Annotated in this window: 55 protein-coding genes (2 of these 55 cut by a window edge); 22 read left to right on the top strand and 33 right to left on the bottom strand. The window is 66.6% G+C overall.

Features of this window, described 5'->3' with window-relative positions; genetic code table 11:
• The 7 genes from malQ to AWJ14_RS13665 form a co-directional block, all read right to left on the bottom strand.
• A protein-coding gene (gene malQ, locus AWJ14_RS13695) for a 4-alpha-glucanotransferase (protein WP_066180146.1) crosses the window boundary here: on the bottom strand, positions 1 to 168 show its 5' portion. It extends 1905 nt beyond the left edge of the window; only the first 168 of its 2073 coding nucleotides appear in the window; its start codon is at positions 166 to 168; its stop codon lies off the left edge, out of view.
• Positions 165 to 1826 carry a malto-oligosyltrehalose trehalohydrolase gene (treZ, locus tag AWJ14_RS13690; protein ID WP_245304279.1) on the bottom strand — a complete coding sequence of 554 codons (1662 nt, stop codon included), beginning with the start codon at positions 1824 to 1826 and terminating at the stop codon, positions 165 to 167. The genes malQ and treZ overlap by 4 nt, the downstream gene beginning before the upstream one ends.
• A 35-nt stretch (positions 1827 to 1861) precedes the next feature.
• Positions 1862 to 3967 carry a glycogen debranching protein GlgX gene (gene glgX / locus AWJ14_RS13685; RefSeq protein ID WP_066180143.1) on the bottom strand — a complete coding sequence of 702 codons (2106 nt, stop codon included), beginning with the start codon at positions 3965 to 3967 and terminating at the stop codon, positions 1862 to 1864.
• Positions 3964 to 6162: a 1,4-alpha-glucan branching protein GlgB gene (gene glgB / locus AWJ14_RS13680; protein WP_066180141.1), complete on the bottom strand. Its 2199-nt coding sequence runs from the start codon at positions 6160 to 6162 to the stop codon at positions 3964 to 3966. The genes glgX and glgB overlap by 4 nt, the downstream gene beginning before the upstream one ends.
• On the bottom strand, positions 6159 to 9464 hold the full coding sequence (gene treS / locus AWJ14_RS13675) for a maltose alpha-D-glucosyltransferase (RefSeq protein ID WP_066180139.1): 3306 nt from the start codon (positions 9462 to 9464) through the stop codon (positions 6159 to 6161). The genes glgB and treS overlap by 4 nt, the downstream gene beginning before the upstream one ends.
• Entirely contained in the window at positions 9461 to 12547 is a 3087-nt protein-coding gene (locus AWJ14_RS13670; RefSeq protein WP_066180136.1) for an alpha-1,4-glucan--maltose-1-phosphate maltosyltransferase, read from the bottom strand. Before AWJ14_RS13670 ends, treS begins: the two co-directional genes overlap by 4 nt.
• A 300-nt stretch (positions 12548 to 12847) precedes the next feature.
• Positions 12848 to 13171, bottom strand: coding sequence for a DUF2934 domain-containing protein (locus tag AWJ14_RS13665; protein ID WP_066180133.1), 324 nt, complete (start codon positions 13169 to 13171; stop codon positions 12848 to 12850).
• A gap of 231 nt (positions 13172 to 13402) precedes the next feature.
• Between AWJ14_RS13665 and AWJ14_RS13660 the strand changes: the two genes are divergently transcribed.
• Entirely contained in the window at positions 13403 to 13648 is a 246-nt protein-coding gene (locus AWJ14_RS13660) for a hypothetical protein (protein ID WP_066180130.1), read from the top strand.
• 243 nt (positions 13649 to 13891) lie between these two features.
• On the opposite strand, the gene AWJ14_RS13655 is transcribed toward AWJ14_RS13660, so the two are convergent.
• The 7 genes from AWJ14_RS13655 to hemP all read right to left on the bottom strand — a co-directional run bounded on the left by AWJ14_RS13655 (position 13892) and on the right by hemP (position 20411).
• Positions 13892 to 14140 (bottom strand): glycine zipper domain-containing protein, encoded by a 249-nt coding sequence (locus AWJ14_RS13655; RefSeq protein WP_066180128.1) that lies wholly within the window; start codon positions 14138 to 14140, stop codon positions 13892 to 13894.
• Between the two features lie 140 nt (positions 14141 to 14280).
• A complete protein-coding gene (locus tag AWJ14_RS13650) occupies positions 14281 to 16152 on the bottom strand; it encodes a heavy metal translocating P-type ATPase (protein WP_066180125.1) in 1872 nt (623 codons plus the stop codon).
• Positions 16153 to 16327: 175 nt separating this feature from the next.
• On the bottom strand, positions 16328 to 17134 hold the full coding sequence (locus tag AWJ14_RS13645; protein ID WP_066180123.1) for a heme ABC transporter ATP-binding protein: 807 nt from the start codon (positions 17132 to 17134) through the stop codon (positions 16328 to 16330).
• A gap of 11 nt (positions 17135 to 17145) precedes the next feature.
• On the bottom strand, positions 17146 to 18246 hold the full coding sequence (locus AWJ14_RS13640; RefSeq protein ID WP_066180121.1) for a FecCD family ABC transporter permease: 1101 nt from the start codon (positions 18244 to 18246) through the stop codon (positions 17146 to 17148).
• Between the two features lies 1 nt (position 18247).
• Positions 18248 to 19135, bottom strand: a complete 888-nt coding sequence (locus AWJ14_RS13635) for a heme/hemin ABC transporter substrate-binding protein (RefSeq protein WP_066180630.1) — start codon at positions 19133 to 19135, stop codon at positions 18248 to 18250.
• Between the two features lie 7 nt (positions 19136 to 19142).
• A complete protein-coding gene (locus AWJ14_RS13630; protein ID WP_066180119.1) occupies positions 19143 to 20189 on the bottom strand; it encodes a hemin-degrading factor in 1047 nt (348 codons plus the stop codon).
• Between the two features lie 12 nt (positions 20190 to 20201).
• The gene (hemP, locus tag AWJ14_RS13625; RefSeq protein ID WP_066180117.1) at positions 20202 to 20411 is read right to left on the bottom strand and encodes a hemin uptake protein HemP; all 210 of its coding nucleotides are present in this window, start codon (positions 20409 to 20411) and stop codon (positions 20202 to 20204) included.
• 255 nt (positions 20412 to 20666) lie between these two features.
• Between hemP and AWJ14_RS13620 the strand changes: the two genes are divergently transcribed.
• From AWJ14_RS13620 to AWJ14_RS13595, 6 genes are read left to right on the top strand one after another with little or no spacing between them, the layout of a single operon-like run.
• Entirely contained in the window at positions 20667 to 22796 is a 2130-nt protein-coding gene (locus tag AWJ14_RS13620; RefSeq protein WP_210183542.1) for a TonB-dependent hemoglobin/transferrin/lactoferrin family receptor, read from the top strand.
• Between the two features lie 2 nt (positions 22797 to 22798).
• On the top strand, positions 22799 to 23239 hold the full coding sequence (locus AWJ14_RS13615; RefSeq protein WP_066180113.1) for a hypothetical protein: 441 nt from the start codon (positions 22799 to 22801) through the stop codon (positions 23237 to 23239).
• Positions 23240 to 23257: 18 nt separating this feature from the next.
• The gene (locus tag AWJ14_RS13610) at positions 23258 to 23953 is read left to right on the top strand and encodes a MotA/TolQ/ExbB proton channel family protein (protein WP_066180111.1); all 696 of its coding nucleotides are present in this window, start codon (positions 23258 to 23260) and stop codon (positions 23951 to 23953) included.
• Entirely contained in the window at positions 23943 to 24329 is a 387-nt protein-coding gene (locus tag AWJ14_RS13605; protein WP_066180109.1) for an ExbD/TolR family protein, read from the top strand. The genes AWJ14_RS13610 and AWJ14_RS13605 overlap by 11 nt, the downstream gene beginning before the upstream one ends.
• Positions 24326 to 24733 carry an ExbD/TolR family protein gene (locus AWJ14_RS13600; protein WP_066180107.1) on the top strand — a complete coding sequence of 136 codons (408 nt, stop codon included), beginning with the start codon at positions 24326 to 24328 and terminating at the stop codon, positions 24731 to 24733. The genes AWJ14_RS13605 and AWJ14_RS13600 overlap by 4 nt, the downstream gene beginning before the upstream one ends.
• On the top strand, positions 24730 to 25698 hold the full coding sequence (locus AWJ14_RS13595; protein ID WP_066180105.1) for a TonB family protein: 969 nt from the start codon (positions 24730 to 24732) through the stop codon (positions 25696 to 25698). Before AWJ14_RS13600 ends, AWJ14_RS13595 begins: the two co-directional genes overlap by 4 nt.
• 56 nt (positions 25699 to 25754) lie before the next feature.
• Here the strand turns inward: AWJ14_RS13595 and AWJ14_RS13590 are convergent, their stop codons facing one another.
• From AWJ14_RS13590 to AWJ14_RS13540, 11 genes are all read right to left on the bottom strand, one after another.
• Positions 25755 to 26828 carry an ABC transporter ATP-binding protein gene (locus AWJ14_RS13590; protein ID WP_066180103.1) on the bottom strand — a complete coding sequence of 358 codons (1074 nt, stop codon included), beginning with the start codon at positions 26826 to 26828 and terminating at the stop codon, positions 25755 to 25757.
• A gap of 54 nt (positions 26829 to 26882) precedes the next feature.
• On the bottom strand, positions 26883 to 27566 hold the full coding sequence (locus AWJ14_RS13585) for a GntR family transcriptional regulator (protein ID WP_066180101.1): 684 nt from the start codon (positions 27564 to 27566) through the stop codon (positions 26883 to 26885).
• A 40-nt stretch (positions 27567 to 27606) separates the two neighbouring features.
• Entirely contained in the window at positions 27607 to 28470 is an 864-nt protein-coding gene (locus AWJ14_RS13580; protein ID WP_066180099.1) for a carbohydrate ABC transporter permease, read from the bottom strand.
• Positions 28467 to 29417, bottom strand: coding sequence for a carbohydrate ABC transporter permease (locus AWJ14_RS13575; RefSeq protein ID WP_245304278.1), 951 nt, complete (start codon positions 29415 to 29417; stop codon positions 28467 to 28469). The genes AWJ14_RS13580 and AWJ14_RS13575 overlap by 4 nt, the downstream gene beginning before the upstream one ends.
• Before the next feature lie 15 nt (positions 29418 to 29432).
• A complete protein-coding gene (locus AWJ14_RS13570; protein WP_066180624.1) occupies positions 29433 to 29888 on the bottom strand; it encodes a hypothetical protein in 456 nt (151 codons plus the stop codon).
• A 7-nt stretch (positions 29889 to 29895) separates the two neighbouring features.
• The gene (locus AWJ14_RS13565; protein WP_066180097.1) at positions 29896 to 31494 is read right to left on the bottom strand and encodes a GMC family oxidoreductase; all 1599 of its coding nucleotides are present in this window, start codon (positions 31492 to 31494) and stop codon (positions 29896 to 29898) included.
• Between the two features lie 43 nt (positions 31495 to 31537).
• A complete protein-coding gene (locus AWJ14_RS13560; RefSeq protein WP_066180621.1) occupies positions 31538 to 32764 on the bottom strand; it encodes a mandelate racemase/muconate lactonizing enzyme family protein in 1227 nt (408 codons plus the stop codon).
• Positions 32765 to 32978: 214 nt separating this feature from the next.
• Entirely contained in the window at positions 32979 to 34334 is a 1356-nt protein-coding gene (locus AWJ14_RS13555) for an ABC transporter substrate-binding protein (protein ID WP_245304277.1), read from the bottom strand.
• 300 nt (positions 34335 to 34634) lie between these two features.
• Positions 34635 to 35693 (bottom strand): AI-2E family transporter, encoded by a 1059-nt coding sequence (locus AWJ14_RS13550; protein ID WP_066180094.1) that lies wholly within the window; start codon positions 35691 to 35693, stop codon positions 34635 to 34637.
• 63 nt (positions 35694 to 35756) lie between these two features.
• Positions 35757 to 36146, bottom strand: a complete 390-nt coding sequence (locus AWJ14_RS13545; protein ID WP_139112650.1) for a hypothetical protein — start codon at positions 36144 to 36146, stop codon at positions 35757 to 35759.
• Between the two features lie 57 nt (positions 36147 to 36203).
• On the bottom strand, positions 36204 to 36947 hold the full coding sequence (locus tag AWJ14_RS13540) for a PRC-barrel domain-containing protein (RefSeq protein WP_066180092.1): 744 nt from the start codon (positions 36945 to 36947) through the stop codon (positions 36204 to 36206).
• A gap of 199 nt (positions 36948 to 37146) precedes the next feature.
• Here AWJ14_RS13540 and fumC point away from each other — a divergent pair, with 199 nt between their 5' ends.
• Positions 37147 to 38541, top strand: a complete 1395-nt coding sequence (fumC, locus tag AWJ14_RS13535; RefSeq protein WP_066180090.1) for a class II fumarate hydratase — start codon at positions 37147 to 37149, stop codon at positions 38539 to 38541.
• A 168-nt stretch (positions 38542 to 38709) separates the two neighbouring features.
• Here fumC and AWJ14_RS13530 read toward each other — a convergent pair whose 3' ends face one another.
• Both AWJ14_RS13530 and AWJ14_RS22435 read right to left on the bottom strand, forming a co-directional pair.
• Positions 38710 to 39294 carry an RNA polymerase sigma factor gene (locus tag AWJ14_RS13530; RefSeq protein WP_066180613.1) on the bottom strand — a complete coding sequence of 195 codons (585 nt, stop codon included), beginning with the start codon at positions 39292 to 39294 and terminating at the stop codon, positions 38710 to 38712.
• Between the two features lies 1 nt (position 39295).
• Entirely contained in the window at positions 39296 to 39460 is a 165-nt protein-coding gene (locus tag AWJ14_RS22435; protein ID WP_171904882.1) for a NepR family anti-sigma factor, read from the bottom strand.
• Positions 39461 to 39636: 176 nt separating this feature from the next.
• Between AWJ14_RS22435 and AWJ14_RS13520 the strand changes: the two genes are divergently transcribed.
• The 14 genes from AWJ14_RS13520 to AWJ14_RS13455 all read left to right on the top strand — a co-directional run bounded on the left by AWJ14_RS13520 (position 39637) and on the right by AWJ14_RS13455 (position 50190).
• Positions 39637 to 40461 carry a response regulator gene (locus AWJ14_RS13520; protein ID WP_066180085.1) on the top strand — a complete coding sequence of 275 codons (825 nt, stop codon included), beginning with the start codon at positions 39637 to 39639 and terminating at the stop codon, positions 40459 to 40461.
• A gap of 45 nt (positions 40462 to 40506) precedes the next feature.
• Entirely contained in the window at positions 40507 to 40671 is a 165-nt protein-coding gene (locus AWJ14_RS13515; RefSeq protein ID WP_066180084.1) for a DUF1328 domain-containing protein, read from the top strand.
• A 214-nt stretch (positions 40672 to 40885) separates the two neighbouring features.
• Positions 40886 to 41824, top strand: coding sequence for a sensor histidine kinase (locus tag AWJ14_RS13510; protein WP_171904881.1), 939 nt, complete (start codon positions 40886 to 40888; stop codon positions 41822 to 41824).
• A 165-nt stretch (positions 41825 to 41989) separates the two neighbouring features.
• On the top strand, positions 41990 to 42328 hold the full coding sequence (locus tag AWJ14_RS13505) for a hypothetical protein (protein ID WP_066180079.1): 339 nt from the start codon (positions 41990 to 41992) through the stop codon (positions 42326 to 42328).
• A gap of 121 nt (positions 42329 to 42449) precedes the next feature.
• Complete coding sequence (locus AWJ14_RS13500) at positions 42450 to 42941, top strand: DUF2383 domain-containing protein (RefSeq protein WP_066180077.1); 492 nt, start codon at positions 42450 to 42452, stop codon at positions 42939 to 42941.
• 161 nt (positions 42942 to 43102) lie between these two features.
• Complete coding sequence (locus tag AWJ14_RS13495) at positions 43103 to 43300, top strand: CsbD family protein (RefSeq protein WP_066180075.1); 198 nt, start codon at positions 43103 to 43105, stop codon at positions 43298 to 43300.
• Positions 43301 to 43377: 77 nt separating this feature from the next.
• Complete coding sequence (locus AWJ14_RS13490) at positions 43378 to 44166, top strand: Crp/Fnr family transcriptional regulator (RefSeq protein WP_066180074.1); 789 nt, start codon at positions 43378 to 43380, stop codon at positions 44164 to 44166.
• A 222-nt stretch (positions 44167 to 44388) separates the two neighbouring features.
• Complete coding sequence (locus AWJ14_RS13485; RefSeq protein WP_083220257.1) at positions 44389 to 46041, top strand: CHASE domain-containing protein; 1653 nt, start codon at positions 44389 to 44391, stop codon at positions 46039 to 46041.
• Between the two features lie 166 nt (positions 46042 to 46207).
• Complete coding sequence (locus AWJ14_RS13480) at positions 46208 to 47272, top strand: AI-2E family transporter (protein WP_245304276.1); 1065 nt, start codon at positions 46208 to 46210, stop codon at positions 47270 to 47272.
• 136 nt (positions 47273 to 47408) lie between these two features.
• A complete protein-coding gene (locus AWJ14_RS13475) occupies positions 47409 to 48398 on the top strand; it encodes a PRC-barrel domain-containing protein (RefSeq protein WP_066180068.1) in 990 nt (329 codons plus the stop codon).
• A 154-nt stretch (positions 48399 to 48552) separates the two neighbouring features.
• On the top strand, positions 48553 to 48888 hold the full coding sequence (locus AWJ14_RS13470; RefSeq protein ID WP_066180066.1) for an ElaB/YgaM/YqjD family protein: 336 nt from the start codon (positions 48553 to 48555) through the stop codon (positions 48886 to 48888).
• A 7-nt stretch (positions 48889 to 48895) separates the two neighbouring features.
• A complete protein-coding gene (locus AWJ14_RS13465) occupies positions 48896 to 49303 on the top strand; it encodes a hypothetical protein (protein WP_066180063.1) in 408 nt (135 codons plus the stop codon).
• A gap of 42 nt (positions 49304 to 49345) precedes the next feature.
• Positions 49346 to 49618, top strand: a complete 273-nt coding sequence (locus AWJ14_RS13460) for a hypothetical protein (protein ID WP_066180060.1) — start codon at positions 49346 to 49348, stop codon at positions 49616 to 49618.
• A gap of 53 nt (positions 49619 to 49671) precedes the next feature.
• Positions 49672 to 50190 carry a Dps family protein gene (locus AWJ14_RS13455; protein ID WP_066180057.1) on the top strand — a complete coding sequence of 173 codons (519 nt, stop codon included), beginning with the start codon at positions 49672 to 49674 and terminating at the stop codon, positions 50188 to 50190.
• A 121-nt stretch (positions 50191 to 50311) separates the two neighbouring features.
• Here the strand turns inward: AWJ14_RS13455 and AWJ14_RS13450 are convergent, their stop codons facing one another.
• The 6 genes from AWJ14_RS13450 to AWJ14_RS13425 all read right to left on the bottom strand — a co-directional run.
• Positions 50312 to 51262, bottom strand: a complete 951-nt coding sequence (locus tag AWJ14_RS13450; protein WP_066180053.1) for an acetamidase/formamidase family protein — start codon at positions 51260 to 51262, stop codon at positions 50312 to 50314.
• Positions 51259 to 52038: a FadR/GntR family transcriptional regulator gene (locus tag AWJ14_RS13445; RefSeq protein ID WP_066180051.1), complete on the bottom strand. Its 780-nt coding sequence runs from the start codon at positions 52036 to 52038 to the stop codon at positions 51259 to 51261. Before AWJ14_RS13445 ends, AWJ14_RS13450 begins: the two co-directional genes overlap by 4 nt.
• Complete coding sequence (locus tag AWJ14_RS13440) at positions 52022 to 53038, bottom strand: ABC transporter ATP-binding protein (RefSeq protein ID WP_066180047.1); 1017 nt, start codon at positions 53036 to 53038, stop codon at positions 52022 to 52024. Before AWJ14_RS13440 ends, AWJ14_RS13445 begins: the two co-directional genes overlap by 17 nt.
• Positions 53031 to 54980 carry a dipeptide/oligopeptide/nickel ABC transporter permease/ATP-binding protein gene (locus AWJ14_RS13435; protein WP_083220255.1) on the bottom strand — a complete coding sequence of 650 codons (1950 nt, stop codon included), beginning with the start codon at positions 54978 to 54980 and terminating at the stop codon, positions 53031 to 53033. The genes AWJ14_RS13440 and AWJ14_RS13435 overlap by 8 nt, the downstream gene beginning before the upstream one ends.
• Positions 54980 to 55924 carry an ABC transporter permease gene (locus tag AWJ14_RS13430; RefSeq protein WP_066180044.1) on the bottom strand — a complete coding sequence of 315 codons (945 nt, stop codon included), beginning with the start codon at positions 55922 to 55924 and terminating at the stop codon, positions 54980 to 54982. The genes AWJ14_RS13435 and AWJ14_RS13430 overlap by 1 nt, the downstream gene beginning before the upstream one ends.
• Before the next feature lie 70 nt (positions 55925 to 55994).
• Positions 55995 to 56279, bottom strand: partial view of an ABC transporter substrate-binding protein gene (locus tag AWJ14_RS13425; RefSeq protein WP_066180605.1) — the 3' end only. It continues 1275 nt past the right edge of the window; 285 of the gene's 1560 nt are visible here — the last part of the coding sequence; its start codon lies beyond the right edge, outside the window; the stop codon is at positions 55995 to 55997.

Genomic DNA, 56279 nt, shown 5'->3' with positions numbered 1-56279 from the left:
CAGCCGTTCCCGGCTGTCTTCAATCTCCGCGTCCGAGCCGGCGGGCAGGTCGAGCGCGGCGAGCACCTTGCGCAAGGCGTCGTCGCCCACACGCTGCGGGGCTCCGACTGCGTCCTGCCAGTCGATCTGCAAACCTGCCGCGCGGGCCAGTTCATACAAGTGTGTCATCGGTCGATCCAAGCGGAGAAACTTGCGGGCGCGCCCGCCTCTCCCAGCGCATACACGATCTCGCCGCGCGGGTCCGGAAAATCCGCGTCCGACCCGCCAAGATTGACGGCAATGCCGAGCGTCGCGCCGTCGGCCATGCGCCAGCGGGCGGTGACCGCACCTTCACCCAACACCGTGGCGTCAAGCCCGCGCGCGCCCCTGAGCCGCGGCACGATGTGGCGGTGCCTGAGCGCGATCAGGCTCCGGTAGAACGCCTGCCACTCGGCCGCATCGGGACCTGGTAGCGGCTCGGAGGCATCGAAGGTGGACGGGGCGTTGGGATCGGGGATCCTTTCGCGGGTCGCGGGGTCGGAAAACGCCGAGAACCTCGCGAATTCGCGCCGACGACCCTCCCGCACCGCATCGGCGAGCCCGTGCTCGAAATCGGTGAAGAACAGGAAGGGCGAGCGGCTGCCGGTCTCCTCGCCCATGAACAGCATCGGGATCTGCGGGCACAAGAGCAGCAGGGCGACCGCCGCCTTGAGCCGCTCCGGATCGACCGAGGAGATCAGCCGGTCGCCCATGGCGCGGTTGCCGATCTGGTCGTGGTTCTGCAGGAAGCTCACGAAGCGGGTCGCCTCCAGGTGAGCGCTTGGCTTGCCGCGCGGGCCGCTGCCGGGGTCCTCGCCCTGGTAGACGAAGCCTTCGAGCAGGCAGCGCGCGAGCTTGGCCGTGGGGTCGGCGGAAAAGCCCGCATAATAGGCTTCGCTCTCGCCGGTCAGCAGCACGTGCAGCACATTGTGGAAATCGTCGTTCCATTGCGCGTCGTAGCCGCCGGGCAGCAGCCGGTCGGAATCGTTGTGCTCGTTTTCGAGCACGAGATGGATCTCGCGGCCGGGCAGATGCGCCAGGATCTCGGCCGCCATGTCATCGAGGAAATGGGTGTTGCCGATCGCGTGGACTGCGTCGAAGCGCAGCCCGTCGAAGCGGTACTCGCCGAGCCACATCAGCGCGTTGTCGATGATGAAGCGCCTCACCGGCGCGTGCGCCACCGCGACTGCGCCGCCCCAGGGCGTGGGCGCGGTTTCGTCCATGAAATCGGGGGCATAGGTGCCGAGATAGTTTCCGTCGGGGCCGAAGTGATTGTAGACCACGTCGAGCAGCACCATCATGCCCAGCCCGTGGGCTTCGTCGATCAGCGCCTTGAGTTCGTCGGGCGTGCCGTAGCTTTCCGCCACCGCATAGGGCAGCACGCCGTCATAGCCCCAGTTGCGGCTGCCTCCGAAGGCCGCCACCGGCATCAGCTCGATCGCGGTGATGCCGAGATCGCGCCAGCCGGCAAGCCTCTCCGCCACGCCGGCAAAGCCGCCGAGCACGCCGGCATGGATCTCCAGGATCACCGCCTCCTCCCAGCGCCGGCCCTTCCAGTCGGGCAGGGTCCAGCGATAGGCGCCGGGATCGGTCACCACGCTCCAGCCATGCACGCCGCCCGTTTGCCTGCGCGAGGCCGGGTCGGGTACGGCCAGATCGTCGCTGATCCTGAAGCGATAGCGGGTTCCGGGCGGCGCGTCGGCGGCGCAGGCGAACCAGCCGCCCTCGCCGCGGGTCATCGGCATCGCCGCGCCGCCGTCAAGCTCCAGGCGCACTTCATCGCGGTCCGGCGCCCAGAGCCGGAACACGGTCTTGCCGTCAGCCTTCGTCTGCGGTCCCCAGATTACCCCGTCTCCTTGTCGGTTCCCACCACCAGCATCACCGCACGGTCCCGCACTTCGATCTCGGTCCCGATTTCGGTTTCGCCCGCCTCCGGATCGGCGCTGTCGATGACGAGCGTGCGGCGCAGCTCCGGCGGCGGCAGCTTGAAGGTCAGCGTATCGCCAGACCCGTTCATCAGCAACGTCACCGTTTCGAGCGAACCGTCGGGCTTGCGGCGGCAGCGGCGCAGGGTAAGCGCGCGGCCCTCGGCGTTCTTCCAGTCGTCTTCCGACAGATGCTCGCCGCGCTCGTCGAACCAGTCGATGTCGAGCACGCCCGGCGCGACTTCGACCTCGCCATGCAGGAAGCGCGTCGCGCCGATCAGCGGATAATTGCGCCGCGCCGCCGTGAGCTTGCCGACGAAAGCGGTGAGCTTGCGGCCGCGCTCGCTTTCGAGCGCCGACCAGTCGAACCAACTGATCTCGTTGTCCTGGCAATAGGCATTGTTGTTGCCTTGCTGGGTGCGGCCGAATTCGTCGCCGCCGAGCAGCATCGGCGTGCCGAGCGAGGTCATCAGCGTGGTCAGCATCGAGCGGGTGACGCGATCACGGACATCCTCGATCGCCGGATCGTCCGACGGCCCCTCCGCGCCCCAGTTGCAGGAGTAGTTCTCGGAATGGCCGTCGCGGTTGTCCTCGCCATTGGCCTCGTTGTGCTTGCCCTCGTAGCTCACCAGATCGCGCAGGGTCTGGCCGTCATGGGCGGTGATGAAATTGACGCTCGCCCAGGGCCGGCGGGCGCGGCGGTCGAACAGGTCGGCGGAGCCGGCGATGCGGTTGGCGAATTCCGGGCGCATGCCGCTCTCGCCGCGCCAGAACTTGCGCGTGGCGTCGCGGAACTTGTCGTTCCACTCGGCAAAACCCGGCGGGTGATGGCCGAGCTGGTAGCCGCCCGGGCCGATGTCCCAGGGTTCGGAGATGAGCTTGAGCTGGTTGAGCACCGGATCCTGGCGCAACACGTCGAAGAAGCCCGAGCGCGGGTCGAAGCCGTTGTTGCCATCGCGGCCGAGCGTGACGCCGAGATCGAAGCGGAAGCCGTCGACCCGATAGCTCTCGGCCCAGTGCCTGAGCGAATCGATCACCATCTGCAGGACGCGGGGATGACTGAGATCGAGCGTGTTGCCGGTGCCGGTGTCGTTGACGCAGTAGCGCGGCTCGCCCTCGACCAGCCGGTAATAGCTCGCATTGTCGAGGCCGCGCAGATTGAAGGTCGGTCCCAGTTCGCTGCCCTCGGCGGTGTGGTTGTAGACCACGTCGAGAATGACCTCGATGCCCGCGGCATGCAGCTTGCGGATGGCGATGCGCAGCTCGTCGCCGGTGTCGGTCGCCATGTAGCGGCGTTCGGGCGCGAAGAACGAGAGCGTGTTGTAGCCCCAGTAATTGGCAAGCCCCGCCTCCTGCAGACGCCGGTCCTGGACGAAGCTGTGGATCGGCAGGAGTTCGAGCGCGGTCGCGCCCACCCGCCTGAGATGGTCGATTACCCTGGGATGGGCGAGCGCCGCGAAGGTGCCGCGCTGTCGGGCCGGCACATCCTCGAGCAGCTTGGTCAGGCCTTTGGCATGGGCCTCGTAGATCACCGTGTCCGACCAGGGCGTGTTGGGGCGCACATCGCCGGACCAGTCGAAGGCATTGGCGGTGACCACGGATTTGGGCATCGCTGGCGCGCTGTCGCGGCGGTCGAAGCTCAAGTCCTGGCGCTTCGAGCGGACAGAATAGGAATGCAGCGCGTCGTTCCAGCGCAGAGTGCCCGCCAGCCGCTTGGCATAGGGGTCGAGCAGCAGCTTGTTGGGGTTGAAGCGATGGCCGTTTTCCGGCTCGTAACGGCCATGGGCACGGAAGCCGTAAAGCAGGCCCGGCTCGGCATGGGGCAGATAGCCGTGCCAGACCTCGTCGGTGCATTCGGGCAGTTCGAGACAGGCGATCTGCCGCTTGCCCGACGACTCGAACAGACAGAGCTCGATCTTGTCGGCATTGGCCGAGAAGACGGCAAAATTCACGCCCAGACCGTCGAACGTGGCGCCGAGCGGATAGGGATAGCCGGACTCAAGCCGGTCAGGGGTTGGTGTCACGTGCGTGATCCTTGATGGCGCAGGAGGATGGCTCCGAGCGGTGGCAGGGTGATGTCGGCAGAACAGGGCTGGCCGTGCAGCGGGCGATTGGCGGCATTCACGCTGCCGCCATTGCCCATGTTGGAGCCGCCATAGCGGTGGGCGTCCGAATTCAGCACTTCCTCCCAGCGGCCCGGATGCGGCAGGCCGACCCGGTAGCTCGCATGCGGCTGCGGGGTCATGTTGAGCACGACCGCGAGCGGATCGCCCGCACCGTGGCGGAGGAAGGCAAAGACCGAATTTTCGCTGTCATCGGCCACCAGCCACTGGAAGCCGGTCGGATCGCTGTCGTGGCGGTGCAGCGACGGTTCCGCCTGGTAGAGGCGGTTGAGATCCCGGACCAGCGTCTGCACCGCGGCATGTTCGGGCCTGTCGAGCAGGTCCCATGGCAAAGACCGGTCATGGTTCCATTCCGTCTCCATGCCCAGCTCGCACCCCATGAACAGAAGCTTGCGTCCCGGATGGGTCCACATCAGCGACAGATAGAGCCGGAGATTGGCGAATTTGCGCCAGCGGTCGCCGGGCATCTTGTTCCAGAGCGAGCCCTTGCCGTGCACCACCTCATCATGGCTGATCGGCAGCACGTAGTGTTCCGAATAGGCGTAGACCATCGGAAAGGTGAGTTCGCCCTGATGCCAGCGCCGGTAGAGCGGGTCGCGCTCGATATAGCTGAGCGTATCGTGCATCCAGCCCATGTTCCACTTATAGGAAAAGCCCAGGCCGCCTTCGTTCACGGGGGCCGAGACGCCGGGCCAGGCGGTGGATTCCTCGGCGATCGTCATCGCACCGGGACAGCGATCCGCGACGATCGTGTTCATCTGCTTGAGAAACGCCACGGATTCGAGGTTTTCGCGGCCGCCATGGATATTGGGCACCCATTCGCCGGGCTTGCGGCTGTAATCGCGGTAGAGCATCGAGGCCACCGCATCGACGCGCAGCCCATCCACGTGAAAGGTTTCCAGCCACCAGACAGCGGAGGCGAGCAGGAAGCCCGAAACCTCGCGCCGGCCGAGATTGTAAATCAGCGTGTTCCAGTCCTGGTGGAAGCCCTCGCGCGGATCGGCATGTTCGTAGAGATGGCTGCCATCGAATGTGGCAAGTCCGTGCGCATCAGCGGGGAAATGCGCGGGCACCCAGTCGAGGATCACGCCGATGCCCTCGCGGTGGCAGGCGTCGACGAAGCGGGCGAAATCCTCGGGCCGGCCGAAACGCGCGGACGGAGCGAACTGCGACAGCGGCTGGTAGCCCCAGGAGCCGCCGAAAGGGTGCTCCATGATCGGCAGCAATTCGACATGGGTGAAGCCCATCTCGGCCACATAGGGGATCAGCCGCTCGGTCAGGCCGCGCCAGTCGAGCGCGCGGTCCCCCTGTCCGGCGCCTTCCGGCGCGAGCCAGGAACCGGCATGGACCTCGTAAACCGACATCGGCGCATTCGGGGCCTGGCGGCGGGCGCGGTCGTCCATCCAGTCGTCGTCGTGCCAGATGTAATCCGGGCGGGGCGCGACGATCGAGGCGGTCCGGGGCGGGGCCTCGGTCTGGCGCGCCACCGGATCGGCCTTCTGCCAGATGCCGCCATTGCGACCGACGATCTCGAACTTGTAGCGCACCCCGGGGCCGAGCCGCGGCACGAAGATCTCCCAGACGCCTGCCGGCTGGCGCAGCCGCATCGGATGCCGGCGGCCGTCCCAGGTGTTGAAGTCGCCAACGACGGAAACCCGCCGGGCATTCGGCGCCCAGACCGAAAAGGCCACGCCCTCGACGCCCTCCATCACCATCGGCTGCGCGCCGAAAACGCGCGCGAGATCGAGATGCCGGCCCTCTGAGAAGAGATAGAGATCGAGATCGCGGAGCACGAAGCCGAAGCCATAGGGGTCTTCGGTCTCCTGCACCGCGCCGCCGGGCCAGGTGATGCGCAGAAGGTAGGGCCGGTCATCGGACACAACGCCGGTGAAGAAGCCGGGCGCGACCTCGCGCAAGGTCCCGAGCGCCGCGCCGCCGCCCCGCGCGGCGACCTCCACCCGTTCGGCACCGGGCTGGAACGTGCGCACGACGCGCCCCTCGCCGGTCTCGTGCGGGCCGAGCAGCGCGAAGGGATCCTGCAGGCGTCCATCGAGGGCTGCGGCAGCCGCGGCGAGGACGTGGTCGACCGCGCTCATCGGCCGCCTCCCGCCATCAGCCGGCGCACCGCGCGGGCAAGCCCCGCCACCGGCACGCCAATCCAGTCGGGCCGGTTCGCCGCCTCGTAGACCACCTCATAGGCCGCCTTCTCGATGATCAGCAGATCGAGCAGCGGATCGACTTCGATTTCAGGCGGCGCGATCTCGCCGTTTTCGCCTTCCCCACCGGGTTCACGCGCCGGCTTCAGGCCGAGATAGCCCGAAAGAAGGGCCTGTTTGGCATTGGAGCGGAAAGCCTCGGACCAGTCCTCGCTCCAGGGATCGGCGCCGGAGGGCCGGCTGCGTTCGGCCACGGCGAGCGCATAGTCGAAAGAGCGCATCATGCCGGCGACGTCGCGCAATGACAGGTCCTTGCCGCGCCGCTCGCTGATCGGGCGGGTCGGCTCACCCTCGAAGTCGATGAACATGACGTCGTCGCCGGTGACCAGCACCTGGCCCAGATGCAGGTCGCCATGGATGCGGGTGCGGTAGCGATCGACCGCGCGGCGCACGACCTCGCCGATCCGCTCGATCAGCACGTCGCGGGTGTCGAACAGGTACGCCGCGTCACGGCCCGCGGCCTCGTCGAGCTCAGCCCCGCGCAACTGGCCCATGGCCTTGTCGACCTGGCCCTTGATGCGGCCGCCGAGCTTGTCGGCCTGCTCGAGCGTGACCGGCTCGGGCACAAAGTCGGGATTGGAGGTCTCCGAGGCCAGCACCTGGTGCATGTCGGCAAGCCGGCGGCCGAGATTGGCGGCGAAATTGGCGTAGTTGGAGAAACTGGTTTCGGTGTCGGTGGCGAGCCGGCCCAGGAAATCGAGCGTCCACTGCCAGCCGTCGCCCTGGTTGTAGACAAAGGCCTGCGCCATCATCAGAAGCGTCTCCCCGTCCTTGTCCGACCGGGTCACGGTGCCGAGCATCGCCGGCACGTTGGCGTAACCGTGGTCGGTGAGATAGCGTACCATCTCGACATCCGGATGAACGCCTGGCGCAACCTTTCGCAACAGCTTGAGCACGGCCTGGCGGCCGATCATCATGGTGGAGTTCGACTGTTCGGCGGCCATCCACTCGACCTCGCCGTCGGCATCGAGATCGAAGCCGGGCATGGCCGAAAAGCGGATCTCGCCGTCGCCCACGGCAACCACGGTTCCCTCGCGCATGGCGCTCACCACCGACCGGGCGAAGGGCGCGAGCGTGAAGCCGTCGGTCAAAAGGCCAACATCGCGGCCGCGGCGGACGCGCGCCAGCGCGAGGTTCGACGCATAGGGCCCGTTCTGCCCGTCGCTCCAGGCGATGCCGAGCGGCAGCGTGTAGGTGGCCTCGCTCACGGCCGTGGAGACGCGGAATTCACCAAGCAGCAGATCGAGCGCGCCGGGCATCGGCGTCAGCCGTTCGAGCGCGACTTTGGAGATCGGCTCGTCCTTGCCGCCGAACCAGCGCCGTTGCGCGATGTAATCGGGCAATATGTCGCGCTCGAGCACCGCCGCATGCACCGGCTCGCCCAGATCACTGAGCTCGGGGCGCAGCACGAAGGTGTAGTACTCGATCGCGTCCGCAGGCGCGGACGTCGCCCATTCCGGCGGTTCGACATTTTCGGCGAGCCGGAACCAGAGGAAGCCATAGGGCTGGAGCGTGAGCAGATAGGGCAGTTGCCCGATCTTGGGGAAGGCGGCACCGCCGCTGAGTTCCACCGGCGTGCGGCCCTCGAAATCGTGCAGGTCGAGTTCCACCGCCTGCGCGGTGCGGCCGAGATTGGCCACGCACAGGATGGTCTCGTCCTCGTATTCGCGGAGATAGGCGAGAATCCGCCGGTTCGGGGGCCTAAGGAAGGTTTGCGTGCCGCGCCCGAAGACCTTGTGGCCGCGGCGGACGGCGAGCATGCGCTTGACCCAGTTCAGGAGCGAATGGCGGTCGCGCTCCTGCGCCTCGACATTGACCGCCTCATAGCCATAGAGCGGGTCCTGGATCGCGGGCAGCGTCAGCGAGGCCGGATCGGCGCGTGAAAAGCCGCCATTGCGGTCGGGCGACCATTGCATCGGCGTGCGCACGCCATCGCGGTCGCCCAGGAAGATGTTGTCGCCCATGCCGATCTCGTCGCCGTAATAGAGAACCGGCGTGCCGGGCATGGTCAAAAGCAGCGCGTTCATCAGCTCGATGCGGGCGCGGTCACGGTCCATCAGCGGCGCGAGCCGGCGGCGGATGCCGAGATTGATGCGCGCGCGCTTGTCGGACGCATAGGTGTTCCACAGATAGTCGCGCTCGGCGTCGGTGACCATTTCCAGCGTCAGTTCGTCGTGGTTGCGCAGGAAGATCGCCCATTGCGCATCGCCCGGGATCTCGGGCGTCTGGCGCATGATGTCGGTGATCGGGAAGCGGTCTTCCTGGGCCACCGCCATGTACATGCGCGGCATCAGCGGAAAGTGGAACGCCATCTGGCATTCGTCCGACATCGCCGGCGTGCCATCCTCGCCGCAGGCCGCGCCGCCGAAATATTGCTGCGTGTCCTCGGGCCACATATTGGCCTCAGCCAAGAGCATGCGGCCTGGATAATTCGCATCCATGTCGGCGCGGATGCGCTTGAGGACATCGTGGGTCTCGGGCAGGTTCTCGTTCGACGTGCCGTCGCGCTCGATCAGATAGGGCACCGCATCGAGCCTCAACCCGTCGACGCCGGCGTCGAGCCAGAAATGCATGACCTCGAGCACGCGTTCCATCACCGCCGGATTGTCGAAATTGAGATCCGGCTGGTGCGAGTAGAACCGGTGCCAGAAATAGGCCCCCGCCTCCTCGTCCCAGGTCCAGTTGGATTTCTCGGTGTCCAGGAAGATGATGCGGGTGCCGGAATAGAGCTTGTCGTCGTTGGACCAGACATAGACCTCGCGCTCGGGCGAACCGGCCGGCGCCTTGCGCGCGGCCTGGAACCAGGGATGCTGGTCGCTGGTGTGGTTGATCACCAGTTCGGTGATGACGCGGATGTTGCGCGCATGCGCGGCCTCGATGAAGGCGCGGACCTCCTCGATGGTGCCGTAGTCGGGGCTGACGCCGCAGTATTCGGCGATGTCGTAGCCGTCGTCGCGGCGCGGCGAGGGGTAGAACGGCAGCAGCCACAGCGCGGTCACGCCGAGTTCGGCGATGTAGTCGAGTTTCTGCATCAGGCCGGCGAAATCGCCGATGCCGTCATTGTTGGAATCGAAGAACGACTTGACGTGCACCTGGTAGATGATCGCGTCCTTGTACCAGAGCGGATCGTTCATGTCGGTGACCATCGCCGGGGCGATGAAGGGACGGGCGGTCTGGTTCATGCGTGTCCTCCCGGCGCGACGAGGCGCCATATCCGGTAGGGCAGATCGGGGGTGAGGCGGATCCACTGGGTCTTGCCATGCCAGTCGAACCGGTAGCCGAGGGCCAGATCCTCGACGGCGATGCTGTCGGTGTCGGCAAGACCGAATTCCCACAGCGGAACCTCGAAATGGGTCTCCTGGGCATGGTGCGGATCGAGACTGACCATCACCATGATCATCTCGCCGCCGTCCGGAGAGGGCTTGCCGTACCAGATCATGTTGTCATTGTGGGCGAGATAGAAACGGGTGTTGAGATGGGTCTGCAGCGCCGGATGCACGCGGCGCAGGCGGTTGAGCAGCGTGATGTCGGCGATGATGTTGCCGGGCGCCGCGTAGTCGCGCGGGCGGATCTCGTATTTCTCGGAATCGAGATATTCTTCCCGACCCGGCAAGGGCGCCGCCTCGCAGAGCTCGAACCCGGAATAGACGCCGAACAGGCCCGAGAGCGTGGCCGCGAGCACGGCGCGGATCTGGAAGCCGGGACGGCCCGAGGTCTGCAGGAAGATCGGGTTGATATCCGGCGTGTTGACGAAGAAATGCGGCCGGTAGAACTCTTTGGGCGCCGTGGTGGTCAATTCGGTGATGTAGTCGATCAGCTCGTGCTTGCCGTCGCGCCAGGTGAAATAGGTGTAGCTTTGCGAGAAGCCGACCTTGGCGAGCCGGTACATCATGGTGGGCCGGGTGAAGGCCTCGGCCAAGAAGATCGCATCGGGATGGCGGCTGCGGATGTCGGCGATCATCCACTCCCAGAACGGCAGCGGCTTGGTGTGCGGGTTGTCGACCCGGAAGGTCTTGACCCCGTGGCCGATCCACAATTCCACCACGTCCCGGAGCGCGAGCCACAGGTCGGGCACGGCGTCGGGGCCATAGAAATCGAGATTGACGATGTCCTGGTATTTCTTGGGCGGGTTCTCCGCATATTTCATCGACCCGTCGGGCCGCCAGGAGAACCAGCCCGGATGTTCAGTGAGCCAAGGGTGGTCGGGCGAGGCCTGGATCGCGAAATCGAGCGCGATCTCGAGCCCGTGCGCGCGGGCTTCTTCAACCAGGCGGTCGAAATCCTCGAAACTGCCGAGTTCGGGATGGATGGCGTCATGGCCGCCCTCGGCGCTGCCGATCGCATAGGGGCTGCCGACATCGTGCGGCTCGGGCGTCAGCGTGTTGTTGGGACCCTTGCGGTTGGTGAGCCCGATCGGGTGGATCGGCGGGAAATAGAGCGTGTCGAAGCCCATGTCGCGGATGCGCGGCAGATGCGGAATGACGTCGGCGAAGCTGCCGTGGCGCCTCTTGTCGTCGGTCATCGAGCGCGGAAACAGCTCGTACCAGCTCGAAAACCTTGCGGCCAGGCGCTCGGCATCGATGCGCTGGGCCTTGGAAACGAGGCGGAACGGGCGGTCGTCGGCAGTGTCCATCAGCGCCGCGAGATCCGGATCCAGCAGCAGCGCGGCGCTGTCTTCCTCCGAGCCGGCTTCGCCGATGCGCTTTGCGAAGACCTTGAGTTGCTTCTGCGTGCTTCCCTTGGCGCGCTTGATGGCCCTGGCGATCAGCGCGCGGCCGTCGGCATGGTCGACGGGTTGGGCGACGCCGGCGTCGCGCTTCTTGGCAAAATCGCGACGGAAGGCGCCGAACAGGTCGAGCCAGGTTTCGATGACGAATTCATGGGCGCCGAGGCGTTCGAGCGTAAATTCGCCTTGCCACAGATCGTTGCGGCCGAGCGGGTTCATGCGTGCCGACTGCCAGTCCTCACCATCGAGGCTGCGCCAGCGCAGTTCCGCGGCAAGCTGCTCGTGGCCGTCGGCAAAGATCGCAGCCTCCACCTCGACCGTGTCGCCGACCACGCGCTTGACCGGAAAATCCCCGCCTTCGACCGTGGGCGTAACCGCTTCCACCACCAGGCGCGGCGCCCTGGCGCGGCCGGCCACGGCTTCAGGCCCCGATTGCGGGGCGAGGGTGATCGGGGCGGAGGGTTCAAGCTCGATCAGCCGGACTTCGCCGGGAGCGAGCGGTGACAGGTCGGCGTCCGAAAGGTCGAGCGGACGGCCTGCGCGCTGGATGATCGCGCCCCTGCCCGGCGCGGGCCTTTCTGCAGTGCCGGCATTGATCAGGATAAGCAGCGCGCCCGCGCTTGCTTGGCCATCGCCTTTGCGGGTGCGCACGAGCGCACGCGCCGTGCCGGGGCCTCGGGAGACGAGCCGCACGGCGCCGTCATAGGCCGCGGCGCGTTCATTGAGCGCGATCGCGCTTTCGGCCATGGCGAATTCGCCGGCATCGTCGCCGAGCAGCGAATGCGGCACGATGATGCCGCCCGCAAGCGCGGCGGCAGCCTTGATCAACCGGCCTCCGCCACCGCGGGTACCGCCGGCTTCGAGGTCGGCGAGCACCGGCACGCCGGAGGCCGCCCCCCGGCCCGCGTCCGGCAGTCGGCCGGCGGCGAGGTCCGCCCAGCCGTAAGAGACGGTCAGTCCGTCAAGCCCGGCCGCGGCGATGTCCCTGCCCGCATCTGACCTGTCCGTCGGCGCGGCGAGGATGACGACATCGCGATCAGCGAACGCGGACGTGATCCGCGAGATCATCGCGCCGCCGATCCGGCCCGGATCGACAAGGCGGAAGCCGCCGACGCCGCTCGCGGCCAGCTTGCTCAACCGCTCGACGATCGGGCCCGCCAGAAGCTCGACCGCATCGGGGCTCGTGAGCCGGGCGATCGCTTCGCCGCTCGGCGGCATCGGCTTGCGCGGATCGACCGGGCCTTCGCTCTGGCCGAGACGGCGGATCGAGAACAGGTCGGGATGCTTGCGCACGAGGGGATGGTCGAGCGGAAACCGGGCGATGTTGATATCGATCAGGATGCGAAGGGATGTGGCGCACCCCAGCTCCGCGGCCGTTTCCGGATCCAACGCGCCGTCACCGAACAGCAGCCAGTCGCCCTGCCACAGGGCGGCGTCGAAGCCTGCCGAGGCGGCACGCTCGAGAATGCCGGATGCGTCCTGAGAGGGCCGGTGGGGGTCCGACTGTAGGCGCAGGATCGTGAGGATGCTGGAAGGCAACGATAAGGTCTCCGCGGTCGGTGCTGTGCCAAGTCAACAGCCGAACGCAGCAATGGTTCCGTTCTTTTTTGGCGTGAACTTTTCGCCCCGACCAGCATGCCCGCCCTGTGCAGCAGCCTGGAGGGGCCGCGCCCGGCGGGGCTCCACCCGTCCCGGATAGGGCACAAAAAGAGACGGAGCATGCAAATCCGATCCCGCGGCAGGGATGCCGCGCGGCGCCATCGGGGCGGTTGCGCTCCGCTGGCCTGAGCCTGGCTTATCGGTCCCGCGGCCGGAGCATCGGGACCGGCTGCGCGGCAGTCAGGATTTGGCGGGCTTGCGTTTGGCCGTCGGCTTCTTGCCGAGCACCGCAAGATCCCGATCGACCGGCGCGACTTGCCCCGTCGCCGCCTTTCCGGCCTTGGCCTTGGCGGCCGGCTTGGCAGTCCCGGCCTTGGCCGCGGATTTCGGCGCCGCCGGCTTCTTCGGGGCTTTTGCCGCCGGCGCGGCCGTGGCCTGGGCGCGGGCCTCGCTCAGTTCCGCGCGCGCCTGCTCCCAGTGATGGGTTGCGCGGCCGGCGGGCCGGCCTTCCGATTCCCAGATCTCATAGGCACGTTGGCGAATGCTGTGTTCATGGTCATCCATGTCGGACTCCTTTCTCGGTGAAAGATCAATTCCCCGCGCCCCGGAAAGATCCGTGGCCCAGGTCCTTTTTGGCGCGCTCGCCAGTCCTCCTCGCCCCAACCCGGCAAGAGCCCGGAAAATACGCGAAAAATCCGCCGACGGGAATGCGTGAAAACGACCAGGTGCGCGGGAACAAATATCCGGCTCAGCCGTTTTTCGTCCTGCCGTTCAGGCGTGGCGAGGAGACCCCCGATGCAACAGCGTGTTTATGATTTCATTCCCCAGTCCGATGGCTGGGCCGTGGTGGTGGATGGGCGCCTGGTGGCGTCCTATGCGAGCCTTTATCTCGCGGTGACGGCCGTCAAGGCCGGCACCCACGGGAAGATTACCGACCGGAGCCGTCTGGTGATGCGCCGCCAAGGAGTCGATGGCTCGCTGCACGATCTGCCCGGCCCCCACGATACCAGCGCCGCGCGCGACACCCGGCTGCTGCACTAGACCCGCGGGTGCAGTCAGGCAAAAATCGCCTGGCGCCGACGAGAGGACCAGGACCCGGTTTCGATGAGATCGGGTTTCTTTCGATGAGAACGGACGCGCTGTGCGCGTCAAAAACAAGCGCGGTGCTCCAGGTCAGCGGCCTGCGGCTGACACCCGTGATCAGCCTTCGGAAGACAGGCGGAAACAGAAAAGGCCCGGGGTTCGCCGGGCCTTTTCCATGTCCTGCGGGTGCGTATCGCGGGCTTACGGGCAGGCCGCGGTGTAGCGCCGGCCGTTGCGGTCGCGATAGTAGCACTGGCCGGGTTCGCGGGCGTTGCCGATCAGCGCGCCTGCAACCGTGCCGACTGCGCCGCCCACGGCTGCGCCGCGGATATCGCCGGATACGGCTCCACCGATTGCAGCGCCGGAGACGCCGCCGATGGCCGCTCCCCTTTCGGTCGCCGTGCAGGCACCGAGCCCGAGCAAGAGTGTGGCCAGCAAAAGGTGTTTCATGGTCTGTCTCCTGTGTTGCAACAGGCGGATAACCCCCAACTGTGGCCGAAGTTCCATCGAAAGATCAGGCTTGCGACAGGACAAGGCCGGAAAGCGGGATCGGAGCGCAAGTTTCGGGCGCGCCCGCGCGGCACGGCCCGTCAGGGCAGAGGCGCGGCTTCGAGCGGTGTTCCGGTGTGGACGGGCCGGATCTTCAGCGCCCGGAGCGCGTTCAGGATCACGCCGACATCGATGAGTTCCTGCAGCAGCGCGCCTTCGACGGGCGAGAGGTAACCGAAGGCGGCGGCGATCATGCCGATTACCGACAGGCCGATCCCCACCGCGACGCTCTGCAACGCGATCTGTCGCGCGCGCTGCGCCACCTCGATGCCCGGCAGCAGACGGTCGAGATGATCGACCAGCAGCACGACATCGGCGGCCTCGGCGGAAGCCGCGGCACCACGGGCGCCCATGGCAACCCCGATATCGGCGGCAGCGAGCGCCGGCGCGTCGTTGACCCCGTCGCCCACCATCATCACCGGGCCGTTCTTGCGCTCGCTCAGGACCAGCAGCACCTTCTGGTCCGGCGTAAGCTCGCTGCGCACCCCGTCGAGCCCGAGATCGCGGGTGATCGCGTCCGCCACCGCGCGGCGGTCGCCGGTGGCAAGCAGGATGCGTTCGATCCCGAGCGAGCGCAAACCCGCAAGCAGTTCGGCCGTGCCCGGTCGCAGCGCATCCGCCATGACCAGATGCCCCGCGGGCCTGCCGTCGACACCGACGGCGACCACCACCGAGCCCGTGGCGGCAACCGTGCCATTCGCACCCTGGCCGAGACGGCCGGCCACGAAGCCCGCGCCGCCCACCAGCACCGCGTGGCCCGCGACCTCGCCGGCAAGGCCTTCCCCGGCGGTCTCGACCACCCGCTGCGGCACAGGCAGGGAGAGGCCCCGCGCGCGCGCCGCCTCGACGATCGCCTGGGCAATGGGGTGTTTCGAGGCCTGGTCGAGCGCGGCGGCGAATTGCAGCACCTGGTCCTCGCGCCAGCCGCCCGCGGTCTCGATCGACACGATCTGCGGCCGGCCGTCGGTCAGCGTGCCGGTCTTGTCGAGGATCAGCGTGGTGATCCGCGCCAGCCATTCGAGCGGCTTGGCGCCCTTGATCAGGACGCCGAAGCGGGCGGCGCGCGACAGGCCGGCCACCAGCGCCACGGGGACGGCGAGAATGAGCGGACAGGGCGTGGCCACCACCAGCACCGCGACCGCGCGGATCGGGTCTCCGGTCTGTGCCCAGGCGGCGGCGGCGATGACGATGGTTGCAAGCAGGAACAGCATCGACCAGCGATCGGCGAGCCGCGACATCGGCGCCTTCGAGGCCTGCGCCGTCTCGACCAGCCGGACGATGCCGGCATAGGTGCTGTCGGCGGCACGCCGCTTGACCCGCAAGTCGAAGGCATCGCCGGAATTGGTCGAGCCGCTCATCACGTCCTCGCCGCGCCCGAGCCGGATGGGAAGCGATTCGCCGGTGAGCGCCGACTGGTCGAGGATCGCCTGTTCGCTTTCGACCATGCCGTCGACGGGTGCGACGTCGCCGTGACGGATCAGCAGCAGATCGCCGATGGCGATGTCGTCGAGCGGGATTTCCTCGAGCGTATCCGCCCGCCGTCGCGTCGCCACCCGTGGCACGCGCGACAACAGATCGCTCATCTCCCGCCGGGCGCGGCCCTCGGCGAAGCTTTCGAGAAAGGTGCCGCCCGAATACATCACCGCGACCACGGCCGCGGCCAGCGTTTCGCCGAACACCAGCGCCGCCGACATCGACAGCGCGGCGACGATGTCGAGCCCGAGGTCGCCGCGCAGGAGGCTGCGCCCGATCTCGACGACCAGCACCGCGAGCACCGGCAGCACGCCCGCGACCCAGGCCAGCGCCGCCCGCTCCGGCATGCCTGCGGCCAGCAGCACAAGGCCAACGGCCAGGCCCAGCGCGGCGACGGCCAGCAACAGCGCGGCGAGACGATTGTGGATCAGGGCATTCATCGGACGGACGCTCTCCGACCGCAGCCTGCGCCTCACCGGCGGCAAAAGACATGCGACCTGTCGTCCATCATAGCTCTGCCGTCCCCGCCTGCCTACTGGCAGCGGGAGCGCTTGTCGCGTGCCCCCGGCGACCGCCCGGACAGCCGGGTTGGCCGTGCCGGAGCGTGGCTGCCGGTCAGGTGACCGCGGAGCGGGCAGTGACCGATTGCGGCAGCACGAAGAGATCGTTGGCCGGGCGCACGCCGACCCGCAGCCGGCAGCCGAATGTCCGTGACAGCGCTTCGTCGGTCATCACGTCGTCGGGCGGCCCGGCGGCGACGACGGAGCCACCGGCCAGCAGCGTCACGCGGTCGGCGAACATCGCGGAGAGATTGAGATCGTGCATCACCGCGATCACGCCGCCGCCGCGGGCGGCGTAGTCGGCGGCAAGCTCCATGACGTCGATCTGGTGGCGGATGTCGAGGCTCGACACCGGCTCGTCGAGGAACAGCCAGCGCGGGCCGTCCTCGTCGACCGGCTCCCAGATCTGGCAGAGCACGCGGGCCAGTTGCACGCGCTGGCGCTCGCCGCCGGAAAGCTCCTGGTAGAAGCGGCCGGCGAAGCCATCGAGATCGACCGCGGCCAGCGCTTCGCTGACGCGGCGGTCCCGGAAGGCGCGGTCCCTGGCTGGGCCGTTCACGGCGGAAATGCCAATGCGCACCACTTCGGCCACGGTAAAGGGAAAGCTCAGCGTGGTTTCCTGGGCCAGCACGCCGCGATGGGCAGCCATCTCGTGCGGCTTCAGGCCGGCAATGTCGCGGCCGTTCAAGCGGATCACACCGCTGTAAGGCAGGTCGCCGCACAGCGCCTTCATGAGTGTGGTCTTGCCCGAGCCGTTCGGCCCCGCGATCACGGTCACCTGCCCCGCCTCGGCCCAAAAGCCGATATCGCGCAGGATCACGTGGTCTCCATAGCGCACGCTCAGGTGCTGGGCTTCCACCATGGGCTGGCTCCTCAAAGGTCGATGATGCCGCGCCGGCGCAGCAAGATCCACAGGAAGAACGGCGCGCCGATGGCCGCGGTGACGATGCCGATCGGCAATTCCGCCGGCGGCACGATGCTGCGGCTCACGCAATCGGCCAGCAGCAGGAACGACGCGCCGAGCAGCGCGGAGGCCGGCAGCAGGTAGCGGTGGTCCGGCCCGATCATCAGCCTGAGCACATGCGGGACGATGATGCCGACGAAGCCGATACCGCCGGAGACGGCGACCGAGGCGCCGGTGGCGGCGGCGATCGCGAAGATCGCCGTGTTCTTGACCGACTGCAAAGAGATGCCCATGTGCACCGCCGCCGCTTCGCCGAAAGCGAGCGCATTGAGGCCGCGGGCGAGGTAGAAGCTCGCGACAAGCGCGGGCAGGATGATCGGAAGGATCGAAACCACCTTCTCCCAGGTGGCGCCGGCGAGCGACCCCAGGCCCCAGAAGGAGATCTGCCGCAGCTGCAGATCATCGGCGATGAAGATCATCAGCCCGGTGATCGCCAGCGCGAAGGCGCCGAGCGCGATGCCGGCGAGCAGCATCGTGGCCACCGAGGTGCGGCCCTCGCGGGTGGCGATGCTGTAGAGGATGTAGGTCGAGGCGAGACCGCCCAGAAAGGCCGCGAACGGCAGCGCATTGGCGCCCGCGAGACTGGCAAAGGAGGACAGCAGGGTGCCGCCGAGGACGATCACGGCGACCGCGCCCAGGCTTGCGCCGGCGGAGACGCCGACAATGCCGGGGTCGGCCAGCGGATTGCGGAACAGACCCTGCATCACCGCGCCTGAGACGGCGAGCGAGGCACCGACCATCGCGCCCATGATCACCCGCGGCAGGCGGATGCTGGTGATGACGATGCGATCGACCGCCTGAAGGCCCTCGCCGTCGTTGAGACCGACCGAAGCCATCAGCACGCGCAGGGTGGGCGCGTCGAAGGCGCCGACCTGCAACGACAGCCCCATGGTCAGCATAAGCAGCACACAGAGCAGGCCCAGCGCGAGCCGGGCACGCGCCGAGCGGTCACCCGCAAGGCGCGGCTGCCAGGCCGGCGCGGCCTTCAAGGACGAGACACGCTGGAGCATCTCAATTGCCGGCCGCCGGAACGTCGCCATACAGCGCCTCGCCGAGCTCGCGCGCGGCCTGCGCCGTGCGCGGCCCGAAGCCGAGAATGTAGAGCCCGTCCATGCCGATCACCTTGCCTGCCTTGCCGGCGGGAGTGGCGGCGATGGCCGGATGCGCCAGCACCTCGGCATCGGAGGAGGGATCACGCCCGCCGCGCATGCGCAGGATCAGGTCCGGCGCGGCCTCGATCACGGCTTCGTTGGAAACCTCCTTGTAGCCGTCAAAACCGCTCATGGCGTTGACCCCGCCCGCAAGCGCGATGATGCCCGCGGCATGGGTGTTGCCGCCGCTCGCCATCAGGCGTCCGCCCTGGACGGAGAGCAGGAACAGCACCCGGCGCTTATCGGCGATGCCGGCTGCGGCGGCTTCGGCGGCGGCGAGATCGGCACCGACCTTGCCGGCCAGTTCCTCGCCCGCCTCTTCGCGGCCGAAGGCTTTCGCGGTAAGCCGGATCTTGTCGAGGATCGACTGGCTGTCATAGCCGTCGGGGATCACGGTGACCGGGATGCCGGCCTGCTGGATCACGCTCGCGGCCTCCGGCGGACCGAAACCCTCAAGGGCGACGATCATGTCGGGACCGACCGACAGCACCCCTTCGGGCGAGAGCTGGCGGATATAGCCGACATCGGGCAGCTTCGCGGCGGCTTCGGGAAAGACGCTGGTGGTGTCGCGGGCGATCAGCCGGTCCTCTTCGCCGAGCGCATAGACGATCTCGGTCAGAGAACCGCCGATGACGACAACGCGTTGCGGCCCGTCCGCGCGCGCAGGCGCGGCAGCAGCAGCAAGGGCCGCGGCGGCGATGACGCCGCCGATCAGGCGGCGCCGGCTCAGGGGGGCGAACAGGGCCATGCGCATCTCAGGCCGCCCTTTCCGTCCGGATCCGCGGCAGCTGTTCCATGATCATGCGCCAGCTTTCGCGCTCGTCCTCGCCTTCGATGCGCTTGCCGAAGAACTGGACGATCAGTTCGCCGTCCTTGTTGTAGGCCTCGAGCGAGGTCACGTGCCCGGTGTCGATCGGCTTGCGCACGGCCCAGACTTCCTTGACGTGGTCCTGGCGCAGGTGAAGGTTGAAGCCGGGATCGAGCACATTGATCCAGGGGCCGATTTCCTTGATGGTCTCGACCGGCCCGGAGTGGATCTGGATGCAGCCCTTGTTGCCCACGAAGCACATGATCGGCAGCTTCTCGTTCGCCGACAGGTTGAGCATCGCCGCCACCGACGAGGTGTCGAGTTGCCAGGCGAAGTCCTCGCCGACTTCGCGCACGGCTTCAATGCGCTCGAGACCGAGTTTGCGCAGAAGCGGGACGAACTGGTGGGCATCGGTCATGCGGCTCCAGCGGTCGCGCAGCTCGGTGACCGGGATTTCGGCCACGGGCTTTTCCACCTCGGCCTTTTCCTCGAGTACCACGGTGTCGGACTGGTCGTCATGGGTGAAGGCGGCCACCAGCCGGTGCCAGGCGTCCATGTCGGTGGCGGGACGGGCATGAATCTTGTGGACGGCGTCGCCATGGGCGTCGAAGAACTGCAGCGAGTTGCGCACGCTGTCGCCATCGCGCGTTTCCACCGCGAAGCCGTGGACCCAGTGCTTGGGGAACATGCGCATGTCGATGGCTTCACCGAGCATCATGGCCGCGACCTTGCCGCCATGGAACTTGTCGTAGACGCCGCTCTTCTCGTGCACGGCGCTTTCGTTGCGGGTCAGAGCCAGCACTTCGCCGAGCGATTCCAGGGCCGGAAACAGCGCATTGAAATCGACGGCGAGCCGGGTCGTCCCGTGCCCGCACCAGGCCGCCACATAGGTCGCCTCGTCGATGCCGAGCTGCGTCGCCAGATCGCGCGCGCGCAGCTTGGGGTTTTCCGCCTGCGCCGCCCTGATGGCCGCCGAGTCGCGTGTCTGTGTCATTGCCGAGCCCTCTTACTTGTTGAGAATCAATTTGCCTTGCCGGGTGATCTTCAGCCGGTAGAGGGATCCCTGATGCACGATTCCGATCTCGCTGGCGGCGCCGAACAGGTTGCGCGTGTCGAACACCGGCAGCTGCGGCGCATGGGCGGTTTCGGCTGAAACAGGCGGCGCCGCCAAAGACGGCTTGGCATGTTCTGGTGTGTGGGTCTTGGTCGTGGTCATTGCGGGAATTTCCCTCGTCTCGCGGGGCTGGCGGCAGGCTGGCTGGGCGAGGGTTGGTGTGGTCGTTCGTTATTTCTTGACATGATTTATCATGTTTTATATCGAGCACAATAGTTGAGTTGAAAAATCATGTTTAGCTCACTCTGAATGCGAGCAAGCCGACGCCAGCCAGCACTCACCATCTTCAACAGGAGCAGGGTCATGGGTTTGGCGAAGCGGCGCAGCGCACATCTGATGTGCGGGATTGCGTTAATCATGGGGGCAACGGGACAGGTCCGGGCTCAGGAGACATCAGATCAGGCAGCCGGTGCGGAAGCAGCCAGCCAGACCGCGGGCACCACGATGCTGCAGCGGATGGTCGTCGGCGCCGGCCGTGAAAAGGTGGCGATCGACACGCCCCAGGCCGTGAGCGTCGTCGGCCAGGACGACATCGACAGCGAGCAGGCCACCCTGGTCGGCGACATTCTCAAGCGCATTCCCGGCGTCAACACCTCCGGCTCCGACCGCGCCTTCGGCCAGACCTTCAACATTCGCGGCGTCGGCGCACCCGAGACCGCCGGCGAGGAAGGCCGCATCATCGTCAACATCGACGGCGTCAACAAGTTCTACGAGCAGTACCGGATGGGCGGGTTCTTCTCCGATCCGGAACTCTACAAGAGCGTGGAAGTGCTGCGCGGTCCCGCCTCCTCGACGCTCTATGGCTCCGGCGCACTCGGCGGCGTGATCAATTTCACCACCAAGGACGCCTCCGACTTCATCGAGCCGGGACAGAACGGCGCGTTCCGGGTGAAGGGCAGCTACTCCTCCAACGAACAGGGCTGGCTCAGCTCCTTCGTGCTGGCGCAGCGGCTCAGCCCCGATGCGGAATTCCTGGTGACCGGCAACTACCGCACCGCCGACAACTACACCACCGGCGACGGAACCGAGGTCCGCTCCTCCTTCTTCGACACCTGGTCGGGCCTTGCCAAGGTGACCGCCAATGTCGGCGACGAGGGCCGGATGCGGCTGTCCTACCAGCGCTGGGACTCCGATGCCGACCAGCAGGACTACGCGCAGTCGGGCACCGACACGATCATCATGGGCGGACCGATGTTCGGCCTGGTCGACCGCCATGTGGTCGACGACACCTTCGTCGCCTCCTACGAGAACCCCTTCTCGGACAATGACTGGCTGGACGTGAAGGTGTCGGCCTCCTACTCCAACACCAAGACCAAGCAGCGCAATGCCACCGGCAACCCGACGATGGGCCTGACCTGTGCCACCAGCTCGCTGTTCTGCGACACCGACTACGGCTATCTCACCGCCCAGTTCAACATCGAGAACACCTCCGAATTCCACGGCGACAGCTGGGACAACTATCTCAGCTACGGCTGGCAGTTCGCCCACCAGGAACGCACCGCCGAAGTGCTCACGGGCACGGCGACCGGCATCGGCTTCCACCCCGAGGGCGAAGACCTGCGCAACGGCATCTTCGTGCAGAACGAATTCGTCTGGGACGAGAAGTTCACGCTGATTCCCGGCGTTCGCTTCGACACCCGCCGGCTTTCGCCGGGCGCCTCGACCGGCGTCACCGGCGACTTCACCGACACCGCCATCTCGCCGAAGATCGCCGCCCACTACCGGTTCAACGACACGGTCGCCATCTTCGGCTCGTTCGCCCACACCGAGCGCTTCCCCACCATCGACGAGGTGTTCTCGACGACGTCGAGCCGGTCGGTGTTCCTGCCGAGCTTCGGCCTGAAAAAGGAAAAGTCGAACAACTGGGAAGGCGGCATCGCGCTGTCGGGCTACGACATGATCCGCCCCGGCGACAGCGTGCAGATGAAGACCACCTATTTCCACAACTCGATCGACGACCTGATCGCCCTCAATCCGAACCTGACGGCCGGATTCAACAATGTGGAAGGTTATTACAACGTCGATCGCGCGCGCATTCACGGCGTCGAGATCGAGGTGGCCTACGATTCGGAATATGTCTTCGCTTCGGCGGGCTATTCCCATGTGATCGGCCGCGACGTGAGCTCGGATGCGAACCTGACCACCGTGGCACCGGACGAATTCGCCTTCACCGTCGGCGGACGCCTGCCGGACCGGGATATCGAATTCGGCTGGAAATCCCGGATCGTCGCCGGCCCGCAGGATTCCTGCCGCGACTCGGCAACGCCGGTGACCTGCGTGGGCGCCAGCCCCAGCCGGTTCTCCGAATCCTTCAATGTCCACGACATCTATCTCAACTGGAAGCCGCAGGACGGCCAGTTCAAGGGTTGGGAGGCGCAGCTCGGCGTCGACAACCTGTTTGACGAGAACTACAAGGAATTCCTCAACAACGACTACGCCAAGGGCCGCACCTTCAAGATCTCGCTCGCGAAGAAATTCGGGTGGTGAGCATGCGACGCGCGTCCCTCTGCATGGTCTCGGTCCTGGCGCTGGCGACATTGTCGCCGGCGCCGGCCACCGCAACCGAGGAAAGGCCGGCCAGCGCCGGCCTTTCGCTCGAACTCAACAAGCTCGAACAGAACGGTGCCGCCTGCCGCGCGACCATGGTCGCCGTCAACGGCTTTAAGGCCCCGCTCGACGAAGCCGCCTTCGAACTCGTGACCTTCGACACCGCCGGGCTGATCGGCCTGATGACGGTGCTCGATTTCGGCGTCCTGCCCGCCGGCAAGACCCTGGTGCGGCGCTTCGACCTGCCGCAGACCGATTGCGCCGCGCTGTCTCGGATCCTCGTCAATGCCGTGGCGCGCTGCGCCGGCGACGGGATCGCGCTCGAACAGTGCCGCGCCCAGTTTACCACCACCAACCGCGCCGCCATCGACTTCGGCCGGTAACCGCTGAAAGGCCACCCGATGCCCATCCCCGACTCCTTCGTTTCGCGTCTCGGCTCCCTCCTCGATCTCGGCGGGCCGGTGGTGGCAATCCTCATGGTCGGATCGGTGCTGAGCCTGGCGGTGATCATGGTGAAGGTGTTCCAGTTCACGCGCGGGGGCGTGGGCTCGCGCGGCCGGTCGGAGCAGGCGGTGCGGCTGTTTGCCGAAGGACGCGCCCGCGAGGCCTACGAGCTTGCCGCACGGGGCCGCAACCCCGCCGCGGAAGCCGTGGCGCAGGCGATCTCGCTGGTCAGCGCCAGGCGGCTCGACAAGCCGGCGATCGAGGAACAGGTGGCGCGGCTCGCCACCGAGCGGCTGCACGATCTTCAGTCGGGCCTGCGCTTTCTCGACGCGGTGGCCCAGCTGGCGCCGCTGCTCGGCCTGTTCGGCACCGTGCTCGGCATGATTGACGCGTTCAAGGAACTTCAGTCGGCCGGCAATGCTGTCGATCCCTCGGTGCTCGCCGGCGGCATCTGGGTGGCGCTGCTGACCACCGCGGCCGGCCTCGCCGTCGCCATGCCGGTGTCGATGATCCTGACCTGGTTCGAGACCCGCATCGAGCATGAGCGCATCGCCATCCAGACGCTGACCACCGACATTCTCTCGGGCTCCGCGCCGCACACGCCGTCCGCACGCGACCAGGCTCTCTCCGGGGAGGCCCTGCTTGCACATTGAGGCTCCCATCCGGAAGCGGTCGAGGCTGTCGCTCACGCCGTTGATCGACGTGATCTTCCTGCTGCTGCTGTTCTTCATGCTGTCGTCGACCTTCTCCCGCTATGCCGAAATCGGAGTCGCGGGCGGCGGCGGGACGAGCACGGCGCAGGGCAAGCCGGACGTCATCCTTTCGGTCGGGCGCGACGAGGTCCGGCTCAACGGCACCTCCACCCTGCCCGAAGAGATCGAAACCAGGCTCGGCGAGCTGAAGGAGGCCGGCGCGGCGCATGTGCTGGTGGTGGTCGAAGCCGACGCCGCCTCGCAGGATTTCGTCACGGCCATGGCCGAGGCCCGCAAGTCACAGATGACGCTCACGGTCGCGAGGCGGAAGAAATGATGCGGATCGCACCTGCCCGGCCCTCGCGCAAGCCGGAAAACACCGTGGCGCTGATCAATGTCGTGTTCCTGATGCTGATCTTCTTCCTGGCCGCCGGCACGTTGGCGCCCGCGCCCGACAGGGACGTCGATTTCATCACGCTTGCGGCCACCGATCCGGCGGCGCCGCCGGACATGCTGTTCGTGCGCGCCGACGGGACGCTCACCTGGCGCGGCGAGCCGATGGCGGTCGAGGAGCATGTCGCGCGCTGGCAGGGACTGCAGGACGAGGCCGCGCCGCCGCGGCCGCTCCGGATTGCCGCAGACCGCACGCTGCCGGCGCTCGACCTGCTCGACAGCCTGGACGCCTTGCGCAAGGCCGGCGTCGACGAGATTGTCCTGATCGCGGAGCGGCGCCCGGAATGAAACTGACCCGACCCAAACTCGTGACAGCGGTCACGCTTTCGCTGGTGGCCCATGTGGCGACCGCCGCGATCTTCATGCCGCCGGAGCCCGAGGTGCAGATCGCCGGCGGCGCGGAGATGAGCGAACTCGTCATCGGCACCGCCTTCGAGGACAGCCTGATGGCGGGCGATCCGGAGACGGTGATCAAGTCGACCGAGGCCCCGAGCGAACTCCAGCCGGTCGAAGACACGCTGACCGCCGTCGAGACCCCGCCGGCCGAGGCCCTGACGCCCGCGACCGAGGAGACCCCCGACCTCGCCCGGCCGGACCCTGTCGCGGAGTTGGCGCCGACGCCCGAGGCGACGACCGCCCCGTCGCTGGTCGCCGCCCTGCCGGCGGCCTCGGAGGACCTTGCGGCGCTGCCAGAGCCAAGCGAGATCGAGCCGGTCGATGATCCCGAACCGGAACTCGCCCTGCCCGAGATCGTGCCGGTGCCGGTGCCCCGCCCCGCACCGCCGAAGACCGAGACCGCCAAGGTGGAGAAACCGGCGCCGAAGAAGACCGAGACGCCAAAGCCGGAGCCCAAGAGCCCGAGCAGGAAGGCCGCGAAGGCCGGCGACGGCGGCAAGCAGGCCGTGACCGCAAGCCGTGCTGCGAGCGGATCGGCAGACGCCACGCGCACCACCGCCGCCGGCAATGCGGCGGTGTCCAATTACCCCGGCAAGGTCGCCTCCAAGCTTCGCCGGTCGCTGCGCTATCCGAACGAAGCCAAGCGCCGGGGCGTGCGCGGCGATGTCGTGGTGTCCTTCGTCGTCAGCGCCAATGGCGGCGTCAGCGGCATCCGCATCGCGCGCAGTTCAGGCTCGCCGGTGCTCGACGGCGCCGCGGCCGATGCCGTGCGCCGCGCAGCGCCGTTCCCGCAGATCCCGTCGAACGCGGGGCGGTCGACCTGGCCGTTCTCCGTGCCGCTCAGGTTCACACGCTAATCCGCCCGGCCCGCCGGACGCGGAACGGCCCGCCTGGCCCGGCCCCCCACGCCGGGTCAGGCGACGTCTTCCATCTCGGCCAGCGCCGGCACCGGCGCGGCATCGAAGAAATGGATCAGCTCCGGCTCGACACCCAGATGGATGGCCTCGCCGGGCCTGGTCGCGGTGCGGCCGCGGATCAGCACGCGGATGCTACGCCCGGCGAGCCGGGCGGTGATCTGCGTTTCCGAGCCGGTCGGCTCGACCACCGAAACCGTTGCCGGCCACCCGCTCTGTTCGAGCGTGAAATGCTCGGGGCGCACGCCGATGGTGCCATGCCTGCGCCCCTTCGGATCGGGCACCGGCAGCTTGAGCCGGGTGCCGTCAGCGAGCGCAAACGTGGTGGGGTCGACGAAATCGCCTTCGAAGAAATTCATCGGCGGCGAGCCGATGAAGGCGGCCACGAACAGGCTTGCCGGACGATCGTAGAGGTCGAGCGGCGCGCCCACCTGCTCAATCACGCCGCCATTCATCACCACCACCCGGTCGGCGAGCGTCATCGCCTCGATCTGGTCGTGGGTGACGTAGATCGTCGTGGTCTTGAGCCGCTGGTGCAGTTCCTTGATCTCGGAGCGCATCTGCACGCGGAGCTTGGCATCAAGGTTCGAGAGCGGCTCGTCGAACAGGAACACGTTGGGATTGCGCACGATCGCCCGGCCCATGGCGACGCGCTGGCGCTGGCCGCCGGAGAGTTGGCGCGGCTTGCGGTCGAGCAACGGCTCGAGCCCGAGGATGCGCGCAGCCTCCTCGACCCGCTCCGTGATCTCGCGTTTGGACACCCGGCGCTGGCGCAGTGCGAAGCCCATGTTGTCGCGCACGTTCTTGTGCGGGTAGAGCGCGTAGTTCTGGAACACCATGGCGATGTCGCGGTCCTTGGGGGCGACGTCGTTGACCACCCGGTCGCCGATCACGATCTCGCCGGCCGTGATGTCCTCGAGCCCGGCGATCATCCTGAGAAGGGTCGATTTTCCGCATCCCGACGGGCCGACAAGGGCGACGAACTCGCCATCCTCGATATCGATCGAGACGCCGTGAAGCACCTCGAACGTGCCGAAGGACTTGCGCACGTCGCGGATTTGCACTGTACCCATTGAGAACTCCTCCCGTTGATCGCCCGGCCTTGGGGCCGGAGCTGCGGCCGGCCGTCAGGCCGCCCCTGGATTTGCTGCATCCGAAGTCCGTCCGATCATCTCGATCAGGAAGTCTCCGGTGTTCTTCTCGTGCTGCTTGACCATCTCGGCAGCCCCCCTGAAATCGCCCGCGCGCAGCATGTCGCGGATGCGCTTGTGCTCTTCGAGAGCATCGCTCAGCCGCCCGTGCTGCGGCGGGATGCCGTGGCGCTGGGCCGACATCTGGCCATGCATGTTCTCGATCAGCCGGTGGCAGCCGGGCGATTGCGGATTGTCGCAGAGCAGTTCGTGGAACTCGTAATTGGTCCTGGCCACCGCGTCGTAATCCTTGCGCTCGAGGGCTGCCGCATAGTCGGCGATGCTGCGGTCGATCTCGTCGAGCCGGGCGGTGTCGAAATTGGCCGCGCCCAATTCGATCGCCAGGCCGCAGACCAGCCCGCGCAGGGCGCTGATCTCGCGGATCTGCTCGGCCTTGAGCCCCTGCACCACGGCGCCGATATGGTTCTGCACCTCGAGCCAGCCTTCCGAGGCGAGCCCGCGGATCGCCTCGCGGATCGGCGTCTCGCTGATGCCGAGCGCGGTCGAGACCTCGCGCGTGGTGATGCGGTCGCCGGGGCCGACGGTGCCGTTCAGGATCATCGCCTGGATGTGACGCCGGGCCAGTTCGGCCTTGGTCATGTAGGTGGTCGGGTTTGCCATCGCTGGGTCCACTCTCGGTTGTGAAGGGCAGGCCTGGCGCCTAGCCCTTCGTCGCTCCCTCTGCCAAGCCCTTAATCAGCCATTTCTGAACCAGAAGTGCAAACACGACGACGGGGATGACGGTGATGGTGCCCACCGCGGTCAGCGCCGCCCAGTTGGCGCCGTTGACCGTGTCCCCGGCAATGCCGGCGATCGCCACCGGAATGGTCGAGGCATGGCGGCTGGTCAGCACCAGCGCGAACAGAAGTTCTTCCCAGGCGAGGATCATCGAGAAGATCAGCGTCGACAACAGGCCCGGCAGCGAGATCGGCACGATGATCTTGAAGAAGGCGCCGTAGCGGGAACAGCCGTCGATCATCGCCGACTCTTCCAGTTCGCGCGGCAGCGCCATGAAGAAGCTGCGCATCAGCCACATCACATAGGGGATCAGGAAGGTGCTGTAGGCGAGGATCAGGGTGATGTGCTTGTCGATCACGCCGAGCTTGCGGGCGACGAGGAACATCGGCACCGCAAGCGCGATCGGCGGCACCCCGCGCGACAACAGGATCAGCAGCCCGAAGGTCGCCGCGCCCCTGAGCCGGATGCGGGCCAGCGCATAGCCTGCCATGGTGCCCACCACGATCGACAGCAGCCCCGCGCCGGTGGCGACGATGACGGTGTTGATCAGCCGTTTGACGATGTCGGCGCGCTGCATGTACTCGGCATAGGCCGCAAGCGTGGGGGTGAAGAGGAATTTCGGCGGGGTGGTGAAGATATCGACCTGGTCCTTGAACGAGGTCAGGATCATCCAGTAGATCGGGAACAGGAAGATCACGCTGACGGCGACGCCGGCGACAATCCTGAGCCGGGTGGCGAGCGCGCCGCGCGAAGACCGGCGCGGGCGGGAAACGGCGAGCGCGGTCAAAACAGCTCCTCCAGTTTGCGGCTGGCGCGCAGGAACAGCCCGGTCAGCACCATCGTCAGCACCAGCACGATCACCGCCATGGCGGCCGATTCGGCAAAGCGCAGCGAGCGGAACGCTTCCTCGTAGATGAACAGGTTGATCACGTTGGTGGCCTTGCCCGGCCCGCCATAGGTGGCGGCGAGCACGATATCGAACATCTTGACCGCGCCGAGCCAGCGGATCACGAAGGTGGCCGCGATCACCGGCACCAGCAGCGGAACTGCGACCGACCAGAGCGTCGACCACCAGTTGGCGCCGTCGATCCGGGCCGCCTCGAACACGTCCTTCGGCAGCGCCAGCAGCGCCGCGGTGGCGATCAGCACGATGAAGGGCGTCCAGCGCCAGGTGTCGATGATGATGATCGAGGCCATGGCAAGGCCGGGATCGCCGAACCAGTCCATCGGCCCCACGCCGATCAGGCCCAGCCAGTAATTCATGATGCCCCAGAGCGGATCGAGGATCATGCGCCACATGCCGCCGGCGACAACGGGGGCGACCACCATCGGGATGATGAACAGCGCCCGGATCACGCCGCGCCCGGCCCATTCGACATTGATGAGATAGGCGATGCCGAAGCCGAGCACGACCTGCAGCGGCAGCGCGAAGGCGAGATAGATCATCGTCACCTTCAGCGATTCCCAGAAGCGGTAGTCGCCGATCACCTCGCGGTAATTGTCCCAGCCCACGAACTCCGCCGCGCCGAAGGTGGCGATGTCGAAGCGCGAGAAACTGATGTCGATGGTGTAGAAGATCGGATAGGCAAGCAGCGTGACCAAGAGCAGGACCGCCGGGAACATGAACGACCAGCGCACCATCAGGTCGGTGGTGCGTCCGCGTCGAGGCGCGGGGCGTTTCGGGTTTTTCACGGGTGCCCTGCGGGCGGCCGTCTTGTCCGTCTCGGTCATCATGCTGCTCCCTCCCTGCTAGCCTGCATCCCGGTAGATCGGGCCACGCGCCCGCACCGGATCGAGCAGGGCGAGATCGCCCTGTGGAACCTCGTAGCCCAGCGGAAACGGCGGGCGCGGCTCCATGCCGATCGCCGTCATCACGCGGTCGTCGCGGTAGTAGCAGCGCGCCACCGCCAGTTCGAGAACGCCCGCCAGCTCCGGGCGCGCGGCGCGGAACGCGGCGAGCCGGGCCGCGCGCGCATCGTCTTCAAGCGCCGCCAGCTCCTCCTGCGCGAGCACCTGCAGCGCTTCCCGCACTTTCTCAACATCGCGGTCGAGCGAGCGCAGGATGTCGGCGAAGATTTCCGGATCGTCCGCGCCGGGCACGCCGTAGGCGTCGCTGGCCGGGATCATGTGCCCCGCCACCAGCCGCAGGGTGTCGCGCTCGGTCTCCGAAAGGGCGGCGTCATGTCCGGTCTGGGTGGTGCTCATGGTCATCTCACTCGAAAAGATCGTAGATCCGGGTCTTGATCTGGTCGGCCACATAGAGCGCGAAGGCCTGGATCGTCGAGGTCGGATTGACGCCGCCGGAGGTCACGAACACGCTGCCGTCGACGATGAACAGGTTCTTGACGTCGTGGCTGCGGCCCCAGGGATTGACCACCGAGGTTTCGGGGTCCGTACCCATGCGCGCGGTGCCGAGCAGATGCCAGCCGGCATAGGGCAGCGGCGCCTTGCTGGTGATGTCGCGCGCGCCTGCGGCTTTGAGGATCTCGATGCCGCGGGCCACCGAATGGTCGAGCATGCGACGCGAATTCTCCGACAGCCGGTAGGTGATCCTGGCGGCCGGAATGCCGTCCGAATCCGTGAGCACCGGATCGAGGGTCACCCGGTTGGTCTCCTCGGGCAGGTCCTCGCAGACAGAGACCATGCCGGCGCTGTGCTCGAACAGACGGCGGAAGGCCGCGTGATGGCCCTCGCCCCAGGGGATCAGCCCGTCGGCCATGCCGTTGATCGCCGCGCGCGCCGGGCCGAGCCCGCGCGAGAACTGGAAGCAGTAGCCGCGCACGAAATCGCGGGCCGGATCGGTCTCGTAGAACTCCATGCTCCAGGTGCAGATCGGCGGGCCGCGATAGCCGTCGAGCGGCTCGTCGAAATGGCCGCGGACCTGCGCATAGGGATGCAGCATTAGGTTCTTGCCGACCAGGCCCGAGGAATTGGCGAGGCCATCGGGGAAGCGGGCGGAGGCGGAGTTGAGCAGGAGCCGCGGCGTGCCGATGCCGTTCGAGGCGAGGATCACGATCTCGGCCGGCTGGAACTGCTCCTTGCCCTCGGCATCGATGTAATGTGCGCCGGTCGCCATTCCGGAGGCATCGGTTTCAATGCGGCTCACGCGGCAGCGGGTGCGCAACTCGACCCGCGCCCGGATCGCCTCGGGCCAGTAGGTCACGTCGGTGCTGCCCTTGGCGCCCTGCGCGCAGCCCGAGCCGCACTGGCCGAGATTGATGCAGGGCGCGCGCCCCTCGTATGTCTCGGTGGCGATCGCCGCATCGGAGGGCCACCAGTGCCAGCCGAGGCTGTTCATGGCGGCTCCCAGCCGCTCGCCGGTGCGGCCCATGGGAATGGGCGGCATCACCGACGGCTTGGGAGGATAGGCCGGGTCGCCGGCAAGGCTCGACACCCCCATCATGCGGTCGTTCATGTCGTAGAACGGCGCGAGCGTGGCATAATCGATCGGCCAGTCGTCGGCGACGCCGTCGAGGCTGCGCACCCGGAAATCGGACGGGTGCAGGCGCGGGAAATGCGCGGCGTAAAACACCGTACCGCCGCCGACGCCGTTGAAATTGGCGATCTTGATCGGCGAGTCGTCGTCATTGACCGGGTAGTCGGCGGCTAGCTTGCGCCGGTTGGGGCTGATCGCCGCATCGCCAAGGGTCCGGGCCTCCCAATCCATCCCTGCGCTCGGCAGCGTCGACGGATTGACCCAGTCCCCCTGCTCCAGGCAGAGGACACGCATGCGGGTGTCGGCGAGGCTCCAGGCCACCGCCGCGCCCGAGGCGCCTGCCCCGATGATGAGGACGTCGACAGGTTCGGTCATTGCACTCTTTCCTGCTCGCGGGATTGCCGGCGCAGCCTCACCGCTACAGCGAAAGCCGCGGGATCGAAACCCGCTTCGGCATGCCGAGCGTGGGCAGCGGCGGATGTTTCGCAAGCGCCGCCTCGATCGGCTCCGTGCCCCAGCCCGGCCGGTCGGGCAGGACCAGATAGCCGTCGCGGATCTCGGGCTCGTGGGTGAAGATCTCGGAATCCCAGGCGATGCGATCGATGTCGATTTCCATGATGCGCATGTTCGGCACGACGGCGCTGAAATGGGCGTTCATCATCGTGCAGAGATGGCCGTAGAAATTGTGGCTCGCGACATTGACCTCATGGGCCTCCGCGGCGGCCGCGATCTTGAGCGACTGCCAGACGCCATTCCAGGGCGTGTCGATGATCGCCACGTCGACGGCCTGCTCGCGGAAGAACGGCAGGAACTGCTGCAGCCCGATCAGCGTCTCGCAGGAGGCGATCGGATGCCGGCTCTTCGAGCGGATATAGGCGAGCGCCTTGGGATCGAGCGTGTCGAGCTCGACCCAGAACAGGTCCAGATCCTCGATCTCGCGCAGCATGCTGACGAAGCCGTCGGTCTTGCCGTTGAAATTGAGGTCGAGCAGGATGTCGATGTCCGGTCCCGCCTCCTCGCGCATGATTTGCAAATGCTTGCGCAGGTCCGTGCGGGTCTTGCGCTCGACATTGCGGCCGGGCTCGTGCGGGCGGCTGAAGCCCGGCGACCAGCCCTCGATGCGATCTTGTTCATCATAGTGGAAGATGTTGGTCTTGAGCGCGGTGAAGCCCTTCTCGCCGACCTCACGGGCGATCTGGCGCACGCCCCCGATGTCGGTGATGCCGGGGGTGAAATGCTCGGTGCGGGTGCGATAGGAGACGCAGTGCGACCAGTAGACCCGGATCCGGTCGCGGACCTTGCCGCCGAGCAGCACGTGGCAGGGCACGTCGAGCGCCTTGGCCTTGATGTCGAGCAGCGCATTCTCGATCGCGCCCAGCGCCTGGCCGACCACACCGCCCGAGCCCGGGCGGGTGACGTTGCGCAGGTCCTCGCGGATGTGCTCATGGGTGAAGGCGCTCTGGCCGATCAGGCGGTGGGCGAGTTCCGCGATGACGGCCGAGACACCGGGCGAGCCGAAATTCTCGTCGTACTCGCTCCAGCCGGTAATGCCGTCCTCGGTGGTGATCTTCAGGAAGAAGTAGTTGCGCCAGGAGTTGCTGCAGGACAGCGTCTTCACCTCACTGACAATCGCTTTCGTCGGCATCATAGTCCCCAATCAAGAACGGGCTTGGTCATTCCGCCCTGGGCGCACCAAGCCTGCGGCACGCGTCATGGATGCGTCGTGCCTGGCCTCGTCGCCGGTTGCACAAGAGTATCAGGGGTCCGGCGCGGCAAGGCCGCGGGGACCGGGGACGCGGGCGGCGGCCGCCCGTGTCCGTTTTGCGCAGGCCCGCCCGCGCTGCCGGCACCGCCCGGGCCTAGTCGAGCACCTTGGCGATCTTTTCGGCGGCGGTGGCGAGCGCCTCCTCGGCCGTTGCCTGCCCGGCGAGCCCGCGGGCGATCTCGTCGGCAAGGACCTGCTGCGCGGCATCGGATTTGGGGCTGCGGATGCGCCACATCTCCCCGCTTGCCGCCGTTTCATAGGCATGCTGCAGGGCCTGGTAGACCGGGCCGAGCCACGGCTCCGCCGGCGTTCCGGTGAGCGTCGACTTGCGCGCCGGGAAGGAGCCCGCCAGCGAGGCGTTGACGCTCTCGCCCTGCTTGGACGTCAGCCACTGCAGGAAGGCCCAGGAGGCCTCGAGCTTCTCGGTCTTGCTGGAGATGCCGGCGATCCAGATGCCGCGATGGGTGCCCGCATGGGCGTCGCCCACGGGCAGGACCTGGATGCCGACCTCGTCGACGGTGAGCGTCGTCGATTTCGGATCGACGGCGGTCGACTTGTAGACGCTGCCCCAGTTGAACAGGTTGGCGACGAGGCCCTGGCGGAAGGCCTGCAGCGAGTCCGAGAAGCCGTGGCCGAGCGCACCGGGCGGCGCGTAATCGAGCAACCGCTTGTGGGTTTCGAGCGACTTGGCGCCGATCTCGTTGGCGAAGGCCGGCGCACCGCTGCCGTCGAGCAGGCTGCCCCCATTGGCGTTGAGGATCGACTGCCAGATCGTCGGCGTCAGCGGTTCGCGCACGAAATAGGTGTCGACCGCCCAGACATCGGCCTTGCCGTCTCCATTGGTGTCGCGCACCAGCTTCTCGGCATCGGCGAAGAATTCGCCCCAGGTCTGCTCAGGCGTCGGCTCGGGCAGGCCGGCGGCCTTGTAGAGCGAGCGGTTGTAGAACCGGAGCAGGACGTTGGAGCGGACCGGCACGGCATATTGCGTGCCCTTCCAGTCTCCGGCGGCCAGCGGCGCGGCGTTGAAATCGTCCCAGTCATAGTCGCTGTCGGTCAGGGCCGCGACCTTCTCGCCCTTGAGATCCGCAAGTGCGCCGATCTCGGCGAGTTGCGGCACCCACGGATCGTCGACGAGAAGGATGTCGTATTCGGGCTGCGGGCTGGTGGCGTCCAGCATCATCTTGGCCAGAAGCTCGGTATAGGGCACGCCGTCGAAGGTGACCTTCACATTGGGGAATTTCTTGTTGAATTCCGGCACCAGCAGCGTCTGCCAGCTATTGGCAAAGGCCTCGTTGGCGATGATGCGGACCTCGACCGGCTCCTCCGCGGTCCCGAGCCCTTCCTGGGCCAGGGCGGGCGCCAGCGGCATCGCCGCCAGAACCAGCGATCCGGCCATTCCGGCAAGCATGCTCCTGCGCCTGGTCAGGCTCCTCTCATGAATACGTGCCACGATAACATCCTCCTTGGTCGTGCTGCACATTCTGCATTCTATAGAATATACAAGCTGACATCTCGGCTTGTCAACTGCCCGGACAGCGCCGCCGCCGACAGCGCCTGGGTCGCGAGACCGTCACGGGGTGTGGCACGCAGGAACGGGACGGAGCGCGACGCGACGGACGCTGCAATCTCGCAAGGGGCATGCGGTGATGTGCGGCGGGCGCTGCACCCATTCCCGATGTCCGGAGATCGCGGATCTGCAAGCGCCGCGGCCGACCGCGAACCTGAGCGGCCGGCGATCAGGCCCGCCGACTCAGGCGAGATCAGCGGGCGGGTCGTCTTCGAGATAGGTCTTCACATAGAGGTCCGAAATCAGCCGCAGGGCGAGCGCCGTCAGCGGTGTGGCCAGCGCCAGCCCGATCAGGCCGAACAGCGAGCCGAACAGGAGCTGCGCGGAAATCACCAGAAGCGGCGGCAGCGCCACGGTGCGCTGCTGCACCAGCGGCGTGATCACATAGCTTTCGAGCAGTTGCACCGCGAGATAGACGCCGACCACCAGGGCCACCACCCGCGCGCCGTCCGGCACCGCCAGCAACACCCCAGGCGCGGCCGCGAGCACCGGGCCGAAATTGGGGATGAAGGCGAGCAGCCCGGCAATCAGCCCGAGCAACAGCGCGAGCGGGACGCCCACGACCCAGAGGCCCAGGCCCGTGAGCACACCGACCACCGACATGGAGATCAGCTTGGCGAGCAGCCATTGCTTGAGCGTGGCGACGGCGCGCGAGAGCATATGGTCCGCCCGCTCCCGGATCGACGGTGCGAACAGGGCCAGAAACCCCCGGCGATAGGTCTGTGGGTCGAGCGCGCCGTAGATGGCGATGAACAAAAGGATGATGGCGTTGCCGAGATAGCCGAAAAGACTGGTGACCGCGTTGGTCGCCGCGGATCGGGAACTCGGCGACCACAGGTCGGTCGCGCCGATGCGCGCGATCAGGTCCTGCGCCCATTGATAGCGCTCGGCTTCCTGGCGCAAGCTGTCGAGCGAACTCGGGACCTGCCGCCACAGCTCGTCGAGCTGGGCCGAGATCGAAGGCGCGAACGCCATGCCCGCCAGCGTGACGCCGACCACCGCGGCGAGCAGAACTGCGGCCACGCCCCAGGCGGCAGGGATGTGCAGGCCCTTGGCCGCCGCCGCCCCGCAGGTCCGAAGCAGGATCGCCAACAGCACACCCGCGAAAATCATCAGCAGCGTGCCCGGCAGCAACAGCAGAAGCAGCGCGAGCACGGCGAAAACGACGCAGACCGACACGCGGCGACGCCCGCCGGGGCTTGCCAGCTCCCAGCCGGTCTTCGGTTTTGTCTCGTGGGTCATGCGTGCCTTTCGTTGCGCCGGCTAGGGCTGTCGTCACCCGCGGAACGGGAGGGGCCGGCGCGGTCAGTCGGATGTCTGCGGCGGCAGATCTTCGGGTTCGATCACCGGTGTGTCGCCGATCGGTGGCGCGGGCGCGGTGAAGTCAGAATCGCCCACCGCCGGCGGCGTAATCACGCCATTGCAGGCGTCGAGCTTGGCGGTCAGGTCGGCATCCGGCGCGGCGTCGGCGCGGGGCTGCGCCTCGCCGCCCTCGAAAGGTTCGGAGGGCGTGCAGTCGACCATCGGCGGGTCTTGCGGCTCCGGCGTCGCCTGCGCCTGCGCGAAGCTCGCACCCGGCGCGAGCGCGAGGCCGGCAGCAAGAAGAAGGACAGCGGCACGCGCGCCCGGCGCACGGCCCTCAGCCGGTTTGGCCGCCGGCCGAAGCATCATCGTCTGGTTGCTTAAGTTCGTCATCGAGAAGTCTCCCTGCTTGCGCCACCCGGGCCGGTTTGCGCCGGCGGTGGCAGCCGGTCACATCCTCGGATAGCCGTAATAGCGGTAAAGCTCGGCCTCGAAACCGCGTTCAAGACCGCTGAGATCGTCGAGCGCCGGCGCATCCTCGATTTCCTCACGGATCTTGGCGAAGCGGACCGCGCGGTCGTTCCAGGACACCGAACTCGCCCATTTCGGATCGAGCACCACCACCCGGCCGGGCAGCCAGTTGCCGGTGTCGATCGCGATCAGCGCCACGCGAAAATTCCCCGGGTCGAGGATCAGGTCGGCAACGGTGCCGATGGCCCCGTCCGACGCCTCGATGCCGTAGCCCAGGATTTCCCTGGCGCTGCGCAGATGGATATGTTCGCCGTCAACCACGGCGTCGGGGTCATGTGCGCCGGCGGGCTGGGCCGGCTTGCGCGGGATCGCCGGCGGCAACACCGCCATGTAGCCGGCGGCGGCATAAAAGGGCTGGCCGGCTGCGACCAGCCACTCGGAGCCGATCACCTCCCCCACCGTCTTCTGGGTGCTGGCGGCCGGCGCCGCCTCGAGATCCGCGCGCGTAAGCGCCGTCGTCATCAGCCGGTTTTCGGGCTCGACCGCGGTGATCCGGTCCGGGGCGATCAGCACCGCATGGGACGAAAACCAGCCGCCGGTGTCGATCACGACATAATCGGTCCGCCAGGTGCGTTCGTCGAGATAGAGATCGCTCAGCCCCCCCAGGTCGGTCTCGCCATTCATCAGGCTCGTGTGTCGCAAGTCGTTGAAAGAGACATACATTGCGCAAACTCCGTGGCTACCGTGTTGAAAGGGCTCTGCCGGTCAACGTCCGCTGCGCGGAGGAGGTTCCATCCTGCGCCTCGGCACCAGGGAGAAAGCTTGACCCGGGGCGATGCGGGCTTACCCTTCTCCTGGGCACGGATCGACAGACCTGGTTCGCCGGCACGGGCCGGCGCGAAGGACACGGAAAGGCTTGAAGATGACGGGAACACGCACGGAAACGGATACGTTCGGGCCGATCGAGGTGCCGGAGGATCGCCTGTGGGGCGCACAGACCCAGCGCAGCCTTCACAATTTCCGGATCGGCGACGAGACCATGCCGCTGCCGCTCATTCACGCCTTCGGCCTCGTCAAGCAGGCGGCCGTGCTTGCCAACATGGAGGCGGGGCTGATCGAGCCCGACATCGGCGAGGCCATCGCCGACGCCGCGCGCGAAGTCGCCGACGGCACGCTCGACGCGCATTTTCCGCTGAAGGTGTGGCAGACCGGGTCGGGCACGCAGACCAACATGAATGTCAACGAGGTAATCGCCAATCGCGCCAACATCGCGCTCGGCGGAACGCCGGGAGCGAAGTCGCCGGTGCACCCGAACGACCACGTCAACCGTTCGCAATCCTCCAATGACAGCTTCCCCTCGGCCATGCACATCGCCGCCGTCCGCGAGCTTTCAGGCGGCCTGATGCCGGCACTCATGCATCTCCATGCCGCGCTCGACGGCAAGAGCAGGGATTGGAATGAGATCGTCAAGCTCGGCCGCACCCATCTTCAGGATGCCACGCCGATCACGCTGGGGCAGGAATTTTCCGGCTATGCCGCCCAGGTCAGCGCCGGCATGGACCGGCTCGAGGCCTGCCTGCCGCGGCTTTATCCGCTCGCCCAGGGGGCAACGGCGGTCGGCACCGGCCTCAACGCGCCGGACGGGTTCGGCGTGCGGTTTGCCGCCCATGTGGCGCATCTGGCTGGCCTTCCCTTCACCAGCGCCGCCAATCCGTTCGAGGCGATCGCCGCCCATGACGCGATGGTGGAACTCTCGGGCGCGCTCAACACGCTGGCGGCGAGCCTCTACAAGATCGCCCAGGACATCCGCTTCCTGGGGTCGGGCCCGCGCTCGGGCCTGGGCGAGCTGATGCTGCCCGCCAACGAGCCGGGCTCGTCGATCATGCCGGGCAAGGTCAATCCGACCCAGTGCGAGGCCATGACCATGGTCTGCGCGCAGGTGATGGGCAACCATGTGACCGTCACCTTCGCCGGCAGCCAGGGCAATTTCGAACTCAACGTCTTCAAGCCGGTGATCGTGTTCAACGTGCTGCAGTCGATCCGCCTCATCGGCGATGCGGCACGGTCCTTCACCGACCATTGCGTGGCCGGGATCGAACCCGACCGCGCGCGCATCGAAGCGCTGATGGAACAGTCGCTGATGCTGGTGACCGCGCTTGCCCCGCATGTGGGCTATGACCGGGCGGCGAAGATCGCCAAGCAGGCGCATGCCACGGGCTCGACCCTGCGCCAGGCCGCCCTCGCGGCGGGCATCGTCGAGGCGGACTATGACAGCTGGGTCCAGCCGCTCGCCATGACCCGTCCGGACCGGGGCTGAAGGTCCGGACGGAAGCCCGAGAGCGGACATTCCCCGTCCCCGCACCCGCCCCGCCTGCGCGAAAGGCGCACGAAAACCCTCGGCAAGCGGGTGGCCTTGCCGTTGCCCCCGACGGGGGAGAGATCTTGTTGTCGGAACCGGGGCGGTATTCGCGACCGGGCGGGAAGCCTACCGCCCGGCGAAGGACTTGTTGACGAGCAATGCCGAGGTGGAGTCGGGGCCGTAATCGCTTTCGCCGTTCACCTCGAGCAGTTCGCGCAGCCGGATGCGGGCACGGTTGACGCGGCTCTTGATGGTGCCCACGGCGACGCCTGCGATTTCGGCGGCCTCCTCATAGGCAAAGCCCGACGCGCCGATCAGGATGATCGCCTCGCGCTGGTCGTCCGGCAGGCTATCGAGGGCGACCTTGAAGTCTTCCATGTCGAGCTTGCCATATTGTTCGGGATGGGTGGCGAGATTGCCCGCGAAAACCCCGTCGGGATCGGGCAGTTCCCTGCCCTTCCGGCGCATCTGGCTGTAGAATTCGTTGCGCAGGATGGTGAACAGCCAGGCACGCATGTTGGTGCCGGGCTGAAAGCTTTCCTGTTTGCCCCAGGCCTTCATCACCGTTTCCTGAACCAGGTCGTCGGCCCGGTCGTGACGGCGTGACAGCGAAACGGCAAAGGCGCGCAGGCCCGGAAGGGCGGCCAGCAGTTCGCGCTTGAACGAGAACGGAACCGCACCTTCGGCGATATTGGTGTGAGGAGCGCTCATCTCAGTGCCCGCCACTCGAACCGCCCGACCGCTCGGCTTCGTCGAGCTTTTCAAGCAAATCGAGAAGCTGACCCGGGATCGGCTCCTGCTCCACGGATTGATAATAGCGCCGAAGCTGCGATCCGATCGCATCGCTGGCGTCATGTTTTGAGGAGCGCTTGCTCATTGCCGCCACTCCTTTCTGATCTTTGCTCATCTTACCCCTTGTCAGCCCACGTTTAATCCACACATGTTGCATGATAATGCGCCGCGGAAAAAAAAGTTCCAAGCCGCGGAACTTTTTTTTGGGCCACGCGTTTGGCTTTCCGTTGCCACTCTCTGTGGACTACCAAGGGGTACATAATGACGACCTTATCCATGCGCATCGCGCCGCATCTTCCCTATCTTCGCCGCTTTTCGCGCGCGGTGACCGGATCCCAGACTTCCGGGGACGCCTTTGTCGCCGCCACTCTCGAGGCCCTGATCGCGGATCTGTCGGTGTTTCCGAAATCCGGCGACGACCGCGTGGCCCTCTACAAGCTGTATTCACAACTCTTCGACAGCCTTTCGGTTCCCATGCCCGTCACAGAGACGCCGTTCGGCTGGGAGCGACGGGCGCGTGCCAATCTCGAATCCGTCACCCCGCAGGCCCGCAAGGCATTCCTGCTGGTGGCGGTCGAAGGCTTTTCGCCCGACGAATGCGCCGAGATCCTGGACGTCGACGCCGCCGAACTGTCGCGGCTGCTCGACACCGCCTCGCGTGAGATCTCCCAGCAGGTCGCGACCGACATCATGATCATCGAGGACGAACCGCTGATCGCCATGGACATCGAGGACATGGTCGAGGCGCTCGGCCACCGGGTGACCGGGGTGGCGCGGACCCATGACGAAGCCCTCGAGCTCTATCGTCGCACGCAGCCGAAGATGATCCTCGCCGACATCCAGCTGGCCGACGGCAGCTCGGGCATCGACGCCGTCAACGACATCCTCAAGGATGAGGCGCTGCCGGTAATCTTCATCACCGCCTTCCCGGAACGGCTGCTGACCGGCGAGAAGCCGGAACCCGCCTTCCTGGTGACCAAGCCGTTCAATCCCGACATGGTAAAGGCGCTGATCAGCCAGGCGCTGTTTTTCAACTCTGCCAGCGAGCAGTCGGCGGAGCCGGCGAAATTGACCGGAACCAACTGAGAATTGGGGCGTTGTCAGACCATCGAATGACAAAGGAGATTTTCGATGCTCTACTACGCTCTCGTGTTTCTCGTCGTCGCCATCATTGCAGGCGTGCTTGGTTTCGGTGGTATCGCCGGAGCTTCGGCCGGAATAGCCCAGATTCTTTTCTTCCTGTTCCTGGCACTGCTGGTGATTTCGGTTGTCGTCAACTTCGTCAGGAAGGTCTGACGCAACCAGGTTCGCCGGCACGCCCGGCAAAGAGATTGACCCGATTGCGTCGGGCGCCGGCCTCGGCCGGCGCCCGATGCAGCTTCAAGCCCGGTGCAGACACACAGGCGTTGGATGTAAAAAAGCTGATGAGTTGGGAATGAAACCAGGATCGATCGATGTGTCTGATCGCTTAAGGTTCGCTTTGGCGGGTTTGCGGAGTGCTGGCGTTTCGATGATGTATCAGGACCGCGATCTCAAGATCCGGTTCTCCGCCAACCTCCCCCAGTCCTGGGCGGGGCAGGACGAACTGACCGGCAAGACCGACAGCGCGCTGTTTGGCGACACCCAGGCTGCCGTGATCTCGATCGCCAAGCGCGAGGTGCTGGCCAGCGGCCAACCCGAGAAGCTGGAAATCCTGCGCGACATGGATCAGGACCGGCACTGGTTCATGCTTCATATCGACCCCGACTTCGACGCCGACGGCAATGTCGTGGGCGTGCTGACCACGATTCTCGACATCGACGACGTCAAGTATCGCGAAACCATCCTCAAGACGCTGTTGCGCGAACTGAGCCACCGGTCGAAGAACCTTCTGGCCATCATCCAGTCGATCGCCTCCCAGACCGCGCGCTATTCCGAGGATCTGGATGGCTTCCTGGTGGCCTTCCGCAGCCGCATCCAGTCCATGGCCCATTCCCAGGACCTCGTCACCGCGTCCGACTGGCGCGGGGCCGAGCTGTTCGCGCTGGTCGAATCCCAGCTCGAGCCGCTGGTGGGGCAGAACTCCGCGCGCTTCGGCATGAGCGGCGAGGACGCCTATCTGTTTCCCAATGCGGCCCTGCATCTGGGGCTCGCCCTGCACGAGCTGACGGTGGATTCGCTGGCCAAGGGCGCACTCGGGCCCGCCGGCGGGGCGATCGAATTGTCCTCCGAGCAGATTGCCGGCGACGGCAATGGCCCGGAACTGGTCGTCACCTGGACGGAAACCTTTGCAAGCGCGCCGGAAAGCAACGGCGCCGACGGGGCCAAGCCAGGGTTTTCCGGCACGGTGCTCGGACGCATCGTGCCGCAGGCGCTGTCGGCCAGCGTGCGCCACGAAACCACCCGGGACCGCATGATCTACCAGCTCACCATTCCCAACAGCCAGTTCGAACTGCATCTACGCCGCTGACCCGGCATTAGCCAGCGGTGGGGCATCTGCCCTGCCCGCCTGGGGCCGAGAGAGCGTGCCTCCGCCCGGCGAAAAGACATTTGTTAACGGTTTCACGCGCCGTGAAACCTCTTGTTAGGAACTTCCCCGCGCCCCGGACGTTATCTCCCGCAAAGGAGAAGCGTTATGGAACACATCGCAGCCTTCATGATTCTTGTTGCCTGCAACGGCGGCTACGACAGCTGCAGCGAGCAGCCGGCCCCTGCAGTCGCCTATGAAACCGTGCAGCAGTGCGAAGCCGAGCTTTCCCCCGCAATCCGCATGATGGCGGCCAAGCAGGACCACGCTCTCGGCAAATGCGTCGAGATCGATCCGGCGCTGCTCTACGAGGACGCCGAGATCGTCTGGGACGTGTCGAAAGACGGTGAGATCGAAGTGGCGATCGAGCTGATCGACCCCGAGATCAATCTGCAGACGCTGGCCCAGTCCGACAGCAATCGTGACGAAACCCGCCAGATGAACTGATTCCGCCCGGCCATAGGGGCCGGAACGGGAAACGGCCGGAGCAAAGGGCGACCGGCCGCACCAAGCGCGATACCCGATCCCATACCCCCAAAACCTTCAACGTCATCAAACGAGGCTTACCATGACAACCCAACACGCCAATGAAGAAACCGCGAAAGTGCTTGACGCGATCGGCGACACCCACGTGCTTCTGATCGACGCCGTGCACGGCTATGACGTGATGCTCGAAAAGGCCGAACCGGAAATCACCGACACCATCCGCTCGATCCGCCAGACCAACGAGCGCCAGGCGGGCGAACTCGCCTCCTTCCTGACCTCCCAGGGAAGGCACCCGTCCGAGGACGGCTCGTTCATGTCGACCGTGCACGAGGGCGTGGTGCGCACCCGCGCCTTCTTCACCGACATCGACGAAGACGTGTTGCCCTCGGTCGCCGACGGCGAACGCTGGCTGGTGTCCTCCTACGACGATGCGCTGGAGGCGCTCGCCAAGCACACGCAGGCGCTGCCCGCCGCAACCTTCGACGCCGCACACACACTGCTGATCAAGCACCGGAGCGAACTCGAAGACCTCATCCGCGGCATCGAGACCCGTCACCGCGCCATGGCGAGCTGACCCGGTCCTTAGCGAAAAAATAACCGGCCACCCCCATCGGGCGGCCGGTTCCGCGGGAACCAAACACCACCCAGAGCGTTGATATCATGAGCCGATCGGCACACCGACACCGGCTTCCGGATTAGACGAACACCCGATCAACCACCACAAGGAGAAATACCATGAACTGGGATATCATCGAAGGCAAATGGAAGGAATACAAGGGCAAGGCCCAGGCGCAGTGGGGCAAGCTCACCGACGACGACCTCGACCGGATCGAGGGCAACCGCACCGAACTCGCCGGCAAGATCCAGGCCCGCTACGGCAAGACCCGTGACGAAGCCGAAAAAGAAATCGACAATTGGCTCGGCAAGCACTAATCAAGAATCGTGAATTCGACGATCCTGAAGGACCCGGTGGATATCCTGCCGGGTCTTTCGGCGATGAAAGCCGAGCCATGCCACCAAAAAGCCAGAGTGCCATTCCCGAAGATGCCAGCCCGCTGGTGCGCCGGCTTGGCCGCTCGATCCTTCTGACCTCCGAGGAGGTCAAGTTCCTCGAAACCATGCAGGTCAACCGGGCCGAGGTCGACAAGGGCGACGAATTCATCCATGACGGCGACCCCCTGCGCCTGACCTTTCTGGTCCGCAGCGGCTGGGTGATCCGCTACAAGATCACCTCGTCCGGACGGCGCCTGATCATCGGCGTCTCGCTGCCGGGAGATTTCATCGGCCTGCATGTCAATTTCAACAATTCCTCGATCTTCTCGGCCTCCGCGCTGACCAAGGCCTCGGTGGCTCTGATCGAGCCGGTGCGCATTCTCGAGATCCACCGCCGCTTCCCGGTGCTGGCGTCCGGCCTCGACTGGATGACCGTGCGCCATTCCAACATTCTCTCCGAACACAAGGTCTCGCTCGGCGCGCGCACCGCCGCGCAGCGGATCCTGCATTTCTTCCTGGAACTGTGGACCCGGCTCGAACAGGTCGACCTGGCCAATGCCAAGGGCTTCGAACTCGCCCTCACGCAGGAGCAGATCGGCGATTGCATGGGGCTTTCGACGGTGCATGTAAACCGCTCGATCAGCCGGCTGTGCAAGGAGAACCTGCTGCGGATCGACAAGGGCGTGGTGAGCTTTCCCGAGGTCAGCCGATCGGTGAGCTTCGCCGATTTCGACAAGCGCTTCCTGATGGAGTTCTCGACCAAATCCGGCGTCCCGGAACCGATCAACCGCATTGCCTCATATTGATCCAACTTAACCTGCTTAATAGACGCTCCGGCGTTTCCTCTTAAACGTGCACGTCATTTTATGCGTTTGATTTCCCATCAAGTCACCGGGGACCGGATTGTATGTTGACTGCACGATTCGTAAAAGAGTTGAGCCGATCCAAACGGTCCGCACCCGTGTGCGACCTGTGAGCGAAAGTCTTTGAAGAGGATCCCCGTCATCTTGCTGCACCGGGTCCAGCCATTGCTGGTTTTTTGCGTTGTCACGCTGGTGGGCCTGCTCACTGCGGCCGCGTCCTGGTACACCATCGACCACGCCAACCGGATGAGCTTTGCGGCCATCGCCGAGGATGCGGTGCAGCGCCTGAGCGACCGCATCGACACGCATGTGCTGATGATCAACGCCGCGGAAGCCTTTTTCGAGGCGGACGGCGAGGTCCCGAGCGCGGACAACTTCGAAACCTTCGTCGGCCACCTGAAGAAGAACGAACGGTTCCGCGGGGTTCAGGGCATCGGCTTTGCCCGTTATGTCCGCACCGGCCCGCAATCGGATGAGACGATCGCGCGCGAGATCGAGAAGAACTACGGCATCAGCCGTGCGCCCTGGCCGGAAACGACCGAGGAGATCCGCACGCCGATCGTGATGATGGAGCCGCAGACCAGCCGCAGTTTCGGCGCGCTCGGCTTCGACATGTACACAAATCCCGTCCGTCGCGCCGCCCTGCTGGCGGCGCTGTCGGAAAACCGGCTGCGCGCCTCGGGCTCGGTGCGGCTGGTGCAGGAGCCCTCGGGCAGCTCCCAGGCCGGCTTCGTGATGTACACGCCGTTCTTCGCCGCCACTTCCGGCCGGATCCTGGGTTTCGTGTTCGCCCCGTTCCGGGTCGGCGACCTGTTCGATGCCGCGCTCAACCGGCTGCCCGCCCTGCCGGTGCATATCACCGCCTGGGACGGCGAGCCCTCCGACAGCAGCCTCATCTACACCTCGCCGGGCAAGCCTGGCACGCATTTCGGCACCAGCGAGGAGATCACCACCTCGCTCGAAGTGGCCGGACGCACCTGGCGGCTGGAAATCCATCCGTCGGAGATCTACAGCCCGCCCTCGGACCAGACCCAGACCTTCATGCTGGTGATCGCCTCGGTGCTGCTGGCCGCGGCACTCGCCGCCTCGTCGCATTCGCAGCAACGCACCATCGAGGTCGGTGAAGCCCTGCGCGAGGAGAGCGAGCGCGCGCTGACCGAGCGCGAATTCCTGCTGCAGGAAATGAAGCACCGCATCAAGAACATGATTGCGCGCGTGCTGGCGATCTCGCGGCAGACGGCGCGCGCCTCGGAGGATCTGCAGGACTTCTCGAAATCCTTTTCCGCGCGCTTGCAGGCGATGGCCGCCTCGCAGGACCTGCTCGCCCGCACCGCCTGGCAGGGCGCGGACCTGGAGACGCTGTTGACGCAGGAGCTCAAGCAGCTCTTCGGCGACGATCCGATCGAGGACAAGTTCACCGGCCCGAAGATCGAGCTCAACGAGACGGCGACGCAGGCCTTCGGCCTCGCCTTCCACGAGCTTGCCACCAATGCGCTCAAATACGGTTCGGCCCGGGCGCCGGGCGGCACCCTCAACATCGCCTGGTCGATCAAGCCCTTGCCTGGCAAGAAGGCGGATCTGGTGCTGACCTGGTCGGAAACCAGCCCCGAGCCGTTCGATGCGCAAGAGGTGGAGCCGCTCGGCACCAAGACCGGCTTCGGCACCAAGCTTCTCGACGCCACCATTCGCGGCGAAATGGGCGGATCGATCACCTCCGTGAAAAGCGAACGCGGCATCGACGTGACCATCCGCGTTCCGTTCGACCGGGTGACGTCGGCGGCATCCAAGGCCAAGCCGGGCACCAAATCCCGCAAGTGACCGCGCCGTCGCCGCGCCCGGCGCGGCGGCCATGACCGGCCCCGGCCCGGGGCGCACGCGGAACAAAACGGGGCCTGCAGCATTTCCCTCACTCAATAGAGGGGTCTCGATGAAGCACATGTACCGCATGGAACCACCCGTGGTTCGGATCGCTGCGAGGTCCGGAATGGACGCGAGCCTGCAATCGGTGTCGCGGATCGCACTGATCGTGGTCGGACTTGTGGTTGCCCTCACGGCGCTCGATCAGGCCCAGGCGCTGGTGGCGCCGGTCTGCCTCGCCATCATCACCGGCCTGATGGCCTCTCCCGTGGCCTCCGCGCTCGAACGCTACATTTCCCCCTCGCTGTCGGCGGGCATCGTGGTCATCCTGTTCCTCACGCTGATCGGCTCCGCGATCACGCTGTTCTCGCTGCCGCTTTCGATCTGGATGGACCGCCTGCCCGAGATCTGGCGGGAGTTGCAGCGCCACCTGCTCGACTGGCAGACGGTGTTCGAAACGCTCGGCGGCGTGCAGGAACAGATCCGCGCGATTTCGGGCGGCAAGGCGCAGATGACGGTGGACATCGCCGACACCTCGACGGTGGAGGACATCGCCACGCTGGCGCCGGCGCTCGCCGCGCAGATCCTGCTTTTCCTGGCGAGCCTCTATTTCTTCATGGCCACCCGCCACACGCTGAGACAGAGCATCCTGTCGCTGTGCTTCAGCCGCCATGCGCGGCTGCGCACGGCGCGCATGTTCCGGGATGCGGAGTGGTTCGTGTCGCGCTACCTGCTGTCGATCACCGTGATCAATGCCGGCCTGGGCGTCGCCACCGCGGCGGCGATGTGGCTGATCGGCGTGCCCCAACCCTATCTGTGGGGCATGCTCGCCTTTCTTTTGAACTACATCGTCTATATCGGCCCGGCGGTGATGGCCGGCATCCTGCTCGGCGTCGGGCTCGCCACCTGGGACACGCCGCCGGCGATCTTCTTTCCGATGGCCGCCTATCTCACGCTCAACATGATCGAGGCCCAGTTCGTCACGCCGCAGGTCATCGGCCGCTCTATGACGCTGAGCCCATTCCTGGTGTTTCTGTCGCTGGCGTTCTGGATCTGGCTCTGGGGTCCGGTGGGCGGCCTGCTGGCCGTGCCGTTCCTGCTGATCGGATATGCGGTGATGCGCAACTCGCTGATGATGAAGCCCGCGACTTCGCGCGTGCAGCGCGGCGCGCCCACCCCGACGGGCAACTGAGCAAAAAAAATCGCCTGTCCCGGAACCAAGAGCGGGCAGGCGGCGTTTCCATTTCGTAACTCCGCCGAGCCGGTCCAGCGCTCTCACACACAAGTCCAGCCCGGCGGGCACCTTTCGATGCAAAGAGGAATTTACCATGTTCAAGATGCTTTTGGCCAGCACGGCCCTGACAGCTCTCGTTACGACGTCTGCTTTCGCACAGAGCAGCACGACGACCACGGACACCAATGCAGCGGCAACGACCACCGCCGAAGCAACCACCACCGAAGCCCCCGATGCCGCCGGCATCGTCCACGGCGCCACCCTGGCCAGCGACCTGATCGGTTCGGCCGTGTATGAATCGAGTGCCAAGGACGCCGCTTCGATCGGCGACATCAATGACCTCGTCATCAGCCCCGAAGGCGAAGTCGCCTCCGTCATCGTTGGCGTCGGCGGTTTCCTGGGCATCGGCGAAAAGGACGTCGAAGTCGAATACGGCACCATCGAGTGGGCCGACCGTGACGGCCAGCGCTGGCTCGTTGCCAATATGAGCCGCGAGCAGCTCGAAGCCGCACCGGCCTTCGACCGCACCAACATCTACACCGAGGCCAAGTCGGAGCCGGAAGGCGCCGAGACCAACATGGCGACCGGCACCGACACCAACATGGCAGCCGGCACCGGCACCGACATGACGGCCGACACCAACGAGAACGCCGAGCAGGCCACGGCCGAGCGGGTCGAGAACGGCCAGAGCGCTGTCGCTGACGCCGAAACCAAGACCCAGGCCCAGGTCATCGACCGCATGAAGATGACCCAGGTCAAGGCCGGCGACTTCACCGCCGACGACCTGACCGGCCAGACCGTCTATGGCGCCAATGACGAAAACATCGGCGAAGTCGGCGAAGTGCTCATGAGCGCCGACAACCAGATCGAAGGCTTCACCCTCGATGTGGGCGGTTTCCTCGGCATCGGCGAAAAGGAAGTGGCCGTTTCGCCCGAGAACCTCGACATCCGTGCCGACGCCGACGGTGAGCTGATCGTGTTCACGCCCTTCACCAAGGAGCAGCTGGAAGCCCAGCCGGAGTACAACGAAGACGCCTGGAAGGCTGACCGTGACTCCGTGATCATGACGGCCCCGGCCGGCTGATCGGGCTCGATCGACACACCTGTTCCCCACGGAACGACAGGCGGCCGCCGGAGCAATCCGGCGGCCGTCCTGTTTTGTCCGGAAAGCCCTGCCGGCGCCGGAACCAAAACCAGGCCTGAGCGTTGGAGGGGTGAACCAACAAAGGAGTTTGACCATGGCAACGATGAGAAAGAGCGACAAGGCGAACGGATCCGACAGCCCGGTGATGGACGACATCGCCGAACGCACCGCCCGCATCCGCGAAGAGCTGGCGGCCCTGGGCGAAGCCCTCGCCGGCGCAGGCGCCGTCAAGGCCGGCGTGGCGCGCGAAGCCGCGGAAACCCGTGTCGACGACCTCATCCGCAGCGGCGAGCGGCTCCTGGCCGACATGTCAGGCCAGCTGTCGCGCGCGGAAAAGCAGATGAGCACCACGGTGCGCGAGAAGCCGGTGCAGTCGCTCGGCGTCGCCGTCGCCGTCGGCTTCCTGGCGGCCATCCTGCTGCGCAGGTAAGGCCAACATGTATTACACGCTGACGTCCATCGCCGCGGCTTATGCCGGCGCCAAGGCGCGCCAGGTCAAGCGGGACATTCTGGTCATGGCGTTCATCGCCATGATGGGTTTCCTGACCGCCCTGTCGCTGCTCGGCGCCTTCGCGGCTTTCGTCGCGCAGACCGAAGGCCCGGTGATCGGGCTTCTGGCAGCGGCCGGTCTGACCGTCGTTCTGGCGCTCGTCGCGCTGGCGATCCGGGCCGTGCTGCGCCGGCGCGCCCTCAGGCGGCAGCGGATCGCGACATCCAGCGCGGCCTCCGCGCTGGCCGTCTCCACCGCATCCAACGTCATTGCCCAGAACAAGGGGATGGCGCTGGCGGCGGGTCTGGCGGTCGGCGTCCTGGCGGGCGTCCTGGTCCGGTCCGGGCGCGACTGAGCGCGACCGGCAGGGCCGCGCAACCGACAAGGAGCTTGAAAGGTGAAAGATCCGATTGATCCCACATCCGTGCGTCAGGGCCGGCTCGGTCGGCAGGTCCTCGTGATCCTGGTGGCGAGCCTGGGGCTTGCCTTCATGTCCGGCTGGGTGCTCTGGGGCGCCGTGGCGAACGAGACGGACCCCTTCAAGGCATTCACCGAGATGCACAAGACCGCGTCGGATTCCGGATCGGCCGAGACCCCCGGTGCGGAGAGGGGCGCAGATGCGGCCTCGCCCTCCCGGGACGGTTCAGCGTCGCTCCACGCCGGCAACTGATTTCGACATCCCATGACAGCGCCTTTGGGCGCCTCAACACGAAAGGCACCGCCATGAGCAAGACAGCCATAGCAAGTCTCACACCCGAAACCTCCAAGGACGCGATTCACACGGGCCTGAAGGCCGCCTACCGCAAGGAGATCGCGAACGACCTGTCGTCGATCCTCGCGGCCACCTATCGGCTGACCATCAAGAGCCATGTCTATCACTGGAACGTGGTCGGCCCGGTCTTCAAGTCGATCCATGACCTGACCGAAGAGCACTACAACGCGCTGTTCGAAGCCACCGACATCATCGCCGAGCGCATCCGCGCGCTGGGTCATCTCGCGCCGGTGCGCTTCGCCATGACCGAGACCTTTGCCCCCGCCAAGGGCGACGATGTCGACCAGGGATCGGCCCATGACATGGTCAATGACCTGATCGCCGAGCACGAACAGGCGGTGCGCGACATGCGCAAGGCCGCGGCCAAGGCCGGTGACAATGACGACATGGTGACCGAGGACATGCTGACCGCGCGCCTGACCTTCCACGAGAAGGCCTTGTGGATGCTGCGCGCCGTCGTCGCCCAGTAAGCCTGCCCGCGATATCCGGCAAAGGGCGCATCCAGCCTCCCGGACCGCCCGCCCAGACGCCGTTCGCGCACCCCGCGCGGACGGCGTCTTGGTGTGGGCGCCACCCCGGCCTCGCGAGGCGCTACGCAAACACGATGCGCGGGAAATAGAACGAGACCACCCAGTGGGGCGCATCCACGACTTCGCTGATCCTGAGATCGCCGCAGACCGAGCAGAGCATGTAGGCATCCTCGGGGGCGATCCCGCGCCAGCTGCCAAGATGATCGATCATGCCCGAGACCGCGTCGCGCGCGGCCCGCATCAGGTCCGGGCCGATGCCGGTGGTGACCTCGTAGCCCGCAGCGTCGAGATGGCGCGTGACCGGACCGGGGGTCGAAAAGCGCGGGAATGGCGGCGCCCCGCCCTTGATGAGATCGAGCGTGACGACAATGTCCATCGCGCTTTCGATGGCCGTGCCGCAGACTTCGCCGTCGCCCTGGGCGGCATGGGTGTCGCCGACCGAAAACAGCGCGCCGCGCACCTTGACCGGCAGATAGAGTTCGGTGCCGGCGGCAAGATCGCGGATGTCCATGTTGCCGCCGGTGCTGTAGGGCGGCAGGATGTCGTGGCGCCCGGGTTCGACCGGGGCGACGCCGATGGTGCCGGCGAAGGGTTTGAGCGGCACCCGCGCGATGTCACTGAACACGGCCGGCGTCCGGGCCGTGCGGTCATAGGTCCACAGGTGCAGGCGCGGCGCGGTGAACTGGTCCGCAAGCAGCCCGAAGCCCGGGATGATCGCGCTCCACCCGAAACCGGAGGGGCTGAACTCGCCGATCGTCACCTTGAGCGTATCGCCGGGCTCCGCGCCGTCGACGAAGACCGGGCCGGTGACGAGGTTGACACGCGCCAGGTCCATCCGCGCGATGTCCGCGGCGGTGCTTGCCTGCGTGTAATGCCCGTCGGCCGCATCGCGGCAGCACAGCTCGATGGTCTCGCCCGGGGCGACATGAATCACGGGGGCGAGCGAGCGGTCCCAGCCGCTGTGGCAACAACCGCTGTGGATCGTGCGCCAGGCCGCCGCCCCGCCGCTCACGGCTTCGGCCGCCCGCGGTCGCGCATGGCGGCCCGCTCCTGCATGTAGATTGCCGCCTCGCCCATATGCTCGCGCATGATCTCGCGCGCCCGGCCCGCGTCTCCGGCCCGGATCACGCGCAGGAGCCGCACCTGGTAATTGAGCCCTGCCTCCCTGAGGCCCGGATTTGGGTTCTGGTAGATCTCGCGGCAGACGGTCATGTCCCTGAGCAGGCTCAGCAGGAACACCGCGACGAAGCCCAGCACCTTGTTGGGGCAGTGGCGCGCGAGCTCGGCGTGGAAATCGAGTTCGGCGAGCCGCTGGCGATAGTCCTCCTCGCCGGATGCCGGTTCGGCCTCGTAGAGGCGGATGGTGTCCTTGAGCGCGGCAAACGCTGCCTCCGACAGCGATGCCGAGGCAACGGCGGCGGCAAGCTCGGGCTCGACCAGCATGCGCATGGCATAGATGTCGGCGATGCTCGGCGGCGCGAACAGGAACAGGTTGTCGAGCATCCTGAGCGCGTTCTCGGGCGCGATCGCCGCCACGAAGGCGCCGCCGCCCGGCCCGGTCTTGGTGGTGACCAGGCCCTGGAACTCGAGAAGCTTGAGCGCCTCGCGCAGGGTTCCGCGCGAGACATGGAGCGCATCGGGATCGAGCCAGCCGGCGGGAACCCGGTCGCCGGGCGCGAGGCCCGAGTCCATGATCCGGTCGCGGATCGCATCCGCCGTGATATCCGGGCGCTTGCGCTTGCGCGCCACCGGCGGCACCACCGGTGTGGCGTCAGCCCTGTCCGACATGCTCCCCCTTCCCCGCTTCACGCCCCGCATGGGGGTGAAAACACGCAGCCTTGTGTCCGTCTTCGCCGGGCGCGGACTCGAGCACCGGCTGGCGCTCCTTACACAAGTCGGTGCCGCGCGGGCAACGGGCATGAAAGGCGCATCCCGGCGGCGGATTGTAGGGATCGGGCAATTCGGTATTGGCATCCTCGGACACCAGCGAGCGCCGGCCCGGCGCGGGCGCCGACTGCAGCAAAAGATGCGTGTAGGGATGGCGCGGCGCGCCGAACACGGTGCGCACCGGACCGATCTCGACGATCCTGCCGAAATACATCACCGCCACCCGGTCGCTCACGCTTTCGACCACCGAGAGATCGTGGCTGATGAACACGTAAGTCAGGCCGAAGCGCTGCTTGAGATCGTCGAGGATGTTGAGCACCTGCGCCTGCACCGAGACGTCGAGCGCGGAGACCGGTTCGTCGAGCACGATCAGCTTCGGATCGGCGGCAAGCGCCCGGGCGATGCCGATGCGCTGGGCCTGGCCGCCGGAGAACTCGTGCGGATAGCGGTCGAGGAATTCGGGCGCGAGATTGACCGCCTCCATCAGTTCGGCAAGACGGCCGGCCCGGGCCTTGCGGTCGAGGCCGAGCAGATGGATCAGCGGCGCTTCGAGAATGGTGCGGATGGTCTTGCGCGGGTTGAGCGAGGCGACCGGGTCCTGAAACACATATTGCACTTCGCGCGCCAGCCGCCGCAGGTCGCGACCTGCTTCCGCCACCAGGTCGCGTCCGTCGAAGACGATGCGGCCGCCGGTGGGCGCATCGAGCCCGACAATCAGGCGCGCGAGCGTGGACTTGCCACAGCCCGATTCTCCGACGACGCCGAGCGTTTCGCCGCGCCTGACATCGATGCTGACGTCCTGGACGGCGTGCACGCCGGGGCGCGTTCGGCCGAACAGGGTGCGGCCGCCCCCGAACACGCGTTCGGCCCCATCAATCGACAACAGCGGCGCATCAGACATTCTGGGTCTCCCCGATGAGCGGGTGGATGCAGCGCACCTGTCGACCCGGCGCGAATTCGGTGAGGGCGATCGGACCCGCACGGCAGTCGTCCTCGGCGCGCGGGCAGCGGGCCGCGAAGGCGCAGCCCACCGGCAGGTCGTTGACGACCGGCGGCCGGCCTTCGATGGCGTCGAGCCTGCGGTCGGGCTCGCCCAGCACCGGCACGCAGTCAATGAGCTTGGCGGTGTAAGGATGGGCCGGCGCGCGCAGGATCTCGCCGGTCTCTCCGGTTTCGACGAACTGGCCGGCATACATCACCGCCACCCGGTCGCAGATCGCCGAGACCACGCCGAAATCATGGGTGATGAAGAGGATGCCGGCATTGCGCTCCTTGCGCAGCGTATCGAGCAGCGAGAGCACCTGCGCCTGCACGGTAACGTCGAGCGCGGTGGTGGGTTCGTCGGCGATGATCACCCGCGCTTCGCCCGCAAGCGCCATGGCGATGCAGACCCGCTGGCGCATGCCGCCCGAAAGCTCATGCGGATAGGCCTTGAGCCGTTCGACCGGATTGGGGATGCGCACAAGGCTCAACAGCTCTGCCGCTTTCTCGCGCGCCTGGCTGCGCGACAGCGGCTGATGCGCCTCTATCGCCTCCACCAGCTGCTCGCCGACGGTGAAGAGCGGATGCAGCGTCGACAGCGGATCCTGGAACACGTGGCTGACCGCAAGCCCGCGCAGTTGGCGCACGCGCTCGTCGGAAACCGAGAACAGGTCCTCGCCGTCAAACAGCGCCACGCCACCGGTGATGCGGCCCGGCGGGGTCGGCACCAGCCCCATGATCGACATGGCGGCGACGGATTTGCCGGACCCGGACTCGCCAACGATGCCCAGACACTCGCCCTTGCCGATGCGCATGTCGACGCCGCCGACGGCACGGAAGACCTGGCTGCCGATGTGGAATTCGGTTCTGAGCCCCTGCACGTCGAGCACCGCGCCCGGCGCGGGCGTGGCGCCTTCGGGCACCTGCCTGCGTTCGACCGCCGTGCGCGCCACCGGCCGTGTGAGCGCACCGGATTTCAGCCGCGGGTCGAGCACGTCGCGCACGCCGTCGCCGAGCAGGTTGATGCTCATCACCAGAATGAAGATCATCACGCCGGGAATGATCGAGACATGCGGCGCGGTGAACAGGATCTTGCGCCCGTCACCCAGCATCGAGCCGAGGTCGGCCTGCGGCGGCTGCGCGCCCAAGCCCAGGAAGGACAGGCCCGCCGTCTCCAGGATCATCCAGCCGACCGTGGTCGACATGGTGATGATGATCACCGGCAGCACATTCGGCAACACCTCGATGAACAGGATCTGCGCATGGCTCTTGCCCGACAGCCGCGCCGCATCGACGAATTCGCGCCGCGACAGGCCGAGCGCGATGCCGCGGATGTTGCGGGCGAAGAAGGGGATGTTGACCACGGCGATGGCATAGAGCGCATTGAGCAGGCCGGGGCCCAGCACCGCGACGATGGCGAGCGCCAGGAGGATGTAGGGAAAGGCCATGACCATGTCGATGCCGCGCATCAGCAGCGTGTCGACCCGGCCGCCGGCATAGCCCGCGACGAGCCCGATCAGCGAGCCGAAAAAGGCGGCGATCAGCGTGGCCGAGACGCCGACGGCGAGGCTCACGCGGCTGCCCCAGACGAGGCGCGAGAGAATGTCGCGGCCGAGCGCGTCGGTGCCGAGCAGATGACCTTCGCTCAGCGGCCGCATCAGCCGGTCGGCGGGCGCCGTCACGTCCGGATCGGGCAGCGGTAACACCGGCGCCAGCAGCGCCGTGACCACGATCAGCGCGAACACCAGGAGGCCCGCGGTCGCGAGCTTGTTGTTGAACAGAAGCCGCAGGCTGTCGGGCCGGCTGGAGCGGTGTTTTGCCGGACGCACGGCCGGCGCGGGTGCAGTGCTTGCTTCGGCCATCAGCGCAACCTCGGATCGAGCACGGTCTGGAGCACGTCGGCCGCCAGGTTGAACAGAACATAGGCGCTCGCGACCACCAGCACGCCGCCCTGCACCAGGAGCAGGTCGCGGGTCGAGATCGCCTTGACCAGCATCGAGCCGATGCCAGGCCACTGGAACACGGTTTCGATATAGACCGCGCCGCCGAGCACGAAGCCGGCCTGGATGCCGATCACGGGAATGACGGTCACCAGCGCCGCCTTGAAGGCGTGACGGTAGATCACGCGGTTTTCGGTGACGCCCTTGGCCCGCGCGGTGCGGATATAGTCCTGGCGCAGCACTTCGAGCATGGCGGTGCGGGTCAACCGCGCGATCACGCCGGTGGCGACGACGGCAAGCGTCAGCGCCGGCAGGAACAGGTGATGCAGCAGGTCGAGCGGCCCGCCGCCGCCATAGATCGCGTACATGCCGGAGGCCGGGAACCAGCGCAGATTGACGGCAAAGACGAGGATCAGCAGCAACCCGAGCCAGAACGAGGGGATGGAGATGCCCACCAGCACCACCAGCGTGATGGTCTTGTCGACCCAGGAGAACTGGCGGACGGCGGAGACGACGCCGGCAATCAGGCCGAGGATCGAGCAGAGCACCAGCGCGGTGCCGGCCAGGATCAGCGTCGCGGAGAAGCGCTCGAGCACCTCGTCGAGCACCGGGCGGTTCAATGTGTAGGAGCGGCCGAGATCGCCCTGAAACAGGTTCGCGATCCAGATCAGGTATTGCTGCAACAGCGACTTGTCGAGGCCGAGATCGCGGTTGAGCTTCTCGACGTTTTCGGGCGTGGCATAGGAGCCGAGGATGGCGGTGGCCGGATCGCCCGGAATCATCGCCATGATCAGGAAGACGATCACCGTCAGTCCGAACAGGACGGGAATGGCGGCCAGAAGGCGTTTGGCGATATAGGCCGACACGGGCGCTCTCCGAAGCGGGGGTCAGGGGGCGGCGGGCGGCCCTTCGGCAAGACCGCCCGCCCCGGCTTGGTTACTGCGGCTTGGCCACGTGCTGAAGCATCAGGAAGAACGAAGGCTGCAGCTTGAAGTTCTCGACCGAGGCCTTGGTCACCGCATTCTGCTTCCAGTTGGCGACGAACACCCAGGGCGCATCCTCCTGCACGATCGGCTGCATTTCGCGGTAGAGCTTCGCGCGCTCCTCCTGGTCGGTGGCGCGGCGGGCCGCTTCGAGCAGTTCGTCGACCTTCGGGTTCGAGTAGTAGCCCGAATTGAAGCCACCCTTGTCGGGCCAGGCCTCGGTCCTGAGCGTCAGGAA

The organism is Parahoeflea olei, assembly GCF_001703635.1.
GTDB lineage: Bacteria > Pseudomonadota > Alphaproteobacteria > Rhizobiales > Rhizobiaceae > Hoeflea > Hoeflea olei.
This window is presented reverse-complemented; position numbering and strand designations above follow the sequence as displayed.

What these genes read in the sequence shown, in the direction of transcription:
- glgB (WP_066180141.1), bottom strand. Translation starts at nt 6,162, where the DNA reads ATGAGCGCGGTCGACCACGTCCTCGCCGCGGCTGCCGCAGCCCTCGAT.
- treS (WP_066180139.1), bottom strand. Translation starts at nt 9,464, where the DNA reads ATGAACCAGACCGCCCGTCCCTTCATCGCCCCGGCGATGGTCACCGAC.
- AWJ14_RS13665 (WP_066180133.1), bottom strand. Translation starts at nt 13,171, where the DNA reads ATGGATGACCATGAACACAGCATTCGCCAACGTGCCTATGAGATCTGG.
- AWJ14_RS13660 (WP_066180130.1), top strand. Translation starts at nt 13,403, where the DNA reads ATGCAACAGCGTGTTTATGATTTCATTCCCCAGTCCGATGGCTGGGCC.
- AWJ14_RS13655 (WP_066180128.1), bottom strand. Translation starts at nt 14,140, where the DNA reads ATGAAACACCTTTTGCTGGCCACACTCTTGCTCGGGCTCGGTGCCTGC.
- AWJ14_RS13650 (WP_066180125.1), bottom strand. Translation starts at nt 16,152, where the DNA reads ATGAATGCCCTGATCCACAATCGTCTCGCCGCGCTGTTGCTGGCCGTC.
- AWJ14_RS13645 (WP_066180123.1), bottom strand. Translation starts at nt 17,134, where the DNA reads ATGGTGGAAGCCCAGCACCTGAGCGTGCGCTATGGAGACCACGTGATC.
- AWJ14_RS13640 (WP_066180121.1), bottom strand. Translation starts at nt 18,246, where the DNA reads ATGCTCCAGCGTGTCTCGTCCTTGAAGGCCGCGCCGGCCTGGCAGCCG.
- AWJ14_RS13635 (WP_066180630.1), bottom strand. Translation starts at nt 19,135, where the DNA reads ATGGCCCTGTTCGCCCCCCTGAGCCGGCGCCGCCTGATCGGCGGCGTC.
- AWJ14_RS13630 (WP_066180119.1), bottom strand. Translation starts at nt 20,189, where the DNA reads ATGACACAGACACGCGACTCGGCGGCCATCAGGGCGGCGCAGGCGGAA.
- hemP (WP_066180117.1), bottom strand. Translation starts at nt 20,411, where the DNA reads ATGACCACGACCAAGACCCACACACCAGAACATGCCAAGCCGTCTTTG.
- AWJ14_RS13620 (WP_210183542.1), top strand. Translation starts at nt 20,667, where the DNA reads ATGGGGGCAACGGGACAGGTCCGGGCTCAGGAGACATCAGATCAGGCA.
- AWJ14_RS13615 (WP_066180113.1), top strand. Translation starts at nt 22,799, where the DNA reads ATGCGACGCGCGTCCCTCTGCATGGTCTCGGTCCTGGCGCTGGCGACA.
- AWJ14_RS13610 (WP_066180111.1), top strand. Translation starts at nt 23,258, where the DNA reads ATGCCCATCCCCGACTCCTTCGTTTCGCGTCTCGGCTCCCTCCTCGAT.
- AWJ14_RS13600 (WP_066180107.1), top strand. Translation starts at nt 24,326, where the DNA reads ATGATGCGGATCGCACCTGCCCGGCCCTCGCGCAAGCCGGAAAACACC.
- AWJ14_RS13595 (WP_066180105.1), top strand. Translation starts at nt 24,730, where the DNA reads ATGAAACTGACCCGACCCAAACTCGTGACAGCGGTCACGCTTTCGCTG.
- AWJ14_RS13590 (WP_066180103.1), bottom strand. Translation starts at nt 26,828, where the DNA reads ATGGGTACAGTGCAAATCCGCGACGTGCGCAAGTCCTTCGGCACGTTC.
- AWJ14_RS13585 (WP_066180101.1), bottom strand. Translation starts at nt 27,566, where the DNA reads ATGGCAAACCCGACCACCTACATGACCAAGGCCGAACTGGCCCGGCGT.
- AWJ14_RS13575 (WP_245304278.1), bottom strand. Translation starts at nt 29,417, where the DNA reads ATGATGACCGAGACGGACAAGACGGCCGCCCGCAGGGCACCCGTGAAA.
- AWJ14_RS13570 (WP_066180624.1), bottom strand. Translation starts at nt 29,888, where the DNA reads ATGAGCACCACCCAGACCGGACATGACGCCGCCCTTTCGGAGACCGAG.
- AWJ14_RS13565 (WP_066180097.1), bottom strand. Translation starts at nt 31,494, where the DNA reads ATGACCGAACCTGTCGACGTCCTCATCATCGGGGCAGGCGCCTCGGGC.
- AWJ14_RS13560 (WP_066180621.1), bottom strand. Translation starts at nt 32,764, where the DNA reads ATGCCGACGAAAGCGATTGTCAGTGAGGTGAAGACGCTGTCCTGCAGC.
- AWJ14_RS13550 (WP_066180094.1), bottom strand. Translation starts at nt 35,693, where the DNA reads ATGACCCACGAGACAAAACCGAAGACCGGCTGGGAGCTGGCAAGCCCC.
- AWJ14_RS13545 (WP_139112650.1), bottom strand. Translation starts at nt 36,146, where the DNA reads ATGACGAACTTAAGCAACCAGACGATGATGCTTCGGCCGGCGGCCAAA.
- AWJ14_RS13540 (WP_066180092.1), bottom strand. Translation starts at nt 36,947, where the DNA reads ATGTATGTCTCTTTCAACGACTTGCGACACACGAGCCTGATGAATGGC.
- fumC (WP_066180090.1), top strand. Translation starts at nt 37,147, where the DNA reads ATGACGGGAACACGCACGGAAACGGATACGTTCGGGCCGATCGAGGTG.
- AWJ14_RS13530 (WP_066180613.1), bottom strand. Translation starts at nt 39,294, where the DNA reads ATGAGCGCTCCTCACACCAATATCGCCGAAGGTGCGGTTCCGTTCTCG.
- AWJ14_RS22435 (WP_171904882.1), bottom strand. Translation starts at nt 39,460, where the DNA reads ATGAGCAAGCGCTCCTCAAAACATGACGCCAGCGATGCGATCGGATCG.
- AWJ14_RS13520 (WP_066180085.1), top strand. Translation starts at nt 39,637, where the DNA reads ATGACGACCTTATCCATGCGCATCGCGCCGCATCTTCCCTATCTTCGC.
- AWJ14_RS13515 (WP_066180084.1), top strand. Translation starts at nt 40,507, where the DNA reads ATGCTCTACTACGCTCTCGTGTTTCTCGTCGTCGCCATCATTGCAGGC.
- AWJ14_RS13510 (WP_171904881.1), top strand. Translation starts at nt 40,886, where the DNA reads ATGATGTATCAGGACCGCGATCTCAAGATCCGGTTCTCCGCCAACCTC.
- AWJ14_RS13505 (WP_066180079.1), top strand. Translation starts at nt 41,990, where the DNA reads ATGGAACACATCGCAGCCTTCATGATTCTTGTTGCCTGCAACGGCGGC.
- AWJ14_RS13500 (WP_066180077.1), top strand. Translation starts at nt 42,450, where the DNA reads ATGACAACCCAACACGCCAATGAAGAAACCGCGAAAGTGCTTGACGCG.
- AWJ14_RS13495 (WP_066180075.1), top strand. Translation starts at nt 43,103, where the DNA reads ATGAACTGGGATATCATCGAAGGCAAATGGAAGGAATACAAGGGCAAG.
- AWJ14_RS13490 (WP_066180074.1), top strand. Translation starts at nt 43,378, where the DNA reads ATGCCACCAAAAAGCCAGAGTGCCATTCCCGAAGATGCCAGCCCGCTG.
- AWJ14_RS13480 (WP_245304276.1), top strand. Translation starts at nt 46,208, where the DNA reads ATGGACGCGAGCCTGCAATCGGTGTCGCGGATCGCACTGATCGTGGTC.
- AWJ14_RS13475 (WP_066180068.1), top strand. Translation starts at nt 47,409, where the DNA reads ATGTTCAAGATGCTTTTGGCCAGCACGGCCCTGACAGCTCTCGTTACG.
- AWJ14_RS13470 (WP_066180066.1), top strand. Translation starts at nt 48,553, where the DNA reads ATGGCAACGATGAGAAAGAGCGACAAGGCGAACGGATCCGACAGCCCG.
- AWJ14_RS13465 (WP_066180063.1), top strand. Translation starts at nt 48,896, where the DNA reads ATGTATTACACGCTGACGTCCATCGCCGCGGCTTATGCCGGCGCCAAG.
- AWJ14_RS13455 (WP_066180057.1), top strand. Translation starts at nt 49,672, where the DNA reads ATGAGCAAGACAGCCATAGCAAGTCTCACACCCGAAACCTCCAAGGAC.
- AWJ14_RS13445 (WP_066180051.1), bottom strand. Translation starts at nt 52,038, where the DNA reads ATGTCGGACAGGGCTGACGCCACACCGGTGGTGCCGCCGGTGGCGCGC.
- AWJ14_RS13440 (WP_066180047.1), bottom strand. Translation starts at nt 53,038, where the DNA reads ATGTCTGATGCGCCGCTGTTGTCGATTGATGGGGCCGAACGCGTGTTC.
- AWJ14_RS13435 (WP_083220255.1), bottom strand. Translation starts at nt 54,980, where the DNA reads ATGGCCGAAGCAAGCACTGCACCCGCGCCGGCCGTGCGTCCGGCAAAA.